54 protein-coding genes (1 of these 54 only partly in view) are annotated in these 56,922 nt (G+C 69.7%); 24 read left to right on the top strand and 30 right to left on the bottom strand.

The features are described from left to right. On the bottom strand, positions 1-13 hold the beginning of the coding sequence (locus J4573_RS48665; protein WP_208263264.1) for a peptidase inhibitor family I36 protein. 1,106 nt of this gene lie to the left of the window's left edge; 13 of the gene's 1,119 nt are visible here — the first part of the coding sequence; the start codon lies at positions 11-13; its stop codon lies off the left edge, out of view. 57 nt (positions 14-70) lie between these two features. Here J4573_RS48665 and J4573_RS48660 point away from each other — a divergent pair, with 57 nt between their 5' ends. Genes J4573_RS48660 through J4573_RS48650 form a run of 3 tightly spaced genes read left to right on the top strand, consistent with a single transcriptional unit; the run spans position 71 to position 2,033 of the window. Continuing rightward, complete coding sequence (locus tag J4573_RS48660; protein WP_208263263.1) at positions 71-616, top strand: hypothetical protein; 546 nt, start codon at positions 71-73, stop codon at positions 614-616. A 40-nt stretch (positions 617-656) separates the two neighbouring features. Next, the gene (locus J4573_RS48655) at positions 657-1,235 is read left to right on the top strand and encodes a TetR/AcrR family transcriptional regulator (protein ID WP_208263262.1); all 579 of its coding nucleotides are present in this window, start codon (positions 657-659) and stop codon (positions 1,233-1,235) included. A 15-nt stretch (positions 1,236-1,250) separates the two neighbouring features. Continuing rightward, a complete protein-coding gene (locus tag J4573_RS48650; protein WP_208263261.1) occupies positions 1,251-2,033 on the top strand; it encodes an oxidoreductase in 783 nt (260 codons plus the stop codon). Here J4573_RS48650 and J4573_RS48645 read toward each other — a convergent pair. Both J4573_RS48645 and J4573_RS48640 read right to left on the bottom strand, forming a co-directional pair. After that, positions 2,020-2,916, bottom strand: coding sequence for an oxygenase MpaB family protein (locus J4573_RS48645; RefSeq protein WP_208263260.1), 897 nt, complete (start codon positions 2,914-2,916; stop codon positions 2,020-2,022). The two genes, J4573_RS48650 and J4573_RS48645, sit on opposite strands and share 14 nt — an antisense overlap. Positions 2,917-2,929: 13 nt before the next feature. Continuing rightward, entirely contained in the window at positions 2,930-3,337 is a 408-nt protein-coding gene (locus J4573_RS48640) for an ATP-binding protein (protein WP_208263259.1), read from the bottom strand. A 210-nt stretch (positions 3,338-3,547) separates the two neighbouring features. Here J4573_RS48640 and J4573_RS48635 point away from each other — a divergent pair, with 210 nt between their 5' ends. Beyond that, entirely contained in the window at positions 3,548-5,116 is a 1,569-nt protein-coding gene (locus tag J4573_RS48635) for an NsdA family TPR-like regulatory protein (protein WP_208263258.1), read from the top strand. Here J4573_RS48635 and J4573_RS48630 read toward each other — a convergent pair. Together J4573_RS48630 and J4573_RS48625 are read right to left on the bottom strand one after the other, a co-directional pair. Further along, a complete protein-coding gene (locus J4573_RS48630; RefSeq protein WP_208263257.1) occupies positions 5,103-7,427 on the bottom strand; it encodes a tetratricopeptide repeat protein in 2,325 nt (774 codons plus the stop codon). The genes J4573_RS48635 and J4573_RS48630 overlap by 14 nt on opposite strands. Next, positions 7,372-9,696: a tetratricopeptide repeat protein gene (locus J4573_RS48625; protein ID WP_208263256.1), complete on the bottom strand. Its 2,325-nt coding sequence runs from the start codon at positions 9,694-9,696 to the stop codon at positions 7,372-7,374. Before J4573_RS48625 ends, J4573_RS48630 begins: the two co-directional genes overlap by 56 nt. A gap of 76 nt (positions 9,697-9,772) precedes the next feature. On the opposite strand from J4573_RS48625, the gene J4573_RS48620 reads away from it, so the two are divergent. Beyond that, entirely contained in the window at positions 9,773-11,833 is a 2,061-nt protein-coding gene (locus tag J4573_RS48620) for a WD40 repeat domain-containing protein (protein WP_208263255.1), read from the top strand. Positions 11,834-11,841: 8 nt separating this feature from the next. Here the strand turns inward: J4573_RS48620 and J4573_RS48615 are convergent, their stop codons facing one another. Beyond that, a complete protein-coding gene (locus J4573_RS48615; protein WP_208263254.1) occupies positions 11,842-12,579 on the bottom strand; it encodes a hypothetical protein in 738 nt (245 codons plus the stop codon). 101 nt (positions 12,580-12,680) lie between these two features. Between J4573_RS48615 and J4573_RS48610 the strand changes: the two genes are divergently transcribed. Next, positions 12,681-13,430, top strand: coding sequence for a dienelactone hydrolase family protein (locus tag J4573_RS48610; RefSeq protein WP_208263253.1), 750 nt, complete (start codon positions 12,681-12,683; stop codon positions 13,428-13,430). Between the two features lie 82 nt (positions 13,431-13,512). Next, a complete protein-coding gene (locus J4573_RS48605; RefSeq protein ID WP_307797509.1) occupies positions 13,513-13,932 on the top strand; it encodes a hypothetical protein in 420 nt (139 codons plus the stop codon). Between the two features lies 1 nt (position 13,933). Here the strand turns inward: J4573_RS48605 and J4573_RS48600 are convergent, their stop codons facing one another. Together J4573_RS48600 and J4573_RS48595 are read right to left on the bottom strand one after the other, a co-directional pair. Further along, complete coding sequence (locus tag J4573_RS48600; RefSeq protein WP_208263252.1) at positions 13,934-14,641, bottom strand: MBL fold metallo-hydrolase; 708 nt, start codon at positions 14,639-14,641, stop codon at positions 13,934-13,936. 91 nt (positions 14,642-14,732) lie between these two features. Beyond that, positions 14,733-15,596 (bottom strand): helix-turn-helix transcriptional regulator, encoded by an 864-nt coding sequence (locus J4573_RS48595; protein ID WP_208263251.1) that lies wholly within the window; start codon positions 15,594-15,596, stop codon positions 14,733-14,735. A gap of 102 nt (positions 15,597-15,698) precedes the next feature. Between J4573_RS48595 and J4573_RS48590 the strand changes: the two genes are divergently transcribed. Next, complete coding sequence (locus tag J4573_RS48590; protein WP_208263250.1) at positions 15,699-16,112, top strand: VOC family protein; 414 nt, start codon at positions 15,699-15,701, stop codon at positions 16,110-16,112. Here J4573_RS48590 and J4573_RS48585 read toward each other — a convergent pair. Both J4573_RS48585 and J4573_RS48580 read right to left on the bottom strand, forming a co-directional pair. After that, positions 16,109-16,798, bottom strand: a complete 690-nt coding sequence (locus J4573_RS48585; RefSeq protein ID WP_208263249.1) for a hypothetical protein — start codon at positions 16,796-16,798, stop codon at positions 16,109-16,111. The two genes, J4573_RS48590 and J4573_RS48585, sit on opposite strands and share 4 nt — an antisense overlap. A 9-nt stretch (positions 16,799-16,807) precedes the next feature. Then, the gene (locus J4573_RS48580; protein ID WP_208263248.1) at positions 16,808-17,659 is read right to left on the bottom strand and encodes an SCO6745 family protein; all 852 of its coding nucleotides are present in this window, start codon (positions 17,657-17,659) and stop codon (positions 16,808-16,810) included. A 53-nt stretch (positions 17,660-17,712) separates the two neighbouring features. Between J4573_RS48580 and J4573_RS48575 the strand changes: the two genes are divergently transcribed. After that, the gene (locus tag J4573_RS48575) at positions 17,713-19,143 is read left to right on the top strand and encodes an aminotransferase-like domain-containing protein (protein WP_208263247.1); all 1,431 of its coding nucleotides are present in this window, start codon (positions 17,713-17,715) and stop codon (positions 19,141-19,143) included. A gap of 119 nt (positions 19,144-19,262) precedes the next feature. Continuing rightward, the gene (locus J4573_RS48570) at positions 19,263-20,969 is read left to right on the top strand and encodes a serine/threonine protein kinase (protein WP_208263246.1); all 1,707 of its coding nucleotides are present in this window, start codon (positions 19,263-19,265) and stop codon (positions 20,967-20,969) included. Between the two features lie 7 nt (positions 20,970-20,976). Here the strand turns inward: J4573_RS48570 and mctP are convergent, their stop codons facing one another. Further along, on the bottom strand, positions 20,977-22,623 hold the full coding sequence (gene mctP, locus J4573_RS48565) for a monocarboxylate uptake permease MctP (protein ID WP_208263245.1): 1,647 nt from the start codon (positions 22,621-22,623) through the stop codon (positions 20,977-20,979). Continuing rightward, positions 22,620-22,856: a DUF3311 domain-containing protein gene (locus J4573_RS48560; RefSeq protein WP_208263244.1), complete on the bottom strand. Its 237-nt coding sequence runs from the start codon at positions 22,854-22,856 to the stop codon at positions 22,620-22,622. The genes mctP and J4573_RS48560 overlap by 4 nt, the downstream gene beginning before the upstream one ends. Positions 22,857-23,010: 154 nt before the next feature. Here J4573_RS48560 and J4573_RS48555 point away from each other — a divergent pair, with 154 nt between their 5' ends. Next, positions 23,011-23,961, top strand: a complete 951-nt coding sequence (locus tag J4573_RS48555; RefSeq protein ID WP_243774816.1) for a TIGR03621 family F420-dependent LLM class oxidoreductase — start codon at positions 23,011-23,013, stop codon at positions 23,959-23,961. 13 nt (positions 23,962-23,974) lie between these two features. Here the strand turns inward: J4573_RS48555 and J4573_RS48550 are convergent, their stop codons facing one another. The 4 genes from J4573_RS48550 to J4573_RS48535 form a co-directional block, all read right to left on the bottom strand. Then, positions 23,975-24,784 (bottom strand): SAM-dependent methyltransferase, encoded by an 810-nt coding sequence (locus tag J4573_RS48550; RefSeq protein ID WP_307797508.1) that lies wholly within the window; start codon positions 24,782-24,784, stop codon positions 23,975-23,977. A 153-nt stretch (positions 24,785-24,937) separates the two neighbouring features. Further along, positions 24,938-26,251, bottom strand: a complete 1,314-nt coding sequence (locus J4573_RS48545; protein ID WP_208263241.1) for a lysine N(6)-hydroxylase/L-ornithine N(5)-oxygenase family protein — start codon at positions 26,249-26,251, stop codon at positions 24,938-24,940. Between the two features lie 205 nt (positions 26,252-26,456). Further along, on the bottom strand, positions 26,457-27,032 hold the full coding sequence (locus J4573_RS48540) for an RlpA-like double-psi beta-barrel domain-containing protein (protein WP_208263240.1): 576 nt from the start codon (positions 27,030-27,032) through the stop codon (positions 26,457-26,459). A 154-nt stretch (positions 27,033-27,186) separates the two neighbouring features. Next, positions 27,187-27,840: an RlpA-like double-psi beta-barrel domain-containing protein gene (locus J4573_RS48535; protein ID WP_243774804.1), complete on the bottom strand. Its 654-nt coding sequence runs from the start codon at positions 27,838-27,840 to the stop codon at positions 27,187-27,189. Between the two features lie 570 nt (positions 27,841-28,410). Here J4573_RS48535 and J4573_RS48530 point away from each other — a divergent pair. Continuing rightward, positions 28,411-29,232 carry a patatin-like phospholipase family protein gene (locus tag J4573_RS48530; protein ID WP_208263238.1) on the top strand — a complete coding sequence of 274 codons (822 nt, stop codon included), beginning with the start codon at positions 28,411-28,413 and terminating at the stop codon, positions 29,230-29,232. Next, on the top strand, positions 29,229-29,888 hold the full coding sequence (locus tag J4573_RS48525; protein ID WP_208263237.1) for a pentapeptide repeat-containing protein: 660 nt from the start codon (positions 29,229-29,231) through the stop codon (positions 29,886-29,888). The genes J4573_RS48530 and J4573_RS48525 overlap by 4 nt, the downstream gene beginning before the upstream one ends. A 75-nt stretch (positions 29,889-29,963) precedes the next feature. Here the strand turns inward: J4573_RS48525 and J4573_RS48520 are convergent, their stop codons facing one another. The 3 genes from J4573_RS48520 to J4573_RS48510 form a co-directional block, all read right to left on the bottom strand. Next, positions 29,964-30,284 (bottom strand): hypothetical protein, encoded by a 321-nt coding sequence (locus tag J4573_RS48520; protein ID WP_208263236.1) that lies wholly within the window; start codon positions 30,282-30,284, stop codon positions 29,964-29,966. Positions 30,285-30,456: 172 nt separating this feature from the next. Next, entirely contained in the window at positions 30,457-31,254 is a 798-nt protein-coding gene (locus tag J4573_RS48515) for a siderophore-interacting protein (RefSeq protein ID WP_208263235.1), read from the bottom strand. 52 nt (positions 31,255-31,306) lie between these two features. Continuing rightward, positions 31,307-32,770 carry an MFS transporter gene (locus J4573_RS48510; RefSeq protein WP_208263234.1) on the bottom strand — a complete coding sequence of 488 codons (1,464 nt, stop codon included), beginning with the start codon at positions 32,768-32,770 and terminating at the stop codon, positions 31,307-31,309. Between the two features lie 134 nt (positions 32,771-32,904). Between J4573_RS48510 and J4573_RS48505 the strand changes: the two genes are divergently transcribed. From J4573_RS48505 to J4573_RS48495, 3 genes are all read left to right on the top strand, one after another. Beyond that, positions 32,905-33,849, top strand: a complete 945-nt coding sequence (locus J4573_RS48505) for a LysR family transcriptional regulator (RefSeq protein WP_208263233.1) — start codon at positions 32,905-32,907, stop codon at positions 33,847-33,849. 46 nt (positions 33,850-33,895) lie between these two features. Continuing rightward, positions 33,896-35,044, top strand: coding sequence for a serine hydrolase domain-containing protein (locus tag J4573_RS48500; RefSeq protein ID WP_208263232.1), 1,149 nt, complete (start codon positions 33,896-33,898; stop codon positions 35,042-35,044). A gap of 103 nt (positions 35,045-35,147) precedes the next feature. Next, a complete protein-coding gene (locus J4573_RS48495; protein ID WP_208263231.1) occupies positions 35,148-36,332 on the top strand; it encodes a low temperature requirement protein A in 1,185 nt (394 codons plus the stop codon). On the opposite strand, the gene J4573_RS48490 is transcribed toward J4573_RS48495, so the two are convergent. Further along, complete coding sequence (locus J4573_RS48490; RefSeq protein ID WP_208263230.1) at positions 36,319-36,726, bottom strand: VOC family protein; 408 nt, start codon at positions 36,724-36,726, stop codon at positions 36,319-36,321. The two genes, J4573_RS48495 and J4573_RS48490, sit on opposite strands and share 14 nt — an antisense overlap. Before the next feature lie 76 nt (positions 36,727-36,802). Between J4573_RS48490 and J4573_RS48485 the strand changes: the two genes are divergently transcribed. Continuing rightward, a complete protein-coding gene (locus tag J4573_RS48485; protein WP_208263229.1) occupies positions 36,803-37,906 on the top strand; it encodes a winged helix DNA-binding domain-containing protein in 1,104 nt (367 codons plus the stop codon). Positions 37,907-37,924: 18 nt separating this feature from the next. On the opposite strand, the gene J4573_RS48480 is transcribed toward J4573_RS48485, so the two are convergent. Continuing rightward, positions 37,925-39,448, bottom strand: coding sequence for a long-chain-fatty-acid--CoA ligase (locus tag J4573_RS48480; RefSeq protein WP_208263228.1), 1,524 nt, complete (start codon positions 39,446-39,448; stop codon positions 37,925-37,927). Between the two features lie 250 nt (positions 39,449-39,698). Between J4573_RS48480 and J4573_RS48475 the strand changes: the two genes are divergently transcribed. From J4573_RS48475 to J4573_RS48460, 4 genes are all read left to right on the top strand, one after another. After that, positions 39,699-39,959, top strand: coding sequence for a hypothetical protein (locus J4573_RS48475; RefSeq protein ID WP_208263227.1), 261 nt, complete (start codon positions 39,699-39,701; stop codon positions 39,957-39,959). 445 nt (positions 39,960-40,404) lie between these two features. Continuing rightward, a complete protein-coding gene (locus J4573_RS48470) occupies positions 40,405-41,397 on the top strand; it encodes an AurF N-oxygenase family protein (protein ID WP_208263226.1) in 993 nt (330 codons plus the stop codon). Positions 41,398-41,434: 37 nt separating this feature from the next. Then, positions 41,435-42,100 carry a class I SAM-dependent methyltransferase family protein gene (locus tag J4573_RS48465; protein ID WP_208263225.1) on the top strand — a complete coding sequence of 222 codons (666 nt, stop codon included), beginning with the start codon at positions 41,435-41,437 and terminating at the stop codon, positions 42,098-42,100. 152 nt (positions 42,101-42,252) lie between these two features. After that, positions 42,253-42,987 (top strand): DUF2786 domain-containing protein, encoded by a 735-nt coding sequence (locus J4573_RS48460; RefSeq protein WP_307797507.1) that lies wholly within the window; start codon positions 42,253-42,255, stop codon positions 42,985-42,987. Positions 42,988-43,112: 125 nt separating this feature from the next. Here the strand turns inward: J4573_RS48460 and J4573_RS48455 are convergent, their stop codons facing one another. The 3 genes from J4573_RS48455 to J4573_RS48445 all read right to left on the bottom strand — a co-directional run bounded on the left by J4573_RS48455 (position 43,113) and on the right by J4573_RS48445 (position 45,926). After that, complete coding sequence (locus J4573_RS48455) at positions 43,113-43,325, bottom strand: helix-turn-helix domain-containing protein (protein ID WP_208263223.1); 213 nt, start codon at positions 43,323-43,325, stop codon at positions 43,113-43,115. A gap of 287 nt (positions 43,326-43,612) precedes the next feature. Beyond that, entirely contained in the window at positions 43,613-44,665 is a 1,053-nt protein-coding gene (locus J4573_RS48450; protein WP_208263222.1) for a DUF1214 domain-containing protein, read from the bottom strand. Positions 44,666-44,669: 4 nt separating this feature from the next. Beyond that, the gene (locus J4573_RS48445; RefSeq protein ID WP_208263221.1) at positions 44,670-45,926 is read right to left on the bottom strand and encodes a sulfotransferase family protein; all 1,257 of its coding nucleotides are present in this window, start codon (positions 45,924-45,926) and stop codon (positions 44,670-44,672) included. A 326-nt stretch (positions 45,927-46,252) separates the two neighbouring features. Here J4573_RS48445 and J4573_RS48440 point away from each other — a divergent pair, with 326 nt between their 5' ends. Both J4573_RS48440 and J4573_RS48435 read left to right on the top strand, forming a co-directional pair. After that, positions 46,253-47,119 (top strand): helix-turn-helix domain-containing protein, encoded by an 867-nt coding sequence (locus J4573_RS48440; protein WP_208263220.1) that lies wholly within the window; start codon positions 46,253-46,255, stop codon positions 47,117-47,119. Beyond that, positions 47,116-47,319: a DUF397 domain-containing protein gene (locus J4573_RS48435; RefSeq protein ID WP_208263219.1), complete on the top strand. Its 204-nt coding sequence runs from the start codon at positions 47,116-47,118 to the stop codon at positions 47,317-47,319. Before J4573_RS48440 ends, J4573_RS48435 begins: the two co-directional genes overlap by 4 nt. A gap of 301 nt (positions 47,320-47,620) precedes the next feature. Here J4573_RS48435 and J4573_RS48430 read toward each other — a convergent pair whose 3' ends face one another. From J4573_RS48430 to J4573_RS48405, 6 genes are all read right to left on the bottom strand, one after another. Continuing rightward, positions 47,621-48,355, bottom strand: coding sequence for a DUF8817 family protein (locus J4573_RS48430; RefSeq protein WP_208263218.1), 735 nt, complete (start codon positions 48,353-48,355; stop codon positions 47,621-47,623). Positions 48,356-48,520: 165 nt separating this feature from the next. Continuing rightward, positions 48,521-51,166, bottom strand: coding sequence for an aminopeptidase N (gene pepN / locus J4573_RS48425; RefSeq protein ID WP_208263217.1), 2,646 nt, complete (start codon positions 51,164-51,166; stop codon positions 48,521-48,523). A gap of 462 nt (positions 51,167-51,628) precedes the next feature. Further along, on the bottom strand, positions 51,629-52,114 hold the full coding sequence (aac(6'), locus tag J4573_RS48420) for an aminoglycoside 6'-N-acetyltransferase (protein ID WP_208263216.1): 486 nt from the start codon (positions 52,112-52,114) through the stop codon (positions 51,629-51,631). Then, entirely contained in the window at positions 52,111-52,968 is an 858-nt protein-coding gene (locus J4573_RS48415) for a DUF4184 family protein (protein ID WP_208263215.1), read from the bottom strand. Before J4573_RS48415 ends, aac(6') begins: the two co-directional genes overlap by 4 nt. Positions 52,969-53,385: 417 nt before the next feature. Then, positions 53,386-53,796 carry a tRNA (N6-threonylcarbamoyladenosine(37)-N6)-methyltransferase TrmO gene (tsaA, locus tag J4573_RS48410; RefSeq protein ID WP_208263214.1) on the bottom strand — a complete coding sequence of 137 codons (411 nt, stop codon included), beginning with the start codon at positions 53,794-53,796 and terminating at the stop codon, positions 53,386-53,388. A 50-nt stretch (positions 53,797-53,846) separates the two neighbouring features. Continuing rightward, positions 53,847-54,794, bottom strand: coding sequence for a ribose-phosphate diphosphokinase (locus J4573_RS48405; RefSeq protein WP_208263213.1), 948 nt, complete (start codon positions 54,792-54,794; stop codon positions 53,847-53,849). Positions 54,795-55,625: 831 nt separating this feature from the next. On the opposite strand from J4573_RS48405, the gene J4573_RS48400 reads away from it, so the two are divergent. After that, positions 55,626-56,582 (top strand): alpha/beta hydrolase, encoded by a 957-nt coding sequence (locus J4573_RS48400; protein ID WP_307797506.1) that lies wholly within the window; start codon positions 55,626-55,628, stop codon positions 56,580-56,582. The last annotated feature ends 340 nt before the right edge of the window (positions 56,583-56,922 follow it).

The following is a 56,922-nucleotide window of genomic DNA, read 5'->3' as shown; positions in this document are numbered from 1 at the left end:
ATGCCCCGGTCACCTTGCGCCACCTACCGGACGCGAGAAGAAATGTGTTGCCGAAAGAGAGGAGAATTCGATGGCGTCAATCAAGGTGGTACGGGTGTTCGCGGCGGCCGTCGCGGGAGCCGCGCTCGTCGGCCTGGCACCGGCGACGCATGCCGGCGCGTGGGGTGAGGCGTGGTTCCCCGGCCAGAACCCGTCGTGCGCTTCGAACGAGCAGATCGGCAGCGGACAGGGCGCTCCAACCTCGATCTACGACGACAAGGGCGACTACTGGGGCTGGGCGGAGTGGCGTTGGGGCACCTCCGGCTCCTGCGCGGGCTATCAGTGGGCCCGGTTGCACATCACCGACGGCATCCCGCTCTTCTCCGACCACCTGACCGTCCAGCTCAGGAAGACGACGAACGGCACGGTGACCCAGGCGTTCCTGGGCGGTGGCGGGGGGATCGCCGCCGGCACCTACGACAGCACGGTGCTGTACGCACCGCACGGCGTCAGCGTGCCCATCGAAGGGACGGTCGAGAACACGCTCGCCAAGGCCTACGTCGGCGACAACCCCCATCCGGTGTCCAGCCGCGTGTTCTTCGGCCACGGCGGCATCCGGCAGCAGTGGGTCGCGTAAATTTGACCTAGAGGTACAGAACGTGTGTAGAGTGCCCGACATGGGCAGACCGAAGCAGTTCGATCCGGAGCTCGCGGTCGAGCAGGCGATGCAGGTCTTCTGGCGCAAGGGGTACGCCTCGACGACGCCGCAGGACCTCATCGACGCGCTGGGCATCGGCAAGGGCAGCCTCTACAACGCGTTCGGCAGCAAGCACGCTCTCTTCGAGCGCGCGCTGAAGCGTTACCGGGAGAGCCAGGCCGACGCCCTGGCCGAGCTTTTGGCTCGGCCAGGGCCGGTGAAGGAGCGGCTGCGGACGACGCTGGCGTTCATCGCGGAGATGAACCTCGGCGATCCGGACCGGCGGGGCTGCCTGGCGGTGAACACCGCCGCCGAGCTCGCCTCGTCCGACCCGCAGGCCAACGACCTGGTGTCCCGGATGTTCGACCGGACCGAGGAAGCGTTCCGGGCGGTCATCGAGGAGGGGCAGCGGACCGGCGAGATCTCTTCGGAGCGGGACGCCCAGGCGATCGGGAGCCTGATGCTCAACACGGTCGTCGGGCTCCAGCTGCTGTCCAAGACCGCGAACGGGCCGGAACGGCTCGCGCGGGTGATCGACGCACTGCTTGAGACTTTCTGAGGAGCTTGGTTACCGATGGAATTGAAGCTTGCCGGCAAGACCGCGATCGTGACCGGCGCGAGCCGGGGTGTCGGCCTGGCGACCGTGCGTGCGCTGGTCGCCGAAGGCGTGAGGGTGGTCGGCGGCTCTCGTACGATCACCGCCGAGCTGAAGGAGACCGGGGCCGTGCCGGTCTCGGTGGACCTGAGCACGGCCGAGGGCGCCGCCGAGCTGGTCGAGCGGGCGCTGAACGAGCTGGGCGGGGTGGACCTGCTGGTCAACAACGTCGGCGGCGGCGACGGCGTGGAGCTCGGCGGGTTCCTGGAGCTGGACGACGCGCACTGGCAGGGGACGTTCGACATCAACCTCTACAGCGCGATCCGCGTCAGCCGGGCCGCGATGCCGAGCCTGATCGAGCGCAAGGGCGCCGTCGTGAACGTCTCCTCGATCGGAGGCTCGCTGCCCGCGGGCCCACCGCTCGCCTACAACGTCGCCAAGGCCGCGCTCAGGTCGTTCAGCAAGGGACTGGCCGAGGAGTTCGGGCCGCAGGGCGTGCGGGTCAACACGGTGTCGCCGGGTCCGGTCCGTACGGCCATCTGGGAGGCGCCGGACGGGTTCGGTGGCAAGCTGGCCGCCGCCACCGGCACCGAGCAGGACGCGTTCCTCGACCAGGTGCCCGCGATGATGGGCATGGTCACGGGCCAGATCACCGAGCCCGAAGAGGTCGCGGCCCTCATCACGTTCCTGCTGTCGGACGTCGCCTACAGCGTCACCGGCTCCGAGCACCTGATCGACGCCGGCGCCGTCAAGACGATGTGATCCGCAGCTTCTGAAGGTTGCGCCGCGGTTTGATCCCGTGCGCCCGCAGCCGGTGGAGGAGGTCGTCCATCAGCTTGCGGGTCTCGGGATTGAACGCGCGGGCCCGGATCTCCTCGGGCACCGCCCGCACCCCGATCCGGTTGAGCTTCAGCCCCAGCGTCACCACCGGCTGAACGCCCGGCACCTCGGGCAGCGCCCCGTACAACTCCCGCGCCCACTTGGGCAGGGTGTAGTACGCCATCGCGCCGATCGGGAACCACATGAACTTGAACGGCGCGAGAAAGCGCAGCTTGCGCGGCATCTTCGGCCACAGCAGGAAGCGCACGGTCGCCCGCGACTCGGGGATGACGCGCAACTCCTTGCGGAACTGCTCGAAGTACTCCGCCATCTCGGCCGCGGACCCCGGCACGTCCTCCTCGTGCAGCCCGACGTACGTCGCGGTGTGCCGCTGCTCGTCGTAGTAGGCGTCGATCTCCTCGGGGGTGAGCTTCAGGCCCCGCCGCGTGATGACCTCCAAATACGAGGAGACCTCCGCGCAGTGCACCCACAGCAGCAGCTCGGGCTCGTCCACCCGGTGCGTGCGGCCGGTGTCGGGGTCCTTGATCCGCAGCCTCTTATGAACTGCCCGCACCCTGGCGCCGAGCGCATCTGCCTGCTCCGGCGTGCCAACGGTCGTCACCGCCACGAAATTGGCGGTGTTGAACAGCCGCTGCAGGGGCTCCTCCAGGAAGTTGGAGTTCTGCCACACGCCGCGCATCGTCGTCGGGTGGAGCGCCTGGAGCATCAGCGCCCGCACACCGGCGACCACCATGAGCGGATCCAGGATCACGCGCCACGACACCGTCTCGGGCCCGTGCACGATCGTCTCTCGCGTGCTCACCATAGTAAGCACATGCTTACACGGGCAGCGCCGCCCAGACAACCCGGCCCCCATTGGAGGTCGGGCACGTTCCACAGCGCACCGCGATCGCCTCCACGCCGAACAGCCCGCGCCCGTCGACCGACCACTCATCGGGCTCCGCCGTCCCGAACAACGGCTCCCCATCTCCGCCCTCGTCATAGACCGCGACGAAGAGCGCCGCGTCCCCTTGCGCGGCCTGAACGGTGAACTTCCCGCCGGGCCGCCCCGAACGTGTGTGCTGGATCGCGTTGGTCGCCAGCTCCCCGGCGATCCAGACCGCGTCGTCACACGCGGCCTCCCGGCTGAAGAGCGTCCCGACGAACGCCCGCGCCTCCCCCACTTCCTCGGGAACGCCCGCAAAGGACCTCCACCACTCGTACGCGGGCTTGTCGTACCGGCACATCACAGGCGCTCTCCATCGGTCGTCGTTTCCGACGCAAGACCGTCCCGTGCCAGGACGCCAAATGCGATCCCCATCTACCCCCGCCGCATTACCCACCACCCCACCCCCCTGACCAGCACCTTTGCCGCTAGAACCGCTGGCGCATCCCCAATTCGCCCGAGTGTTCTCCATGTCCGTTCCGGAGCGTGTTCGCAGACGTACGATCCGTGCATGACCAGTGACTGCCGGGGCAAGGCCGAGGCGCTGCGAGCGCAGGGCTTCACCGTCGACCAGATCGCCACCGTCTTCGCGCTCGACCACCCCGAGCTCAGCCCCCTGCGCGTCTACCGCTTCGCAGCCGGCCTCACCGCCCGCGACGCGACCTGCCTCTGCAACCAGGCCGATCCCGCCGGCACGGCGTCACTCCGCGAAGCACGCCTCTACGACTACGAAGGCTGGCCCACGACCGGCAGGCGCCCACCCGCCTGGACGCTCACACTTCTCGCCCGCGTCTATGGAACGTCCGCACGCAGCCTCATCAGCGACGCCGTCTACGGATCTTTTTCGGCCGATGAGCAGGAGGTCGTCGACTCCGCCGAATTGTCAAGGGTTACGTCTGCGTCCCCGCATGTCAGCATGGAGATGACGCGCGAGGACAGGGCAGACGCATTTACCCTTCCCTGGGAATTGAGCCCAGGAACCGTGTCGTCCGCCCTGTCCCCGCGTGAGACCGTGGATCTCTTCCACGCTCTCGCCGCGCTGGAGGCGGACGTGAAGCGACGTGACCTGCTGTTCCAACTCGCTCTCGCGTTTGGAGGCGGCGCAGCGATCCCCTTGCTCCGCCATCTGGATCCCGCTGAACGCGACCGCCTGGCCCGCGTCGTGACCGAGTCCGCCCACGTGGACACAGCGTCGGTCGCCAGCATCGAGAACCTCATCGCGCAGTGCCGTCGCCTGAACGACACCCATGGCCCAAGCGCAGTACTGCCCACAGTGGAGGGCCAGCGGACAGTGGTCGCAGGGCTCCTTCGCCGCGAGACTCTGCTACCCGCCGCACGCGATCGTCTGGTCCTGGCCTATGCCGAACTCTCGCAACTCGCTGGCTACCTGAACTACGACCTCCTGGACTACCGAACCGCAGCGCAGAAGTTCGGTGAGGGCCTGGACGCGGCGCTGGAAGTCCGCGACCCGAATCTGATCGCGTACCTGCACCTGTGGCTGGCGAGCATGGCCAACGACCAGGAGCGGCCCGGCATCGCCATGGATCATCTTTATGCCGCCCAGGGCTGGTTGGGGCTTGGGACAGGGCGGCTGGGACACGCCATGCACAAGAGCGTCAGCGCAGGCACTCTCGCCCTGACCGGCGATGGTCACGCCAGCGACCGCTCCTTCGATCGAGCCATGGACATCGCCGCTCGCGCGAGGAGCGGCGCGGAGCCCGCCTACTTCTATTGGCTCTCCCCCGCGATGATCAAGAGCGGTGGAACGAACCGGGTCCTGAATCTGAAGCGGCCTGATGCAGCGATCCAAGCGGCTGAAGAGAGCCTCCACGGCCTAGGCCCCTCCTACCGCATCGACCGTGGCTTCACCCTGACTTACCTCGCCGAGGCCCTCGTCCTGAAGCGCGAGATCGCGGCCGCAGTGGAAAAGACCCGTGAGGTGGCGGAGATCGCGGCGGACTGCCGTTCCGAGCGACTGGTGCGGAACGTTCGGCGAACGCGCTCTCGGCTGGAGCCATGGGCGGACACCGTCCACGTCCGCGAGCTGGACGAGCAGCTCCGGACGCTCAACCTTCAATGACGGCGAGCCTGCGCTCCGCCAGCTGTATGCCGCCCTCATCACCGAGTTGGACGAACAACTCGAGCGCCGCCCGGAAGGCGGGGCCGGCCTCCTCCGTCCGCCCCGTGTCGGCGAGCGCGTTTCCGAGAACCGCCAACGTCCAGCCCGCGTTGTAAGAGTCGCCCAGCTCGCGGAAGGCGGTCAGGGCAGCGTCAAAGATGACGATCGCCTCCTCAGACCTATCCACCAGCCGCAACGCACGTCCCAGGTTGGCGCCCGCGGCTGCTTCGGCGTGCCGGTCACCCACCTCGCGAAAGATCGCTGCGGACAGCTCCAGGACGACGATCGCCTCCTCCGCTCGCCCCCCTTGATACAGCGCGGTACCGAGGTTGGTCAGCGCTGCGCCTTCGCCACTGCGGTCGTGGAGTTCACGGCTGATGGCCAGCTCCCGCCGGTGCGCGTCCACGGCCTCCTCGTACCGATCGAGGTCCGCCAGTGCGATCCCGAGACTCGCTGACACCCGGCTCACCTCGCGCAGGTGGCCCCCCTCGCGGAACGCGGCTTCGGCGCGTGTATAGGCGTCGAGCGCCTCTTCGTGGCGTCGCGACCTGACCCAGATCACCCCCACCTTCGTCAGCATCCTGCCTTCGGCACGCCGGTCACCGATCTCCTGAAAGATGGGCACGGCGCGTTCCGCGACCTTGATGGCGTCCTCGAACCGCCCCATATTGAGCATCGTCATCGCGATCCGACTCAGCACGTCACCTTCGGCGGTCCTGTCGCCGGTGCGCCGGGCCTGTTCAAGGGCACGGGCGGCCAGAACGAGACGGCCGTTGAGCAGTCGTCGCTGCCAGAGAAGTGCCGCCAGCTCGACCGGCATTCCGGCCATGGCATCCAGGCCCTGGTCCATGGTCTCGTGAGAGGCGGCGCTCAGGTTGGGCAGTTCGTCGGTCAGCCAGTCCAGTACCTCATCCGTGCTGACGAACTCCGCTGAGTCCGGATCGGCGATCGTCGAGCCGAGATGCGCAGTGGCTGCGCGCGTGCGTTCCACATAAGAATCCAGTAGCCGCGACAGAGCTTCATCGCGCCCGTCATCATCGGCGTGCTCGTCTTCGAGACCGATCGCGTACTGGCGGATGAGGTCATGCATCTGCCAGCGTCCGTAGACGGCGCCCGTTTCGATCAGGTGAGCGCGGGCCAGGTCCTTCAGCACCTGCCGGACCGCGGGTTCTGCAAGCCCCGTCAGCACTGCGGCGGAACGCGTCGAAATATCGGGGCCTGGATTGATGGTCAGCATCCGGAACGTCCGTTGCTGCTCTTCGGTGAGCACACGGTAGGAACGCGCGAAGGCCTTGGCCACGGCCAGACCTCCGTACGCCAGCCCTTCGAGGGGCTTGAGCTCCGCCAGTTCGCCGGCGAGGCGAACGGGCCGGAGCAAGGGATCGTCGGCGAGCAGCGCCCCCACGATGCGGATCGCCAGCGGCAGCCGCCCGCACATCTCGACGAGATCATCCAGGCCGGTGACGCGTGTGTCGCCCGGATGGAGCAGGTCGACCACGCGCCTCAACATGTCCTCCGCGTCCGCCCGGGACAGCACGCCCAGGTCGAGCCGCCGGGCATCGAGCATGCTCAGCTTGTGGCGCGAGGTGACGATCGCCGCGCACTCCCCGTCCGTCGGCAGGAGCATCGACACCTGCTGGTCGGGGCTGACGTTGTCGGCCACCACGAGCACTCGCTGGCCCCGGCGTGCGAACTCGGCCAGGATCGAGCCGTACATCCGAACTCGTCCCTCGCCATCTGGCGGGATGTGCCCTGCGGGCACTCCCAGCGCCCGCAGCATGCCTTCCAAGACCTGCGTGGGATCGCGCATCCGGCCGTCGTCGTAACCGAAGAGGTCGGCGAACAGCACGCCGCCCGGAAACCAACCCCGTTCCAGAGCAGTACGTGCCGCCTGCACCGCGAGCTCGGTCTTGCCCACCCCTCCCATGCCTGCCACCGTGGTCACGACGACCGCAGGCCCGTCGGCGCGCGGCTTGAGGACCTCCATCACCTTGGCGAGGTCCACTTTCCTGCCGGTGAACGCCACGGAGGCTGCTGGCAGCCCCGACAGCGCAAGCGGCACCCGGGCCGGCAGCGTCACCGTGATGTCCCGGCCCATGACCGCAGGCCCGATCACGATCCCGCTCAGCTCGTTATGAGTCTCCCCCGCCATGACACCATCATCGGCAGACCCACCGCCGCCGACCATCGCATTGCCGAGTCCGGCCTCCGGACGCTCAACCTTCGACGCGGGCGAGCCTGCGTTCGGCGGCTGCTTTGCCTGTCGCGTCACCGAACTTAGTGAACAGGGCGATCGCGTCGCGGAAGGCGCCTTCGGCCTTCTCCCTGGGGCCTGTGACTGTGAGCGTGTCGCCGAGGTGGAACAGCGCCCACCCAGCGCTGCGTGAGGATCCGAGCTCGCGGAAGATGGTCACCGCACTGCCTGAGACGGCGGCGGCTTCCTCGTAGCGACCCGCTATCAGGAGCGCGCGTGCGAGGTTGGCTCCTGCGGTTCCTTCGGAGTAACGGTTGCCCAGCTCGCGGAAGATCTCCATCGAACGCTCCAGGACCGTGACGGCCTGCTGCGCGCGTCCGCTCTTGTACAGCGTGATCCCGAGGTTGGTGAGCGCTCCGCCCTCGCCGGAACGGTCGTGAAGCTCGCGGCAGATGTCCAGAGTCCGCTCATGGGCGTGCACGGCTTCCTCGAATCGCTGGACGTCCGTCAGCACCTCCCCCAAGCTCGTCGACGCCGAGCTCGCCCCGCGCAGGTTGCCCACCTCCCGGAAGACCGCTTCGGCGCCGGTGTAGGCGTCGATCGCCTCTCCATGGCGCCGCAACCTGGCCAAGGCAGCGCCCATGCTGGACAACGCCCTGCCCTCGCCATGACGGTCGTCGATCTCCTGGAAGACGGCCAGGGCACTTTCCCCTGCCACGACGGCTTCCTCGTACCGCCCCGCATGGATCAGCGTGAACGCGAGGTGGCACAGCGCACCGGCCTCGTCGCCTGGGGCGTCCAGTTCACGGAAGACGGCCGCCGCGGCCTCATGGGCGCTGACGGCCTCGTCGAACCGGTGCATCCCGGCCAGCGCGCACGCCAGATTGCCCAGCGCGTGGCCCTCGACGTTCCTGTCACCGATGCGGTGAGCGCCCTGGATGGAGACACGAGCCAGGGCGAGCCAATCGTTGAACAGCCGTCGCCCGTCCATGAATTCGGCGAGATGGTTCGGCAGGCGGGCCGCGACGAAGGGCTGGTGGGTCAAGGCCGCGTGAACGGCGGCGATCAGGTTGGGCAGTTCGCTGTCCAGCCAGCCCAGCGCCTCGTCTCGATCGGCGAAGCCCGATGACGCGGGGTCGATCGCCTTCGGGTCCAAGTGAGCGTGGGTCGCCTGGGTGCGTCGCAGATAGTGCTTCAGCAACCGCGACAGCGCCTCGTCACGCCCGTCGGTGTGGGCGAATTCCTCTTCGAGGCCCTCCGCGTACTGTCGCAGGAGGTCGTGGATCCGCCAGCGCCCGTACGTCTCGCCCGTCTCGATCAGGTGGGCGCGCGCCAGGTCCCTGAGTATCTGCCGTACGGCAGGCTCGGCCAGCCCGGTGAGCACCGCGGCGGCCTCTGTCGAGACGTCGGGGCCCGGGTTGATGCTCAGCATCCGGAACGTGCGCTGCTGCTCGCCGGTGAGGGTGCGGTACGAGCGCGCGAATGCCTTGGCCACGGCCTCGCCGCCGTACGCCAGACCTCCCAGCGGATTGACCTCCGCCAGCTCCCGGGCCAGCTGGGCGGGCTGGAGCGAGGGCTCGTCGGCGAGGAGGGCGCCCACGATCCGTACGGCCAAAGGCAGCCGCCCGCACATCTCCACGAGCTCACCGACGTCGGTGACGCGGGTGTCACCGGGGCGGCCGACCTCGACCACGCGCCTCAGCATCTCCTCGGCCTCGGCCCGGGACAGCACGTTCAGGTCGAGCAGCCGTGCGTTGAGCATGGCCAGGGTGTGGCGCGAGGTGACGATCGCCGCGGACTCCCCATCCGTCGGCAGGAGCATCGAGACCTGCTGCTCGGAGTTGACGTTGTCGGCCACCACGAGCACGCGCCGCTCCTGCCTCGCGAACTCCCCCAGGATCGACCGGTACATCGCGACGCGTTCATGACCGCCCGGCGGAATGTGCTCATCGGGTACGCCCAGCGACCGCAGCATGCCACCGAGAACCTGCGTGGGGTCGCGCTTCCGATCGCAGTCGTAACCGAAGAGATCGGCGAACAACACCCCGCCCGGAAACCAATCCCGCGCCAGAGCAGCACGTGCGGCCTGAACGGCGAGCTCGGTCTTGCCCACCCCGCCCATGCCGCCCACCGCGGTCACCACGACCGCCGACTCACCACCGTGCGGCTCAAGGACGTCCAGCACCTTGGCGAGATCCTCGTGCCTGCCGGTGAACGCCGGAGATGCGGCGGGCAGACCGGACAGCGCCAGCGGCACCTGGGCCGGCAACGTCACCGTGATGTCGCGGCCCATGACCGCAGGCCCGATCACGATCCCGCTCAGCTCGTTCTGGGTCTCCCCCGCCATGACCCCATCATCGGGGAGCGCACGCCGTTCGGATATCGACTCGCCCGACATGCCGGGAACCTGCTATCTCTTCGGGATGCCCGACGAAGATGATCTTTACCCGGAGAAGGCGGAGGACCATCGCGAAGCCGTCAGCGCCGTCGCGGTCTCCCCGGACGGCCTGCTGGGAGCGACCTATTCGCGTTCCGGCGAGCTCCGGGTGTGGGATCCGCGCTACGGCTCGCTGACCATGTACGCCGGCGGGCTGCAGAGCGGGCCGGTGGACAGCGCCGCGTTCATCGGCGACGCCGAGCAGCCCGCGTTGCTGTCCGCGGGCAGGTGGGCGTCACTGTGGACGATGACCGATGACGCCGTACAGTGGCGACCGCTCCACGGGGGTCGCGGACGGATTCTCACGCCCACGGACCGGGACGCGGTGCTCCGGCAGTCCGGAGACTTTCGCTGGCTGGGCGTTTTCGGCGACCTCTACGGCCACATCAAGTCCTACTCGGTAGAGGCGCTGGGGCGCACGGGCTCGGGCTTGATCATGGTGAGCAACGACCAGGGCGAGGTCCAGGCCTGGCGGCGGCCGTCCGATGAGGAGACCTATGGCGACGCGGGACTCGTGTGGGCGTTCGGCGGCCCCGACGCGGCGGATCAGCGGCTGACCCGCTGCTGCGACCGGGGGCGGCTCGTGGTCTCCGTGCGGCGCGGCCGGGTGGTCGTTCTCGACGCCGAGACGGGGTCGATCGTGACCGCGTTCGTGACGTCCGCCCGTCCGACGGCGATCGCCGCGCACCCGGACCGGCCGCTGGTGATGCTCGGCGGGCGGGATGGTTCGCTGTCGTGGTGGGACGCCCGCACGGGACGCCGCATGGGTCAGGTTCAGGCGCATGGCGGCCGCGTCCGCGCTCTGGCGCTCGCCACAGGCACCGACCAGGTGATGTCGGTCTCCCAGGACGGAACGGCCGCGCTCTGGCGGCCGCACGGGCAACGACCGGTCGGCCGCTTCACGCCTCCCGCGCAGGCCGGGCCTCAGGAGCTGACCCACGTGGCCGGTACGCCGGACGGGCGGTGCTGGCTGATCGGCGGGCGCGGCGGCCAGGTCCACGTGCTGCAGTGGTCCGACCATGGCGGGCTCGTGGCGCGCCGCGTCGGCCGCCCGCCCTGGGTGATGGACGGTGGTGACACCGAGACCCTGATCGACGAGATCCGCCACCACTGGGACGACGGCCCGGCGAGCGTGGCGGCGGTCCGCCGGCTGGCCTCCGGCGACCTCGACGAGGCCTGGCGCAAGACCGCCGTGGACGCCCTGACCGACATGATCGTGAACGGTGCGGCCACGGAGGCACGGGAAGCCGCGGTGATCGCGCTGGCGGAGATCGACAAGGACGAGACCACCACCGCCCTCTACCGGATGTTCGCGCGCCACGACGGCCACGGCTCCGCCGGGCGGCTGCTGGCCTACTTCACCGGCGAGGACGACCCGACGGCCGAGGATCTCGTCGCGAGCCTGCCCGGGATCGGCAACTTTCTCGGCGTACTGACCTCGGCCGCCCTGGGCGAACGGGGCGGCGCCGCCGTCCCGGCGGTGCACGCGGCGCTCCGCGCGTTTCCCTTCCCCACCCCGGACGACAGCGGCCACTGGATGCGCGACGAGACGACCAAGTACCGGCTGATGCACGCGCTCCAGCAGACCGGGGCCGCCGCGGCGCCGGCGACGCCGACCCTGCTGGACGTGCTGGAGGACGCGGAGATCTACCGGGACACCCGGCATCAGGCGAAGGTGACCCTGCAGACGATCGGTCTCCCGGAGACGGCCGACACGATCGCCGCCGAAGTCCGGCGGCGGGCCGATCTCGCCGGTCCCGCCGTCCAGGACGAGGACGAGGACGAGGCCGAGGATGAGGACGACGAGGCGGAAGGCTTCAGCCGCCTGCTCGACGTGCTGCTGGGCATGCCGCCCGCGGCTCTGTCGGCCTCCTCCGAGGTCGGTCCGGCGATGGAGGCCGTGCGGCGCCGCTTCGGCGACGGCATCAGGAGATACGAGCAGGACGGCGAGATCCGCGAGTACACCCTCTACGAGGTCGAGCTCGCCGGATTCATCGACGAGACGATCGCCGAGCACCGGCACCCCGACGGGCATCCGACGGCTTAGAGCGGGCGTCAGCTGAGGTCGGTGTTCTCGGCTTGCCTTCTGCTCTCGATCGAACGGCCACCGCCGACGCACTCGTCCAGGAACTCCGACAGTTGCTCCAGCGCCTTGAGGAGCTGCTGCGTGCGTTCTTGTCTGTCGCCCTGGGCGGTGTCGAGCTGGAACTGGATGAGGCGGTCGAGCCACGTTCGCCAGGCGGGGTCTTGGAGGCGCTCGCAGAACTCTCGATAGGTGAGGAGACGTTTCTCGTCGCGGAGCCACATCGACTCGCCGATGCTCGGCTGGGTCACGTAGTAGACGCCCTGGTCGCGCAGGAATCCTCGCTGAACGCGTAGCAAAAGCGCGGCCAGTTGGGTGTCGTCGGCCGCGGGGAGGCGCAGGTAGGGGAAGTCGTCGCGGACCTTCTTGAGGTGGGCGAACAGGCAGGCCGTGAGGTAGACGGAGGAGACCAGCGCGCATCCTCGGCCGTTGAACCAGGCCGCGTCCTTCCCGGACACTTCGGCCGGGTCGTCGATGACCAGCATCGCCTCGGCCTGCCCGGCCTCCGAAGTCCGTTCGAACGTGCCGGACAGGCGGAAGTGGTTCTCCACCAAGTGGAGCCGGAGGGGATTCAGGTATTGGGCGTTGAGATCCTGCCGCCGGACGCGTTCTTCCTTACGGCGCTGCTGCCGTTCGCCGAGCAACAGGGACAGCACCGCGACCGTCACCGAGGTGATCGCGGCGACCACCGCCGCCAGCGCGGCGTTCACTGTCGGGGATTCATGCAAGGCCTCCCAAAGGGCGAGGCGCCTGCCGTCATGGAAGCACAGCCGCCGCTCCGGGTCTCGCCTGCCGTGACACCATCGAGACCATGCCCACCAAGACTCTGCGGATCCAGACCACCGACGGCCAGGCCGACGCCTTCGCTGCCTTTCCCGACGATGGCGAACGGCACCCGGGCGTGCTCATCTACATGGACGCTTTCGGCCTGCGGCCCGAGCTGGAACGCAAGGCCCGCGAACTGGCGGAGCACGGGTACTACGTCCTCGTCCCCAACGTCTTCTATCGGCACGGCCCGGCACCGGTGTTCGATCTGCCCGAGCACATCGGAGCGGAGGACCGGTCCGGCCTCATCTCCCAGATCATGCCGTTGATCAAGGCCTACACCCTCGAACAGGTCCTCAGCGACGCGGAGGCCTACCTCGGCTTCCTCGCCGCGCAGGCCGAGGTGCGTCCCGGCCCGGCCGCAGTGATCGGCTACTGCATGGGCGCCGTCCTGGCGATGCGCGCCGCGGCGGCCCACCCCGACCAGGTGGCCGCCTTCGCCGCGTTCCACCCCGCCCGCCTGGTCACCGACGCGCCCGACAGCCCGCACCTGCTCGCGCCCCGGCTCAAGGCGCGGATCCACCTGGGCCTCGCCGAGAACGACATGACGCCCGAGACCATCGACGAGCTCAAGCAGGCCCTCGACGCCGAGGGCGTCGACTACACCTGCGAGATCTACCCGGGCACCGTGCACGGTTTCGCCATGTCCGACACCGACGCGTTCGACCCCGCAGGCCTGGAGCGCCACTGGGACCGTCTGCTCCCCCTCCTTCAGCGCACCCTGCCCCAGACCTGACCCGCCACCCGCCACCCGCCACCCGCCGCACGGCGCCCGGACCTCGGCGAGATAATTCGGTCATGGCGTACGGAGCGGTGCGGTGAACGCGGCGGCAGGGGCGCTCGTCTTCCTGTGGCTCGGGATGGTGCTGGCGATCTCGTTCCTGGAGGCGCCGCTGAAGTTCCGCGCGCCCGACGTGACGCTGCGCATCGGGCTCGGGATCGGCCGCCTGGTCTTCCGTGCGCTGAACGCCATCGAGGCGCTGCTCGCGGTCGTGATCGTCGTGCTGGTCATCGCGGGTGAGCCGGGGACCGCGGCGGTCGTCGGAGTCGTGGTGACGGTCGTGATCCTCGTCGCCCAACTCGTCGGCGTACGGCCGCGGCTCACCAAGCGCTCGGACCGCGTCCTGGCCGGCGAGGACGCGCCCCGTTCCCACGCGCACTACTTCTACATCGGCCTGGAGGCCGCCAAGGTCATCGCGCTGATCACCACGGGGATCCTCCTGCTGAACGCCGCCTGACTCAGGCCTTCCGGACCGCCTCGCTCACCTCGGCCGGCGAGGTGTGCACGGGGGCTCCGTGACCCGGGAGGACCCAGGACGCCGACAGTCCGGCGATCCGGTCGAGGGAGGCGAGCGCCTGGTCCGGGTCGTCGGTGAACGGCGCGGGCTGCGGGCCGCCGCGCCCGGTGAGGACGTGCCGCGTGGTCAGGGCGTCGCCGACGAAGAGCGCGTCGGCGATCGGGACGTGCACCGCGACGCTTCCCGGAGAGTGTCCCGGCATGCCCACGATAACCGGGCTCCCGGGCAGGTCCAGGACCGCGCCCTCGGCGATCTCGGTGACTTCCTTCAGGTAGTGGGTGCGCAGGCCGTTCTTGCGGATGGAGTAACCGAAGAAGCCGAGCGTAGGGCCGAGCCGCATGGGCCCGAACGCGACCTTGGGCTTCTCTCCCGTTCGGGCGCGGTCGGCGTCGGCGGAGTGCACGAACACCGGCACGCCGTGTTCGCTCCGCAGGCGTTCGGCGAAGCCGATGTGGTCGGAGTCTCCGTGGGTCAGGACGAGTCCGCGGATGTCGTCGGCGGTCTTGCCCAGGGACTTCAGTTCGCGCTGCAGGTCCCGCCAGTGGCCGGGCAGTCCGGCGTCGATGAGCGTGATGCCCTCGGGGGTGTCGACGAGGTAGGACGCCACGACGTCGTTGCCGAGGCGGTGCAGGTGGGGTGCGAGTTTCATGGGACTTCTTCCGAGGACCGGAGGGAACGTGACGTTGGCTAATCTAGTTAGCCGAATCGGCTAATGTCAATAGCCTCGGCTGGCGCCGACCCTAGCGGCGCTCGGGGACGCTCGGGGTGCCGGACAGGAGGGCGAGCCGCATCTTCCCGTCGTCCTCGGTCTCGGGGGCCGCGGTGAGGATCACGATCTTCAGCTCGGTGTCGCCGTCGGTGAGGACGTCGCAGTCGACCTCGATCTGCCCGACCGACGGGTGGTCGACGACCTTGTGGTCCTCGCGGTGCGCGCCGACCGCGCCGGACGCCCAGAGCTCGGCGAACCGTTCGTTGCCCGCGGTCAGGGCGCGGATCAGGCCGGTCAGACGGTGGTTGCCCGGGAAGCGCCCGGTGGCGCGGCGCAAGTCGGCCACGACGGCGGCCTCCACGTAGTCTCCGGTGAGCGAGGTGACCGGCCATTGCGACAGGCGCGGGCCGTCGCCGTCGATGGGGAACGTCTCGCGGGCGAAGTTGCGGAGCGGGCGCGGCGTCGAGGACGGGTCGCCGAGCAGCGCGGCCCAGCCGTGGTTCCACCAGATCAGCTGCCAGTCGGCGGCGAAGACCGCGACGGCGGCGTCGCCGAGGCGGCTCAGCACGCGGTGAACGCCGGGCGGGATGTGGTCGGAGATGTCCCCCTCGTCGGGTGGGATCAGCCCGGCCAGCCGATAGAGGTGATCGCGTTCGGCGGTGGTGAGCTGCAGGGCACGGGCGAGCGCGGCGACCACCTGCGGGGAGGGCGTGGTGAACCGCCCCTGCTCCAGGCGTACGACGTAGTCGACCGAGATCCCGGCGAGGTCGGCGACCTCCTCGCGGCGCAGGCCCTTCGCCCGGCGCGGATGCCGGCTCGGCAGGCCGACCGCCGCCGGGGACAGCCGGTCGCGCCACGCCCGCAGCATGGTCCCGAGTTCTCGTTCGCCGGTCACCGTTCCATTGTCCCGCAGGGTGTCCAGAGGAGGGTGGTAGCGCTTTTCCTACCGTCGATCGTTAGCTGGTCGCCCCGTCCGGAGCCAGTGAATATCGGCTGCATGACCAACTCGTTTTCTCACGACCACGTCGGAATCACCGTGACGCCCGACGAGCTCGACGCCACCATCAAGTGGTATTCGAGCACCCTCGACTTCAACGTCGAGAAGCAATTCGAGGCGCACGGCACGACGTTCACGTTCCTCGTCAACGGCGACGCCAAGATCGAACTGCTGGCGGGCGCGTCGAACGGCCGGCCGCCGACCCACGACATCCTGTCGAGCATGGACCCGGCGCGCCTGCATCACTTCTGCCTGGCCGTCGACGACCTCGACGCGGCGATCGCCCGGCTGAACGACCTCGGCGTGCCGCTGATCGGCGGGCCGATGGACGTACCGGAGATCGGCCGGCGCATCGCGTTCATCACCGACAACCTCGGCACCATCATCGAGATCACCGCGCCCGCGCCACGCTAGGGGGCGTGGCCCTCCTGGACCGGGCGGAGCTTGTCGACCACCTCTTTGTCGAACGGGGCCTGGGCGATGACGTCGGCGCGGCTGACGTTGTAGGCGTGGTCCGGGCAGGCCGCCGCGGGGCGCCGGTCGGTGCCCTTGAGGTCGAACGAGGTGAGGAGCCGCCCGGTCCTGGATTCGTAGACCTCGAAGTGGTGCGTGGCGGGTACGACCGGCATGGTGTTCGGGGACTTGCCCGGTCCCAGGACGGTGAACTTGCAGGTGGAGATCCGTCGGGTGCCCGTCGCTGTCGCGGTGTGGCAGAGCACCAACGACGCGACGGCCGAGTCGTACTTGTCGCGGGCATCGGGCTTCCAGCCGTCCGGCAGGATGACCTGCCGCGTGAGGGCGTCGTCGTCGCTGGCGAACTTCGGGATCTCGGCCACGCCTTCGTAGCCCCCGTCGAACCACTTCTCGTTGAACTTGTTGGGACCGTTCGGCCGGAAGGGCACCGCCTTGCCGGTGAAGTCCTTGGAGCTGACGCACGCGCGATTGCGCTGCCAGGGCTGCGGCGCGGCCGGGGCGGCCGGGGTGGCCTGGGCCGTGGTCTTGGGCGGGGCTGCTTGGGGAGCGTCCGAGTCCGATCCCGAGCAGGCCGCCAGGAGGCAGGCGGCCAGGATCGTCGTCGCGGTCACAGCCGTTACGCGCACACGTTCCTCCTAGGGGCGAGGGGCACCCATGGGGTTGGGGACGGGAATGAGGCCGGCGTCGACGAGGTGGCGGCTCAGCGGGCGGGCGATCTCGATCGCCTCCTCGGCGGCCGGGCCCAGGTGGGCGACAGGGCCCGCGGCCAGGCGGTCGGTGACGTCCTCGATCTCTCCGCGAAGCGCCTCGCCCTCTGAGGTGAGGTGGAAGTCGGGGGTGAGGAGGCCGCGCGCGGTGAGGGAACTGCGGGCCTGCTCCCACTCGTCGTCGGTCCAGCCCCGGCTGACCTGAACGAGCTCGCGCGTGACGGCACCGGCGGCGACATGGGTGACCCCTGCCTCCAGGCCGGTCAGCGAGGCGTGCGCGATGGCCATCGTGTGGCCGTCGCCGCGGTGCTCGCGCAGGATCGTCGCGGCGAGCCAGACCCTGCCGGTGGTCGAGGCTGGACGCGGAACGCCCGACCAGGCGGCGGCCAGGGCCCGGCCCTCGAACGCGCAGCCCTCGACGGCCTCTTCGAGCAGGTCGGCGAGGCGTTCCAGGTGCGGGGAGGGCGGAAGTGCGCGTTCGAGGGTCCGCTCGACCGCGTCCAGGCGTGTGCGGACCACCTGGTCAGGTGTGGCGTACGACCAGGCGTCGGGGATCGCGCGTTCCACCCGGGCGGGAGCGAAGACGAAGCAGAGCGCGTTCGCGACCTTGGGCGTCACGGCCCCGGCCGGGGCGAGCCGTCCGGCGAAGTAGGCCATCCAGAAGCCGCGCAGGCCCAGGTCGCGGTCGGCCTCGGCGACCTCGGGCGCGAAGTAGGCGACGGCGTGAACGGGCTCGATCGCCTCCCAGAAACTCCTGGTGAGGGCGGGGCTCGCGGTCATGAACAGCAGTATGGACGTTGCGCCGAGTAGCGGAACAGTGCCAATCTGGATAAATGGACCCCGATGTGAACTGGTGGGTACGGGTCGCGCTCGACGGCTGGGAGCGTCGCGAGGGCCCGCGGTACCGCCAGATCGCGGCGGCCATCGCGGACGCCATGGCGACCCGGCTGATCGACGCGGGCGACCGCCTGCCCGCCGAACGGCTGCTGGCCGACGCGCTCGGGGTGAGCCGGGGCACGACCGTCCGGGCGTACGAGGGCCTCGCCGAGGCCGGGCTCGTCGAACGGCGGCAGGGCGCGGGGACGTTCATCCGGCCTCGGCCCGCCTGGATGCACGCGCCCAAGGAGACCCCGGGGTCGGGACTGCTGCTGCGGCGGCTGTCGAGCGACGCCGACGTGATCAACCTGTCGCTGGGCGTTCCGGCCGGGACCGACCATCTGCCGCCGGTCGAGGGGCCGATTCTGGAATCGCTGGACGGCCTGGGGCGCGGGCTGGACGCGGCGGGCCTGCCCGAGCTGCGGCGGGCGCTGGCCGAATACCTGACCCGGCGGCTCGGCCTGCCGACCACGCCGGACATGCTGATCGTGACCTCGGGCGCCCAGAACGCGCTGTCGCTGATCACCGCCGCCCTGGTCGTTCCCGGACGGCCGGTGGTGGCGGGCTGCCCGGCCAACCCGGGCCTGGTCGGGGCCGTGGCCGCGCAGGGCAGCCGGGTCGTCGGCGTGCCGGTCGACTCCCACGGCGTCGACGTACGGGCGATCGAACGCGCGGCGGCGTCGGGTGCAGTGATCTACGTCGATCCGCCCGCGCACGACCCGACGGGCGCGGTGCTGAGCGCGGGGCGGCGGGCGTCGCTGCTCGAGGTGGCCAAGCGGCGCGAGGCCGTGGTCGTCGAGGACCTGTCACAGTCCGGGCTTGACCTGGGACGAGTGCGGGGGCGGGCCGTTCCGCTGGGCGCCGACGACGACTCGGTGGTCGTGGTCGGGTCGCTGTCGAAGATGTTCTGGGCCGGGCTGCGGGTCGGCTGGATCCGTTCGCCGCACCGGCTCTACGGGCACCTGCTGCGGCTCCGGACGGCCGCCGACCTGGCGCCGAGCGTTCCGTCGCAGCTGATCGCGGCCCGGCTGCTGCGCGCGGCGGACCGCGCGTGGCGGGACGAGCTGCGGGCCACGCTGAAGGAACGCCGGGACCTGCTGCTCGCGCTGATCGCCGAGAAGCTGCCGTCCTGGCACGTCGACCGGCCGCACGCGGGACTCTCGACGTGGGTGACGCTCCCGGTGGACGAGAGCGAGGACTTCGCGCACCTGGCCGCGACCCGGCACGGCGTGATCGCGGCGTCGGGCGTCACCGCGTGCGTGGACGGGCGTCACCTGAACGGACTGCGGCTCTCGTTCGCCGAGTCGCCGCAGACCGTGGAGGCGGCGGTGGACCGGCTCGCCGACGCGTGGGCGGAGTACACGCGCCGGCTCGCCTCGACCGCCTGAACGGCGCCCAGGTCCCCTCGGTGCTCCGCCGCTCCGCTGGTCCAAGGCGCCCGGGAATGCACCGATTCTGTATTAGGGTGATCACTCTCCCCTCGTGATCTTGCCTGGAGCCCACCCCTATGCCCGAGACGCCGCCGCTGCGCCCCGACGACCCGACCGTGGTAGGCCCGTACCGGCTGACCGGACGGCTCGGCATGGGCGGCCAGGGCGTGGTCTACCTCGGCTCCGGCCCCGACGGGATTCCCGTCGCGGTGAAGCTCCTTCGCGAGGAGATCGCCGCCGACCCGCGTGTCCGCGACCGGTTCATGAAGGAGATCGCCGCCGCGCGCCGCGTCGATCCGTTCTGCATCGCGCAGGTCCTGGACGCGTCGGTGGAGGGCACGCGCCCGTACGTGGTCACCGAGTACGTCGAGGGACCCTCGCTCCAGCAGGCCGGACCGCGCCAGGGCAGGGCCGCGGTCCTGCGGCTCGCCGTCGCCACCGCCTCGGCGCTGGCCGCGATCCACCAGGCCGGGATCGTCCATCGCGACTTCAAACCGTCCAACGTCCTCCTGGGCCAGGACGGCCCCCGCGTCATCGACTTCGGCATCGCGCGTGCGAGCGAGGCCCCGCTGACCGTCACCAGCGGCATCATCGGCACGCCCGCCTACATGGCCCCCGAGCAGTTCAACGGCGACGAGGTCGGTCCCCCGGCCGACGTCTTCGCCTGGGGCGTCGTCATGGTGTACGCGGCGACGGGCAGGCCCGCCTTCGGCGCCGACACGCTGCCGGCCATCATGAAGCGCGTCCTGTCGGACGACCCCGACCTCACCACGCTCCACGAGCCGCTGCGCTCGACCGTCGCCGCGTGCCTGGCCAAGGAACCTTCCCAACGACCGACCATGGAAGCCGTCCTGCTCCGCCTCCTGGGGTCGGAGTCCCCGGCGGCGACCGGCCCGCAAGCGGCCCGGACCCCGCAGCCACTCGCCGCACCACTTGCTTCACCGATCCCGGCTCCCCCTGGCCCGCTCAGCCAGCCCGCCCAGCCCGGTCAGCCCGCCCAGCCCGGTCAGCCCGCCCAGCCCGCCCAGCCCGTCCTGCCCGGCGCTCCCGCCATGCCCGGCCCGCCCGGCCCGCCCGTCATGCCGGGTCCGCTGCGTCCGGGACAGCCTCGGCAGCAGGGATCGGGGAAGAAGCCCGCTCTCATCCTGGGGGTCGGCGCGGCGGGCGCACTGATCGCGGCCACCGTCGCCGCGATCGTGTTGTGGACGCAGTTCGGAGGCGACCCCGACACCAAGGACTCGGCCGGTCGCGAGACAGCGGGGCTCTCCGGCAACAACCCGGGACGGCCTGGCGCACTGGGCAACCCTGCTCCGGGCACGGGCAAGACGGCCGGATCCCCGTCGGGAAAGCCTTCGCCCGGCGCGTCGAGCGGGTCCCCGAGCCCGGGCGACGGCCGGAGCCCCCGCCCGGGTAAGTCCTCCAATCCTGGCGGCAACGACCCCAAGCCGACGAAGCCTCCCTCCGGAGGAGGTGGAGGGAGCGCACGGATCGCCTACCTCAGGTCGGAAACGGTATCGATCCACTGGGACACCAAAAGAGCCTGCTTCGAAGACGGCGTGGTCGATATTTCGTACGGCTTCAACGGCTATGGCACGTCCAGCCCGAGGTTCGAATATCAGACCATCCTCGATGGCCGCGTCCGCGGTAGCCATAGCCGTACAGGCAACCCCAACTCCCTTTACTTGGGGACGACGATCAGCGCCAGTTCGGGCACGCATCGGTTCACCCTCGCCCTGCGTTCTCCCAGCAGCGAGCAGCGCAGCGTGACCGCGAAGGTCTGCTGATCCGGCATCAGCTCGATTCTCCGACGGTCGTGATTTTCCCAGGTCGGTCACCGGCGTCACCGGCGTCAGCGGCGTCAGCGGCGTCGGCGGTGTAGTCGTCCGGGCTGGTCTCGTCCTTGCCGTCGGGGACGTTCAGGACCCTGAGCGCGAAGGTCAGCACGACGACCACGGCGATGTTGAACACGAACGCCGTGAGCGCGATGTAGCCGGTGTGCCCGAGGCCCGGGATGTCGGCGAGCGGCGCGCCGAAGTGCTTCTGTGTCGGCGAGGAGGTGTTGTACGCCGTGACCGTGCCGTACGCCATGCCGACGGCCCAGCCGGCCAGCAGCGCCCAGCGGTGGAACCACCGGGTGAACAGGCCGATCGCGATCGCCGGGAACGTCTGCACGATCCAGATGCCGCCGAGCAGCTGCAGGTTGATGGCCAGCGACTTGTCGAAGCCGAGCACGAAGATCAGCGCGCCCACCTTCACCAGCAGCGACACCAGCTTGGAGACCCTGGTCTCCTCCTCCGGCGAGGCGTCCGGGCGCAGGAACGCGGTGTAGACGTTGCGCGTGAACAGGTTCGACGCGGCGATCGACATGATCGCGGCGGGCACGAGCGCGCCGATGCCGATGGCGGCGAACGCGATCCCGGCGAACCAGCTCGGGAACATGTGGTCGAACAGCAGCGGCACGGCCAGCTGCGGGTTCTTTGCGGCCTTGACGTCGGCGACGACGCCCGGGTTGGCCAGCGCCATGTAGCCGAGCAGGGCCAGCAGGCCGAGCAGCAGCGAGTAGGCCGGGAGCAGCGCCGCGTTCCGCTTGATGACACTGCGGCGGCCGGACGCCAGCGCGCCGGTCACCGTGTGCGGGTAGATGAACAGCGCGAGCGAGGAGCCGAGCGCGAGCGTCCCGTACGCCCAGCGCGTCATGTCGCCGGTGATCAGCGACCCGGCCGGCTTGCCGGTGGCCGGGTTGGGCTTGGCCAGCGCCGCGCCCGCCTTGTCGAAGATGCCGTCCCAGCCGCCCAGCTTGGTCGGGATGTAGAAGATCGCGACGAGGATGACCAGATAGATCAGCACGTCCTTGACGAAGGCGATCAGCGCGGGCGCGCGCAGGCCCGAGGTGTAGGTGTAGGCGGCCAGCAGCGCGAACGCGATGAACAGCGGCAGGTCGGCCTTGATCCCGGAGCCGGTGATGCCCATGACCGTGAGCACGGCCTGGATCCCGACGAGCTGCAGCGCGATGTAGGGCATCATCGCCAGGATTCCGGTGAGCGCGATCGCCAGGCCGAGCGATCTGGACCCGAACCGCCCGCGCACGAAGTCGGCGGCGGTCACGTAGCCGTGCCGGTTCGCGACCGACCACAGGCGCGGGCCGATCAGGAACACGATCGGGTAGGCGATCGCGCCGTAGGGCACCGACCAGAAGCCCATCGCGCCGCCCGCGAAGACCGCGGCGGGCACGGCGACGAAGGTGTAGGCGCTGTACAGGTCGCCGCCGAGCAGGAACCAGGTGACGAACGTGCCGAAGCTGCGCCCGCCAAGCCCCCACTCGTCCAGGTGCATGATGGTCTGCCCGCGGCGCCAGCGCGCGGCGGCGAAGCCGATCACCGTCACCACGGCGAAGAAGAAGATGAAGATGCCGAGCTCGACGCCATTCACGTCCTTCACTTGGCACCCCCCGCGTTCTTACGGCGCAGGAGCAGGTGCGCTCCCCCGATGCAGACCGCGGTGAGGACCACCCAGAGCAGCTGCCACCAGTAGAAGAACGGGAACCCGGCGAGCTTGGGGTCCTCCTTCTCATAGCTGGGAACGGCCAGATAGACGACGAAGGGGACGGCCAGCAGGACACCGGCGACGACCCGGTGCAGGACCGACGAGCGGGCGGGGGGTGAGGCGTTCATGGTCGTTCATCTTGGGAGGCCAGAGCGCCGAGCACCAGAGGTCAGCGCAAATCTGACTTTTCTGTAACCCGAAACCCAGCCTCGCCCGAACCTGATGTCGGATTCCTGCCAGCGTCGCAGCGAGCCCCGCGGCGAGAATCGGCAGGTGAGCGACATGAAGCCGTTCCGGTTCGGCGTGGTGGCCGAGTCGGGCGAGGCGGCGGAGACCCAGGGACTGATCGCGCTGGCCGGGCGGGCCGAGGAGCTCGGCTACGCGACCCTGACCCTGCGGGACCACTACGTGACCGAGCCGTTCGGCGACCAGCTCGCGCCGATGATCGCGCTGACCGCGGTGGCGTGCGCGACGCGGACGCTGCGGCTCGGCACGCTGGTGCTGGCCAACGACTACCGGCACCCGGTGATGCTGGCCAAGGAGGCCGCGACGCTCGACCAGGTGTCGGGCGGGCGTTTCGAGCTCGGGCTCGGCGCGGGCTGGCTCCGCGATGAGTACGAGCAGGCCGGGATGGCGTTCGACGCGGCCGGGATGCGCGTGGACCGGCTGGAGGAGGCGCTGGCGATCCTGCGGGGCATGCTCGGCGGGGAGAAGATCACGTTCTCCGGCGAGCACTACCGGCTGCGCGACCTGGAGGTCTTCCCGCGACCGCGGCGGCGGCCACCACTGCTGGTCGGCGCGGGCAGCCGGCGCATGCTCGGGATCGCCGGGCGGTACGCCGACGTCGCCGGGATCCTGCCTCGCGCGCTGCCGAACGGGACCATCTCCGACGAGATCTCCGAGCGGATGCCCGACACGATCGCCCGCAAGGCCCGCTGGGTGCGCGAGGCGGCCGCCGCCGAGGGGCGTGACGTGGAGCTCAGCATGATCGTCTCGCCGGCGTTCGGCGACGATCCGCGCCGTACCGCCGCCAAGGTCGCGGTGCTGCGCGGCTGGGGCACGGCCTCCGCCGAGCTGGTGCTGGACATGCCGTCGCAGTTCGTCGGCCCGCCCGAGCACATCGCCGAGCAGATGCTGGAGCGCCGCGAGCGCTACGGCTTCTCCTACTACGTGGTGGCCGACTCTGACATGGACGCGTTCGCGCCGGTGGTGGAGCTGCTGGCCGGACGCTGAGCCGTGCCGGTCGCTAGGGCTTGCGGGCGAGACCGCCGTACATGTGAACGTGGGCGTCGTCGACCGCGGCCGCCAGGTCGTCGGCGTGCCAGTGGTTGACCAGGACCACCCCGGGATCCAGGAGCTCCAGGCCGTCGAAGAACGCCTCGACCTGCTCCTTGCTGCGGGCGATGGTCGGGATGCCGCGGGCGTTGTAGGCCGCGACGCCGCCCGTGACCTCCTCGGGCGCGCTCTCGGCCGTGACGGTCGACAGGGCGAGGACGCTGCCGGGGGCGAGCGGCTCCATCAGCCGGTCGATCACGCCCTTGGCGACCTCGTCGTCGACGATGAACTGCAGCATCGCGATGACGCTGAGGGCCACCGGGCGGTCCAGGTCCAGGGTCTCGCGCAGCTCCCGCGAGTCCAGGATCTGCTTCGGGGCGCGGAAGTCGGCGTCCAGGTAGGTGGTCCTGCCCTCGGGCGTGCTGGTCAGCAGCGCCCGCGCGTGGATCAGCACGGTCGGGTCGTTGTCGACGTAGACGACCCGGGCGTCGGGCGCCGCCGCCTGCGCGACCTCGTGCAGGTTCGGCGAGGTCGGCAGGCCCGTCCCGATGTCCAGGAACTGCCGGAAACCCCGCTCGACCGCCAGATGACGGGTCACCCGGCGCATGAAGTGCCGGTTGGCCCGCATCGACTTGGGCAGGTTGACCCAGTCCTTGATGATCTCCTCGGCGGCGGCGCGATCGGCCGGATAGTTGTCCTTGCCACCCAGGAGATAGTCGTAGATCCGGGCCGAGTGCGGCGCATCGGTCCTCAGGTCGACGTCCTGTACCCCGTCCGCCACGTCACGGCCTCCGCTCCCGTACCCACCCGTACGTCCTGCGATCTTCTCTTTGCTAGGCATGTTAGGTACGGGTGCGGATCCAGTTACGGTAATTGCCGACATCGGTCACGATCGACACGCGGCGAACCAGGATCGATACGCCGCGAACCCGGATCAATGGAGGGAAACGGCCTCGGTCGCGCGCGGGTCGGTCTCGCGGTCCAGGATCGACTCCAGGATCTCCCCCGCCCGTACGGCGGCGTTGGACAGCAGCGACGAGGTGATGCCGTGCGTATGCTCGGTGCCGCCCTGAAGGTAGAGCCCGGCGGTCACGTTCGGCGCGGTCGCGATCCGGTAGTCGCGCTCGACCCGGGGCCGGCCCTGGTCGTCGCGCAGCACGTGGTCACCGACCGGGCCGAGCAGGCCGAGCGCGTCGAACGGCTCGTAGCCGGTGGCGCAGACGACGACGTCGGAGTCCAGGACGGTGCGTTCACCGGTCGGCAGGAACTCGTAGGTGGTGCGCGCGCCGCCGGGGACCTCGCGGACGTCCAGCACCCGGCAGGCGTTCAGCAGCCGCAGCCGCTCGTGGCCCAGCACCTTCTCCTGGTAGACGCGGCGGTAGAGCTCCTCGATCAGGTCCATGTCGACCACCGAGTAGTTGGTGCCGCGGTGGTAGGCGAAGAGCTGGTCCTTGACGTCCTCGGAGGCGCCGTGGAACAGGTCGACCGCCTCCGGGTCGAAGATCCGGTTGGCGAACGGGCTGTCGTCGGCGGGGCTGTAGCCGTACCGCGAGAACACCGAGCAGATCTCGGCGCCGGGATAGGTGCGGTGCAGGTAGTCGGCGACCTCGGCCGCGCTCTGCCCGGCCCCGATCACCGTCCAGCGCTGGGGTTCGGGCCCGGCGTACTCGGCGAGGTTGGTGAGCAGCGCCTGGTTGTGCCAGACCCGTTCGGACTGCTGGACGCCGGGCGGCATGACCGGCTGGAGGCCGCCGCTGATCACCAGGTTGCGGGCGCGCAGGACGTCCCCGCCGGCCACGGTGACCTCGACCTCGGCCGCCTCTCCGGACCCGTCGGTGCGGGCCTGGACGGCGATCGCCTCGTTGTCGTATCGCACCAGGTGGGAGACACGGTCGGCCGCCCACATGAAGTAGTCGTGGAACTCGGTGCGCGTCGGGAAGAACGTCTTGTGGTTGATGAAGTCGACCAGGCGGTCCTTGTCCTTCAGGTAGGACAGGAAGCCGAAGTCGCTGACCGGGTTGCGCATCGTGGCCAGGTCCTTGAGGAAGGACACCTGCATGGTCGCGCCCTCGATGAGCATCCCCCGGTGCCAGCCGAAGCGGGGCTGCCGCTCGACGAACACCGCGGTGAGGCGGTCGGCGGGGGCGGCCTGGGCGTTGTGCTCCTCCAGCGCGATGGCCAAGGCGAGGTTGGCGGGGCCGAAGCCGACGCCGACGAAGTCGTATGGCCGGTCTTGCTGCTGGGACACGGATGCTCCTTCGGCTACGAGTGACCACGAGACCCGTCCAAGTTAGGTAAACCTAAGCTTGGTTAGGCAAGCCTTAGCTAAGCATCACTCGATCAGCCGGTCAACGGCGGGTCGGCGTCCGCGGCGATCACGGACGAGGGAACGCCCCGACGGTCCGGAGACCATCGGGGCGTTCCCTGTCGGCGAGGTACCGCGGCCGGCCCTGTCAGCCCAGCGGCTGCGGCTCGCCCTTCACGCCGGGACCGCTGCCCCAGGAGATCACCTCGTAACGGACTCCCTTGAGATGACCTTCATCGGACCCGGCGTCGTACTTGCTCGCCGGCTGGCCGCCGTCGAGCAGGTGACGGAAGGTGTAGGTGTCCAGATCAAGCATCACGCCGCGGTGCGAGGGCTCGCCCGGGCCGCGGTCACCGACGAAGCCGGTGACGCTGCGGTCCTTGTAGGTCACCTTGACCTTGGTGCCGAGGGGCCAGCTCGGACTGGCGAACATGCCCTTCTGCATGGGCTTGCCGCTCGCGGGGGCGCCGGTGTCGCCGTTCACGCCCGAACCGTCGTCCCAGAAGTAGGACGAGGTGGTCGTGCCGGTCAGCACCGCCTTGGACTTCGCCTTGGCCGTGGACTTCGCCTTTTCCTTGGGCTGCGAGACGGCCGCGGCGTTCTGTGCGCTCTTACCGGCGTCAGCGGGCCCAGCACCGGCCATGGCCACCCCGATCGCCAGGCCGCCCGCGAGGGCGGCGCCGGTGATCGCGGTAAGGGCGGTGTTGAGTGCTCGCTTCTGCATGGGAATCCTTTGTTCGGCGTTGGAAAAGCGCCGTTTCACGCACAAGCCAGGGAGCGCGGGCGTGAGGGGGACAACGGCTTCGGAGGCATGGGCGCCTCGGAAAGAGGCGTGTCGCCTCAGGAAGGGAGGGGAGGGGGAATGGTGGGGAAAGGCCTTACATGGCCTGGGGCTCGCCGCGCGTACCGGCGCCGGTGCCCCACTTCAGGACCTCCCACTTGACGCCCTGCAGGTGACCCTCGCCGGTGCCGGCGTCGTAGTCGCTGTCGGGCTTCCCGCCGTCGAGCAGGTAGCGGAAGGTGTAGGTGTCCAGGTCGAGCATCACGCCGCTGGAGGACGGGGCGCCCGGACCGCGGTCGCCGACGAAGCCGGTGATGCTGCGGCCCTTGTAGGTGACCTTGACCTTGGTGCCGAGGGGCCAGGACGGGCTGGCGAACAGGCCCTTCTGCATCGGCTCCCCGCTCGCCGGAGCGCCGGTGTCGCCGTTGATGCCCGAACCGTCGTCCCAGAAGTAGGAGGCGGTGGTCTTGCCGGTGAGGATCGGCTGGGCGGCCTTCTTGGCGGCCTCGGCCTTCTTCTTGGCCTCTTCAGCCTTCTTGGCGGCCGCGGCCTTTTCCTTCTGCGCCTGAGCCTTCGCCTGCGCCTGCGCCTGCGCGGCCTGCTGCGCCTTGGCGTCGGTGGCCTGCTTCTGCGCGGCCATCATCGAAAGCTCGGTGGGGGTCTTCTTCTGCTTGGGAGCGTCGTCGTCATTCGCCAGCGCCACGCCGGCCACCAGGATTCCGGCGAGGCAACTGCCGGTAACCGTCGTCATGACGACATTCATCGCTCGCTTGTGCATGAGAGTCCTTTGTTCGGCTTGCAGGGGCATGCCGTTTCACGCCGGAACGAACTCCGGACGGACAGGAGAAACGGCCCCGAGGACAGAGCCCGGGAAGAAGCCGTCGCGAAAGAAACCCGGATCAGAAGGGCCCAAGGCATGGGGACCCGGTCCGCGTACCCTTAGGGCGACCGGTATGGCATCCGGTCATGGCGACGCGAACTCTGATGGGTTGAATGGTGCCGACCGGGGGCTCTCACAAGGCCCGCACGGGCGACCGTTGCATGGACGGCCGCAGGTCGGCTGAGGGGATCCCGCCTGGCGGGCGGGACGCGACGGCTGTTCGATTTGGCCAGGTCAATGGTTCTTTGACCTTGTCGTGGGATTGAGTATAGGCGCCATTACCATGGTTCGACCAAATCGCCCGTTTCTTTACCTTTTGTAAGGTAGATCCTTTTCCTGCGAGGCGAACGGAACGCCGATGGCGTCGGGGCTGAGGGCCTCTCGGCCTTCTTCCGCGAGCAAGGAAGATCGTTCTAGAGTGGGCCCCGAAAGGGGTGATCAATGGGCAAGGCGCTCGTGCTGGGCGGTGGCGGGCTCACCGGAATCGGCTGGGAGTGGGGCATCCTGTCGGGCCTCGCCGCGCACGGTGTGGACCTCACCGACGCGGACCTGGTGATCGGCACGTCGGCCGGGTCGGTCGTCGGCGCTCAGGTCGCCACCGGCGTGGATCTGGAGGAACGTTTCGCCTCACAGTTGGCGGCGCCCATCGGCGATCCGCGCGATCCACCGGCCCGTATGGGCAGGGCGGATCTGGCCCGTTCGGCCTGGGCGGTGCTCAGCACGCGCGAGCCGGACCGGCTCGGCGCGCGGCTCGGCCGGCTGGCGCTGGCCTCCCGTACGCCGCACCGCTCGACCATCCGGGCCCATCTGCCGGTCAGGGAGTGGCCGGTCACGCCCTTGCTGATCACGGCCGTGGACGCGGCCAGCGGCGAGCTCACCGTCTTCGACCGTGATCACGGCGTCTCGCTCCTGGACGCGGTGGGCGCGAGCTGCGCGGTCCCCGGCGTCTATCCGCCGGTGGCCGTCGACGGCCGCAGCTACATCGACGGCGGCGTGCGCTCGGCGACCAACGCCGACCTCGCACGGGGGCACGAACGCGTCGTGATCATCGCCCCGATCGCGGCCGGGTTCGGCGCGATCCGGCCGGTGGCGAGCCAGGCCGAGGCGCTGCGCGAGACCGGCTCACGGGTCCTGGTGATCTCCCCGCCGACCCGGTTCGGGCGTTCACTGGACCCGACGCGACGGGCCCCGGCAGCCCGCGCCGGGCGGGCCCAGGCCGCGGCCCTGGCGGAGTCGGCGGCGGTAGTGTGGTCCGCTCCATGACCAAGAAACAGAAGCTGGAAGACCTCCCGCACGCCGAATGGCTGACCCCGCACGACGGCCGCTGGGTCCCCGACGGCGATCACGACACCGTCCGCTTCGAGGCCGCCGAGGTCAGCGATCCCGACGCCACCGGCTCACGTTTCCTGGACTGCGCGTTCACCGGAACGGCCTTCGAGGGCGGCCGGCTGCGCGCGGCGCGGTTCATCGACGTGTGGGCGAACGAGGTCCGCTTCGTGGGCACGGACCTGGCCGAGACCGGCTGGCAGGACGCCGCGCTGATCGGCTCGATCCTCGCCGGGACCCGCGCCTTCGGCGCCAGGCTGACCCGCGTGACCTTCACGTCCTGCAAGCTGGACACGGTCAACCTGCGGGACGCGGTGCTGAACGACGTCACGTTCCAGGACTGCCTGCTGCGCGGCGTCGACTTCGGCGGCGCCAAGCTGACCCGCACGAGCTTCCCCGGCTCGCGGCTCACCCAGACCGTACTGGCGGGCGCCACGCTCGACCGGGTCGACCTGCGCGGCGCCGAACTGGGCATCACCATCGATCCCCAGACGATCCGCGGCGCGATCATCAGCCCGGCGCAGCTCCTGGACCTGGCCCCGCACCTCGCCGAGGCGCTGGGGATCAAGGTCGAAGAGCCGCCGCTCCCCTGACGACGTCGGGAACGACGTCCGGGAACGCAGCGCTATCGCCCGGAGCACGCGGCTCCGGGCGATGTCCCGCTCGCGTCAGCGCGTCGGGAAGCTCGTCGGCAGGAGTGGCCCCGTCGCGCCCGCGCCGACCGGGGCCGGTGGGGGTGGGAGGACGTGGGATCCGTCCGCCCTGCGGGGCTCCTGTGGCTGGGTGCGGCGCTCGCGGAGCAGCGCCATCAAGGCGCGCGCCGTTTCCGCGTCCATCCGCATCAGCACGCTGGGCTGCCCTGCCGGGTCGACGAACGGAGAGACCGTAGGCCCTCCGGCGCCGGGTGGCAGAGCCAGCCGCAGCTCTTCGCGGAGGTCGTGGGCAAGCCGCAGCGCCTGTCGGTCGCTGTCGCTCAAGTGTGCGGTCATCGCGATCTCCGGGGAGTTCACGTGCGGGGGTCCGGAGGCAATCCTGCTAGGAAATGGCGTGCAGGTGCAAGAGCCGATGCACGTGCAGATTGAGAAAGATCGCGCGTAACCAACCGGGCCCACGCTCGTTCAAGCGCTCGTCAGGGCGTTCGCGGGCCTCCCGTGGATCCGGTCAGTCCATGCCCCGGCGGCCGGGCGTCCAGAACGGCTTGACGACGACCGAACGTCGCGGCCACCCGCGATCGCGGACCAGATGCGCCCGTACGGCCTGGACCGTACGCGCCTCACCTGCGACGTAAGCGATCCCGGGCTCGTCCGGGAGGTCCAGCGAGCGGACGGATTCGACCAGCGTCGCGGAGTCCGCGGCGGGCGCCTCGCCCCGGAAACTCCACGAGACCTCGCCCGGCAGCGCCAGTCGATCTTGCTCGGTGGCCACCTCCAGAACGGCGTAGGAGCGTTCTGGAGGGCGAGAGTGTTCTTGATCACGTTGCGCAGCGGACCGGGCACCGGGCGTTGATCTTTCACCGTCTTCTTCGCCGTGGAGGGCGCGCAGCATGGCCCCGAACGGCACCGAGGCGGTCTCCTCGCCGACGAACAGGTGGTACGGAGCGGGCCTGCGCAGCGTGAGCCCGCCCTCGGGCCGGCCGAAGACGATCTCGTCGCCGGCACCGAGCCCGCGGGCCCAGCGGGCACCGGGCCCGTCGCCGTGGTCCAGCACGCGCAGTTCGAGCGTCCCGGCCGGGTCGTAGTCCCAGATGGAGTAGGTGCGCAGCACGTCGCCCGGGTGAAGCCAGGCCTGCGGCGTGCGCAGGTCGTTCACGTGGACGCGGACGTGCTGCCCGGGCTCCCAGGAGAGCCCGGGCACCTCCCCCACGCGGATCTGCCACATCCGGCCATCGAGCTCCACCGACTCCGCCCGCCCCCGGACGGAGATCAGGTCGAGCAGCCGGTCGCGCACTCCTGGGGCCATGCCACACCTCCATTTGCGATATATCTCGTTCGACGGCAGACACGATATATCGTCAGTTATCGCTTCGGAAGCCCGTCACGACAATGACCGCTCCGAGCAGGACGACCGCCGCGACGACGCGGTAGCCCATGGACATGGCGTCGGTGAAGGCGTCCAGCACGGCGGCGCGGTCGCGGGTCATGGCGAGGGCCTGCCCGACCGACTGCACGTGGCCAGGCAGGGCGTCGGCGAAGCGGCTGGTCAGAATCGTTCCGAAGACCGCGACGCCGAGGGCGCTGCCGATCTCGCGGGACGCGCTGTTGAGCCCGGAGCCCAGGCCCGACTGGGCGTGCGGCAGGGCGGACATGACCCCGACGGACAGGCACGGCAGGCACAGGCCCATGCCGGCCGACATCACGACCAGGATCGCGGCGTACAGGTAATAGGGAGTGCTCGCGTCGACCAGCGACAGCAGCCCGAGGCCTACGGCGAGGACGGCCATGCCGACCGCGACCACCGTGCGGGTGCCGAAGTGCCCGGCCAGCCCGATGCTCCGCTTGGAGACCACGACCATGCCGACCACCAGGGGCGCGATCGCGACGCCGGTCAGCAGCGGCGAGTAGCCCTTGGCGTACTGCAGGTACTGGGCGTTGACGAAGAACAGCGCGAAGAGGCCGAAGAAGGCCAGCCCGACGCCGAGCACGCCGCCGCGCAACCTCGACAGCGCGAAGATCCTCGGGTCGAGCAGCGGGTGCGCGGCGCGGAGCGCGTAGCCGACGAACGCGGCCAGCAGAAGCACGGCGACGGCGAACCCGCCGAGGACGCGGGCCGACGACCAGCCGTACGACGAGCCCTCGATGATCCCGAAGAGCAGCGCGAAGAGCGCCAGGGTGAGCAGGGCCGCGCCGATCAGGTCGAGTGCGGCGTCGTGCCGTTCGCCGCGCGGGGCGACCCGGGCGACCAGCACCGCGAGCACGACCGCGATGGCGGCTCCGGCACCGAACAGCCACTGCCAGGCCAGCCACTGCAGGACCGCTCCCCCGCCAACGTTGCCGACGGCGCCCGCGATGCCGGTGGCGGCGGTCCAGGTGGCGATCGCCTGCGGCTTGCGTTCGGGCTCGGTCACCTGGAGCAGCAGCGACAGTGTCGCCGGCATGATCAGCGCGGCTCCGACGCCCGTGATGAGGCGCCCTGCCACCAGGACCGGGACCGTCGGGGCGACGACCGACAGCAGGCAACCGGCGGCGAACACCGCGAGGCCGCTCAGCAGCACGCCCTTACGGCCGAACCGGTCGCCGAGCGCGCCGGCCGGGATGAGCAGGCAGCCGAAGACCAGGACGTAGGCGTCCACGATCCACAGCAGCTGGGTGGAGGAGGGGGTGAGGTCGCTGGCGGCGAGCTTGGGCAGGGCGAGGTTGATCGAGGCGACCATGGCCACGACCAGGACGACGCACGCCGACATGAGCGGCGTCATGCCGCGCCTTCGCCGGTGATCGGGACCGATGGAGGGCGCGCTGCGGACAGCGTTCAACGTCATGGGAGTCCTTAAGAAGGAGTGAAAGGAGTGGAAGGAGTGAGAAGAGAGCTGCGCGCGCCGGCTCCGTTGCATCCAACGTAAGGTGAGGGTGACTTGCTTTCAAATGCATCTTTTGCAGGTGAGGAGTGCGTCTGGTGCAATCCAGACTGGACCTGAACCTCCTGGTGGCGCTGGACGCCCTGCTGGAGGAGGGCAGCGTGACGGGCGCGGCCGACCGCCTGCACCTGTCGGGGCCCGCGATGAGCCGCACGCTCGGCCGGATCCGCAAGGCGCTCGGCGACCCGGTGCTCGTCCGGTCGGGACGCGCGATGGTGCCGACGCCGCGCGCGCTGGCGATCCGCGGCGAGGTGCACGAGCTCGTTCAGCGGGCCGGGGCGCTGTTCTCGGCCGACGACGATCTGGACCCGCGGGCGCTCACCGGCTCGTTCAGCATCCAGGCGGAGGAGGCCACCGTCGCGGTGATCGGCGGTCCGCTGCTGGAACGCTTCGCGCGCGAGGCTCCCGGCATGACACTGCGGTTCCTCGGTGAGGGGCCGCGCGACACCGGGGCGCTGCGGCGCGACACCGTCGACCTGGAGATCGGCGTGATCAACGACCAGGGGCCCGAGACGCGGGTCGAGCCGATCATGGACGACCGTACCGACATCATCGTCCGGCCGGGCCATCCGCTGACCCGGGGCGAGCTGAGCCTCGACGACTGGATCTCCGCGCCGCAGTTCACGTTCACGCGGCGGGGGCGGCTGCGCGGGCCGATCGACGAGATGCTGGAGGGAATGGGCAGGTCGCGCCGTCTCGTCGGGACGGTGCCGACGATCACGACGTCGTTGTTCGTCGTGCTGACCACCGACCTGCTGGGGTTCGCGGCGCGGCGCTTCCACCGGCCGCTGATCGACCGGCTCGGCCTGGTGTCCTTTCCCGTCCCGCTGGACCTGCCGCCGATCAAGTTCGCGCTCGGCTGGCACGCCCGGTACGAGGCCGACGCCGCGCACGCCTGGCTGCGGCGTTGCGTCCGCGAGGCGATCGCCGACGTGATCGGCGACGGCTCGGGCGAGTCCGTGGACGGGCACGCGGAGGAGTAACGTCTGCCAGCAGAATGACGTTCGGAATCTTGGATCGGGGTGGCTGGTGGCTGGGCAAGGTGTCGACGGCACGATCGACCCGGCGTTCGCGGCGGTACGGGAGGCGTTCGCCGACAACTTCGCCGAGCGGGGCGAGCGCGGCGCGGCCGTCACCGTCGTGGTGGGCGGGCGTACGGTCGTCGACCTGTGGGGTGGTGAGGCGGCCGCGGGCCGCGCCTGGGCGCCGGACACCCTGGTCAACTTCTTCTCGGTCGGCAAGGGCCTGACGGGACTGCTGGCGGCCGGGCTCGCCGGGAAGGGCCGCCTGGAGATGGACGCGCCGGTCGCCCGCTACTGGCCCGAGTTCGGCGCGGCGGGCAAGGCGGACGTGACCGTACGGCAGGTGTTCTCGCATCAGGCGGGGCTCCCGGCCCTGCGGCGGCGGATGCCCGCGGGCGCGATGCTGGACTGGAACGCGATGACGGCGGCGCTGGCGGCCGAGGAGCCGTGGTGGCAGCCCGGCGACGGCCACGGCTACCACGTCAACACGTTCGGCTTCCTGGCGGGCGAGATCATCCGGCGCGCCACGGGTTCGAGCGTGGGGACCCTGCTGCGCGAGGAGATCGCGGGGCCGCTGGGCGTGGACGTCCACATCGGGCTGCCCGCCGCCGAGCATCACCGGGTCGCCGAGTTCGAGTGGACGGAGGCGCCGCCGGAGACCGACCGGTGGGGTGAGCTCACCGAAGATCAACTCATGGAGTACAACGCGTACTTCAACCCGGGCGGCTTCTCGGGCATGGGCGTCATCAACTCGGCGGCCTGGCGTGAGGCGGAGATCCCGTCCACGAACGGGCACGGGACCGCGCGGGGCGTGGCGCGGATCTACGCGGCGCTGGTGGCGGGCGGCGTCTCGGACGACGGGGTGCGGATCGTCTCGGAGAACGCGCTGGCCGACGCGATCGTCGAGCAGTCGGTGGGCGAGGACCGGGTCCTGCACCGGCCGTCGCGCTTCGGCAGCGGCTTCCAGCTGACCCAGCCCGAACGGCCCCTCGGCCCCAATCCGCGCTCGTACGGGCACTTCGGCGCGGGCGGCTCGCTCGGCTTCTGCGACCCCGACACCGGCATGGCGTTCGGCTACGTGATGAACGAGATGGGGCCGCGCTGGCAGAACCCGCGCAACAAGGCGCTCGTCGACGCCGTCTACTCCTGCCTGTAGAACCGCCGTCCACGCCTGCCTGTAGCGACGCCGTCCACGCCTGGATGTGGAACCGCCCAGGTCACGTGATCGCGAATGGTGATCGTCGTCATACGATGCGTCCATGACTGAGCGGCCCGTCATCACGGCCCTGCCCTGGCGGCGCGACATGCGGCCCCGGGACCCGGAGGAGACCCACCGGGTCTCCACGCCCCTGGAGCTGTTCTTCGACCTGTGCTTCGTCGTCGCGGTCGGAGCGAACGCCTCGAACCTGGAGGAAGCGCTCGCTGAAGGACATTTCGGGAGCGGGACGGTGAGCTTCCTGCTGGTGTTCTTCTCGATCTGGTGGGCCTGGATGACCTTCTCCTGGTTCGCCTCCGCGTACGACCCCGACGACGCTCCCTACCGGCTGGCGACGATGGTCGTGATGGCCGGCGTGCTGATCCTGGCGGCGGGCGTGCCGCAGGCCTTCGACGACCGCGACTTCCGGGTGGTCTTCCTGGGGTACGCGGTGATGCGGGTCGCGCTGGAGTCACAGCGGATCCGGGCCTCCCGCTATGACGAGGAACGGCGCGCCTCCCTGATGCGGTTCGTCATCGGCGAGACCGGCTGCATGATGATCTGGGCGGTGGCCGTCTTCGCCGCACCGGAGGGGTGGCGGCTCGCGGTCTGGCTGCTCGCCGCCGCGGCGGAGCTCGCCGTGCCGGTGTGGGCGGAGAAGGCCGCGCACATCCCCTGGCACCCGCACCACATCGCCGAACGGTACGGGCTGTTCACGATCATCGTGCTGGGCGAATCCGTACTGTCGGCGGCCAACACCATCCGCGACAGCGTCGGCGGCGAGGGCGCGCTCGACCTCGCCCTGGTCGCGGCGGGCGGGCTGGTGACGGTCTTCGCGATGTGGTGGGTCTACTTCTCGCTGTCCTCGGCCGGGCTGCTGACGCGGTTCCGGGTGGCGATGGTGTGGGGGTACGGCCACTACGTGATCCTCGCCTCGGGGGCGGCGGTCGGCGCCGGGATCGCCGTCAACGCCGCCAAGGCCACCCACCACGCGCACATCTCCACGACGGCCGCCGGGCTCGCGGTGGCGATCCCGGTGTTCTGCTACTTCGTGGTCGTGTGGTGGCTGGTGGTCCGCCCGCACGGCGCGGACGCCCCGCACGCGTGGGGCATGCCGCTCCTGGCGGTGCTCGCGCTCGCGGCCTGTTTCACACCGCAGCCGGTGCTGGTGATCGGCCTGCTCATGGCGGCGCAGATCATGTGGAGCATCCTCGCCCACGGCGGGAAGGCCGAAGTCAGTCGCGCTTGATGGTGACCTCGCCGTCCGGGGAGACGCTGAAGCCCGGGTTGTAGGCGATCTCCCAGCGGAAGCCTGCCGGGTCGGCGAAGTAGCCGTGGAACCCGCCGTACGGGGCGGGCCGGGGCACCTTGAGCACGGTCGCGCCGGCGCGCTCGGCCCGCGCGACGACCTCGACGACCTCCTCTTCGCCGTCCACGTTCTGGGCGAGGGTCATCGGGCTCGGCCCAGGGCTCGTGTCGGCGTCGGCGAACAGGCCGAGCAGCAGGCCCGGCCCTATCTGGATGAAGACGATCTCGTCCTCGACCTCGTACGACGGTTCCCAGCCGAGCCCCTCCACGTAGAAGCGCCGGGCCGCCGCGAGATCGGGAACGCCCAGGGTGATGAGATTGATCCGCGGTCGCATCGTCGGCTCCTGCCATTAATGTCTCGCCTACAGGGTCATACCCTGATCGGCTCGTGTCCTCGCAGAAGGCGTACTGATGACTGAGACCCTCACGCTCCGGGCGCTGAACCGCGCCACGCTGGCGCGGCAACTACTGCTCGAGCGCGCGGACGTTCCGGTGCCCGAGGCGGTCGAGCGGCTGTGCGGCCTGCAGGCGCAGGAGCCCAAGCCGCCGTTCCTGGGGTTGTGGACGCGGCTGGAGGGGTTCGAGGTCGCGGATCTGCTCGGCGCCGTACGCGATCGGGCCCTGGTGCGGGCCACGATGATGCGCGGCACGCTGCACCTGATGTCGGCGCCGGACTACCTCGCGTTGCGCGCGCCGCTGCAGCCCATCCTGAACGGCGGCCTGCGGGTGCTGGGCAATCGCGCGGAGGGGCTGGACCTCGACAAGGTGCTCCCGGCCGCGCGGGCTCTGCTGAACGAGAAGCCGCGCACGTTCAACGAGATCCGGGCACTGCTGCAGGAGGAGTTCCCGGAGGTCAACGACCGCGCGCTGGGTTTCGCCGTACGGATGTGCCTGCCGCTGGTGATGGTCCCGACCGAGGATCGCTGGGGCTTCCCGAGGACGTCGGAGTTCACGCTGGCCGAGTCGTGGCTGGGCGACGCGCCGGCGCCCGCCCCCGCGGACTCACCGGACGCGCTGGTGCTGCGCTATCTGGCTGCGTTCGGGCCTGCCAGTGCCGCCGACGCGCAGGAGTGGTCGGGGTTCGCCAAGCTCGGTGAGGTGCTGGAGCGGCTGCGTCCTCAGCTGCGGGTGTTCAGCGACGAGAAGGGACGCGAGCTGTTCGACCTGCCCGACGCGCCCCAGCCGGACGAGGACACCCCGGCGCCCGCCCGCTTCCTGCCGGAGTTCGACAACCTGGTGCTCGCGCACGCCGACCGTACGCGGATCATCGCCGCCGAGCACCGGCCCTCGCTCACCACCAAGAACCTGCGCGTGCGTTCCACGTTCCTGTGGGACGGGTTCGCCGCCGGGCTGTGGGAGATGGAACGCAAGCGCAAGGTCGCGACGCTGCGCCTGCTCCCGTTCGGCAAGCTGACCAAGCGCGCGCTGAACGAACTGACCGCCGAGGGCGAGCGGCTGCTGCGCTTCGCCGAGCCCGACGCCGCCGAGCACGTGGTGACCACCGCCGAAGCCTGACGGACGAGGCGGCGGGACTCAGGCGATCGAGCGGTCGAGTCCGTCCCAGTAGGGGGCGCGCAGGTCCTTCTTGAGGATCTTGCCGCTGGGGTTGCGCGGCAGGGCGTCCACGAAGTCGACCGAGCGGGGCCGCTTGAAGCCCGCGAGGCGTCCCTTGGCGAACTCCAGGATGTCCTCTTCGGTCGGCTCGGTGCCGGGACGGCGGACCACGACGGCCTTCACGGTCTCGCCCCACCGCTCGTCCGGCACGCCGATCACCGCGACGTCGGCGATCCCCGGATGGGAGGCCAGGACCTCCTCGACCTCGATCGGGTACACGTTCTCCGCACCCGTGACGATCATGTCCTTGATCCGGTCGGTGAGGAACAGGTAGCCCTCGGCGTCCACGTAGCCCGCGTCGCCGGTGCGCAGCCAGCCGTCGCCGGCCTGGAGCTTCTCGGTGTCGGCGGGCCGGTTCCAGTAGCCGGGGGTGTTCTGGGAGGACCGGATCAGGATCTCGCCGACCTCGCCCGGCGCGCGCTCCTCGCCGGTCGCCGGGTCGACCGCCTTGATCTCCACCCAGTCGTACGGGCGGCCCGCCGAGCGCATCAGGTGAGCGCGCGGCCCCTCGGGGTCGTGGTCCTCGGGCTCGAGCTGGACGATGGCGCCGGTCGTCTCGGTCATCCCGTACAGCTGGAACAGCGGCGCGCGGAACGTGTCCAGCGACCGCCGCAGCACCTCGCTCGTGATCGGCGACGCGCCGTAGGTGATGGCGCGCAGGGCCGAGTAGTCGCGGTCGGCGGCGCCGGGCACCTGGCACATGAACTGCAGCACGGCCGGGACGATGAACGCGTTGGTGATCCGTTCCCGCTCGAAGGTGTCCACCAGCGCGGCGGGGTCGATGTCGCGGATCAGCACGATGTGGCAGCCCGCGTACAGCCCGGCGAGCGCCCAGCCGCTGCCGCCGATGTGGAACAGCGGCATCGGCACCGCGGTGACCGACGACTCGTCCAGCCGCCACCGGGCCGCCATCCGCTCCCCCACCGCGAAGTTGACGTTGGTGAGCTGGACGCCCTTGGGGAGACCGGTCGTGCCGGAGGTGTAGAGCTGCACGACGACGTCGTCCGGCTCGCCGCTGAAGCCCGGGTCGTCGGCGGGCCACGCCGCCACCCACTTCTCGTAGTCGGGCCCGGTGAGGATCACGCGACCCGGCAGCTCGGCGGCGATCTCGGCGAACTCGGTGTCGACGACCGTGATCGCGGCCTGCGCGTCGCCCACGACGCCGCCGATCTCGGCGGACGTCAGCCGCCAGTTGACCGGGGTCACGACCGCCCCGATCTTGGCCGCGCCGAACATCAGCTCGAAGAACTCGGGGGCGTTCTTGCCCAGGTAGCCGACGCGCGAGCCGCGTCCGAGGCCGGTCGCCAGCAGCGCCTGCGCTATCCGGCTCGACCGATCGTCCAGGTCGGAGTAGGTCAGTGTCCTGCCGTCGCCGGTGATGGCGGGCGAGCCGCCCCGTGCGCGAGCATGGTCTCGGACGATCGAAACGACCCGGTAGTCCATTCCGGCCCCCTCCGGCGGCTTACGGTGGTTGGGGTGACCCTACACAGACAGCCCCACCTGCGGAAGCAGCGGAGTTTCGGACATCAAATGACCCATTGCGCGTGCCCAACTCCGAATAGTGATCAATCTGATACCTGTGCTGATTGAAAGGTCACCCAAATCGGCGCAAGCTGTCCCGAGACACATCCGCCCCTCGACACGACGACCGGAACCGATCCCCTCCACCCCGCCCGCCGACAGGACGCGACCCATGTTCGAGATCTGGGAGACGAGCGAGCCCGCCAGGCTCATCAGCGACGCCGGGAGCCTGAAGGTCGCGCTCGAGAAGGTGGACACGATGTGCCGGCTCCGCCACGACCAGGCGGTCGCGCACGTGGGCGGCGACACCCGCGAGGGCTACAACTTCGAGATCCGGGACCAGGAGGGCAAGGCGCTGGCGCGCCTCACCTACGTCCCCGACACCACCCGCGCCTACCAGAGCGTCGTCGTCGACGAACTCCGCGGCGACTGACCCCGCGGGCCACCGAAAGCCTGAGCACCTGCCGCGGGCACCTGACCGCCGGGCCGACTGACCCCGCAGGCTACCGACGGCCAGGGCGCCTGCCGCGGGCACCTGACCGCCGCGGCCCCCTCTCGGCACTGGCCACGCCTCCCCCGGTTGCACGGGAGTTGCTGCGGCAACGCAAGGGAAACGGGCTCTGACCTGGGGATTGTCCAACCTTGGCCAAGTCGCGCGCGAGCGCGACCTGGGATCCTTTCACGTACTCGCAGGTAGGTAGACATCTAACGAACAACGCGTCGAAACCGGCACTTGTTGACCTCTCCACCCCCCGGTTCTAGGTTGACACCGGACGCACCGAGTAGTCAGGGAGCCCCGCAAAGGCACTCGTGTCACGTCATGCCGGCGCCAGACGTGTCCCCCCGTTTCCAGCGCATCGATCGTGAAGGGAACCCCCATGCCCGGAGCAAGGGTCATCCACCTCGACGAAGCACGCGGCCAAGACGACGAGGACGTGGCCTACCAGAAGACGCTGCGCCGCCTTTCCAAAGCCTCGGTGGACAAGCATTGGGAGCCGTACGCCGACATCCCGTGGGACGAACCGGGTTACGAGGTGACCCCCGAGGATCGGCGCTGGGTCCTGCCCGAGCTCGACCCGCTCGGCCGTCACCCCTGGTACAAGGCGCAGTCCGAGGACGTCCAGGCGCTCATCGGGCTGTGGCGGCAGGCGCAGGTCGCCAAGGTCGGGATGCAGTTCGAGAACGTGCTGAAGCGCGGGCTGCTCACGTACGCGTTCCGGCTGCCGAACGACTCGGCGGAGTTCCGCTACGTCTACCACGAGACGATCGAAGAGGGACATCACGGCATGATGTTCCAGGAGTTCGTCAACCGCACCGGCACGCCCGTCGACGGGATGCCTCGCGTGGTGCGCCTGCTCGGCGAGGTGGTCCCCCCGCTCAGCGTCATCGCGCCGTCGCTGTTCTTCTTCTTCGTGCTGGCGGGCGAGGAGCCCATCGACTACGTCCAGCGGCGCATGCTCCGCGACGGCTCGGCCCGGCACCCGCTCCTCAACAAGATCATCTCAATCCACGTGGCGGAGGAGGCGCGGCACATCTCGTTCGCCCGCCAGTTCCTTCGCCACCGCGTCCCGCGCATGGGCGCGCCGCAGCGCTTCGCGCTCAGCCTCGTCGTCCCGCCGACGATGAAGCTCGGCGTGCTGCTGATCCTCACCCCGCCCGCCGCGATGAGCCGCCGGTTCGAGATCCCCCAGGACGTGCAGAAGCAGACCTACTGGGGCGCCAAGGCGTCGCAGGACCTGATCTCCAAGGCCGTCTCGAACGTACGGGACCTCTGCGGCGACATCGGCCTCATCAATCCGGTCAGCAAGCAGATCTGGAGACTCCTGAACATCTGGGAGGAGCCAAAGAAGGAAATTGCTGCGAAATCCTGACTGACGTAGTTGCGGCGCGACGGTTACGGTGGCCTGCATGGCGCGGGACTGGAGGAATTGGCACCGCAAGTACGACGAGCCCGGATCCTCACTGGCGCTGCGGCTGGAGACCGTTCAGCAGCGCATCCGTGAGGCGCTCGACCGCTGCCCGGCGGGGCCCGTCCAGATCGTCAGCCTGTGCGCGGGCGAGGGACGCGACCTGCTGCCCGTCCTTCGCGACCACCCGCGGCGCGAGGACGTGAGCGCCCGCCTGGTGGAACTCGACTCCCAGATCGCGGCCGTCGCCGCCGTCCAGGCCCAGAACGGCGTCGGCGGCCGCGTCCAGGTGGTGGTCGGCGACGCGGCCGTCACCGACGTCTACGAGGGCGCCGTCCCGGCCGACGTCGTCATGGTGTGCGGCATCTTCGGCAACCTGAACGACGACGCGATCGAGCGTACGATCGCGTGCCTGCCGCAGTTGTGCGCGCCCGGCGCCACCGTGCTGTGGACCCGCTTCGAGCAGAGCCCCGCGACCACGTCCGCCGTGTGCGGCTGGTTCGCCGACCACGCCTTCGAGGAGGTCGCCGTCTCCACGGCCGACGGCACCCGGCTGGTCGTCGGCGCGCACCGCTTCGCCGGAACGCCGCAGCCCCTCCAGAAGGGCGTGCGGATGTTCACCTTCAGCGATGACCACACCAGCGACCACTGGCCCGACCGCACCTGATCCCTCTTCTGATGGGCGCCCGTCCGGCCACGTCGGCAGTGCCCGTCCGGCCACGTCGGCAGTGCCCGTCCGGCCACGTCGGCTGTGTCGGGCGCCCGGCGTCCCTGGGGCGTGGCAGGATGCGGGGTTGGTCGCGATTGGGGAGGGCTCAGGTGAGCGATGCCGGACGGGGTCCGGATCCGCGGATGCTCGACAAGGTCAGGGCGCTGTTGGCCAAGGCCGAGTCGACCGAGTATCCCGAGGAGGCCGAGGCGCTCAGCGCCCGGGCCCAGGAGCTCATGGCCCGCTACAGCATCGACCACGCGCTGCTCGCGGCGGCCGGAGCCGACGCGCGCGACGAGCCCCTCGGGCGGCGGCTGTCGGTCGACAACCCCTATGGCGCACCCAAGGCCGTACTGCTGACCGTGGTGGCCGAGGCGAACCGCTGCCGGGCTGTGTGGCACCGGGAGCTCAACTGCTCGACCGTGCTGGGCTTCGCGCCGGACGTGGCGGCGGTGGAGCTGATGTTCACCTCGCTGCTGCTGCAGGCGACCACCGCGATGCTGCGGGCGGGCTCGCGTACCGACTCGCTCGGCAGGTCGCGGACGCGCTCGTTCCGCAACGCCTTCCTGCACGCCTACGCGGCGCGCATCGGGGAGCGGCTCCGCGAGGCGGTCGTGGAGGCGACGAGCCGGGCCGCCGCGGAAGAGGCCGGGAAGGATCTGCTTCCCGTCCTTGCCGCGCGTGACCAGGCCGTGGAACGGGCGGTCGACGCCATGTTCCCCAATCTCACCAGGGGCCGGGCCCGATCGGTCTCCAACCACGAGGGCTGGATGGCCGGGCGAGCGGCGGCCGATCTGGCCAGCCTGAGCGGACGCTCCGAGGTCACCGGAGAGTCGCGCCGCTAGTTACCCCAGGGATCTCCGCCGTGTTCCCAGGGTCTTCCCGTCAGTGCTGCGTGGTGCTGCGTGGTGCTTCTGTACTTCATGGTGCCGGAGGTCCCCCCCGGGGGGCAGGGGGACGGCCGGTCGAGTCAGGCCTTCTTGCGCCTGGTGTTCCCGCCGCGGCCGCGAAGCGGCACGCCGGCCTCCTTGAGGACGTTGTAGATGAAGCCGTAGGACCGGCCGGTCTCGGCCGCCAGATCACGGATGCTCTCACCCGCCGCGTAGCGCGGCGCGAGCTCCGCCGCCAGCTTGGTGCGCTCGGCGCCCGTCACGCGGGTGCCTCTCGCCAGGGTCCGGCTCACGATGTACCTCCCGAGTCGCTGTCTCCGAGTCGCGGGCCGTTCCCGCAGCTCACAGCGGTGTTGATCTCTCCAACGTACACATTCCCACCAAAACCCCCAACCAAGCCGCACGATCGGGAGCAAGGACGGCCGATGGTGGTCTTTTCCGTGGTCATCGGCGTGTCGGTGCTGGACGAACGGTTCCAGAACAACCCCGGAAAGACCCTGGGAACTCCCTGTGGGCACCCTGTGAACATCTTCGGGCATATCGGGACGTTAAGGGAGAAAAGTAATGGTCCTGGATGGACTCAGAGCGACATGTCTGAGAGCCGGACCACCCGGGTCCCGAGCCGTTCGGGCGTATGTTCGGGCAGGAACCACCGGAACCACAGCCGGCCGCGCGGATGGCCCGCCGTCGAGATCCAGTTGGGATGGCCGGGATCGGCCGCCGCGATGACGATCCGCCAGGATCCATCGGGCTCGTAGACGATCTGATGGCCGTTGATGGTCACGCGTTCCTGGTCGTAGTCGTAGGTGTGCAGGAACGGGTTCCAGAGGCAGAGGTTCCAGAAGGCGCAGTCCGGCGAGCGGCCCTCGATGACCAGCGCCTCGTCGTCGCCCAGCGCGAAGACGCCCATCGCGTACGCGGCGTCGCCCGCCGCCCAGCCGAAGGTCTCGGTCGGAACGGGATACGGCTCGTCCACGCGGTTGTCGTCTTCGAGGGGCAGCACCATCCTGGACTGCTCGCGCAGCCAGGTCAGGGCCGCGCGAAAGCGGCGTGCCAGGTCGGCGTCGGTGTCGCGGCGCGGCTCGGCGGGAGGGTCGAGGCACTCGATGTGCCACTCCGTACGGCGGTCGTGCTGGGGGTCGGCCACGTAGTCGCGCGTGATGACGCAGACGGCGTCCGGCTCCAGGCGCGTCTTCTCCTGCGGCCCGAGCATGACCTCGAACGAGCCGTCCTCGGCGACGTCCAGCTCGCGGTCGTTGACCGAGGCGACGATGCGTTCGGAGTAGCGCCCGTCGTCGGGCCCGCCGTAGACGGTCAGCGAGAAGTAGACGGCGTCGCCGCGCCGCCCGCTGACCCGGTAGCGCCGCGCCGGGTCCAGCGGCGCGTAGCAGTAGAACGCGTCCGCGTTGTCCCCGCCCCACTTGTGGTACGGCCCGACGATGTCGGTGAAGCGCGGCCGTCCCGTGTCCGACCACACCTGAGTGTCCAGCCCGGTCCGCAACATCGAGAAGATCCACTTGTGCGCCTCGAGGACCGAGGTCTCGTCCAGCGCCGGATCGCCCGCCAGCCGTCGCCGCAGCTCCTTCAGCTCGTCCAGGATCTCCTCGACCACCGCACCGGTCCCGGTCTCCATGAGCTCAGTCCTCCGGCTCGACGTTGAAGCGTTCGATGTAGGGGGCGAGGACCTGGGCGCGTTCGGCCGGGTCGAGCCCGAAGTCGGCCAGGCCGTAGCGGACCCCGCCGTGCTTGCCCCGCGGGTGGTCGGCGAGGAAGGCCGCCTGCGCCTTGCGGGCCTCAGGCGTGTACGGCTGCCCGGCCCTGGCGTAGATGCGTTCCACCATGGCCAGGTCGTCGGCCATGAACTCGTTGAAGTGCACGTCCATGGCGTCGGGCAGCAGGTCCCGTTCGGCGGCGGCCGAGCCGAGCATGAGCTCCAGCCGCTGCGCCCAGTACCGTCCGATCCGTACGGGATCGGGCCGGTCGCAGGACATGCGCGCCGCGTACGCGAGCATCGTGCACATCGACCGCGTGACCGCCACCGGGTCCCGGTGCGTGACCACGACGAAAGCGTCGGGGAACACGCGGCGCAGGACGGCGAACTGCTCCAGGTGCCCCGGCGACTTGAGCACCCACCGCTCCCCCGCCGGCCGCAGCCACTGGATGGCCTGGAGCATCGTGCGCAGGTACTCGTAGGCGGGCGTCTGGTCGGTGCCGCGCAGCCAGTCGCGGTACGCCGGGACGATGGCCTGCGTCTCAAAGAACAGCGACGCGCAGGCGGAGTTGAGGAGCTGGATCTCCTCGTGCGCGTGCTCGGGCCACATGTCGTGCATCCGCTTGAAGTGCGGCATCAGGACGTCGACGGCCCCGAGCGCGGCCGCGGTCCGTTCGATGCGCGGCGCGGGGTCACGCGGGTCCTCGCCGGGCGGCGGTATCGGCTCCAGGCTCTCCCAGTACGGCAGGAAGCGCAGCGCAGGGTCGGCCGACATCAGGTTGTGCAGGTGCGTCGTGCCCGTGCGCGGCAGCCCGGCGATGATGATCGGCCGCCGCAGCTCCACATCCCGGATCTCCGGGTGACGCTTGAGCAGGTCCTCCAGCCGGAGGCGCGCGACCAGCGCCTGCTGGATCTGAACGGCCAGGTTGACCGTTCCGACGTCGCTGACCTCGGCCTCCTCGCGCAGCGCCTGGCACAGCACGCCGAGCGGTTCGCGGAACCGGTCGTCGCCGAAGTCCTCCAGCCCGGTCTGCTGAACGGCGCCCGCCATCAGCCACTCGGGCACGAGCGGCATCGCGGGCGCGAGCGCGGCCATCTCGGCCCGCAGCGCGGCGGCGGGCTCGGAGTGGCGCGGATCGGCGAGGTCGTCGAGGCGGATCGAGGGCGGCCGGTGAAACGCCATCGCGGCTCCTAGAATTTCGCTACGGTTTGTACCGTATTAAGGTCCAGGATTTCGGTCAAGCGCTCGCTTGGTAGACGTTTCGGGCACATCCGGGCACGCCGGAAGCGTGTATTCGCGACTGACGAAAAGTTCGAGATCGACGCGCGCTGCGCGCCCATCGGCACAGTACGGCGAGCTCTGCGGCCGAACACCCCTGTCCCAATCCGGCCAGCACCTTGATTGGCACCCCGGGCTCGGCAACGTTCTAGTTGTGTACGTTCTGTAATCGTGAGCGCACCCTCTGAACGTGCAGGAAGTGCACTGTTCACCCTCAGGAGTTGAACCAGGTGACCAGCCCCTTCGTCCGGCGCCGCAGACTCGCCGCCGAGCTCCGCGCGCTCCGCGAGCACCGCGGCATGACCGCCGGACGTCTCTCTCAGCTCATCCACCAGTCGCGCATGAAGGTCAGCCGCCTGGAGAACGCCCATATCCGCCCCGACCTCGCCGAGATCATCAAGATCCTCGACGTCCTGGACGTCACCGGCGACAAATGGAACCAGATCGTCCGCATCGCCTGCGACGCCGCCGAGAAGGGCTGGTGGGACGCCTACGGCGACGCCATGGGCCCGCGCCAGCGCCTCTACGCCGACATCGAGTCAGGCGCCAAGACGATCCGCGAATACCACCCCAGCGGGATGCCCGGCATCCTGCAGACCCCGGAGTTCACCTGGGCGATGATCGAACTGGCCAAGGCCGAGAGCCAGGTCCCCTTCGTCCCCGAACGCCTCGTCGCCGCCCGCCTCGAACGCCGCCGCGCCGTCCTCCGCACCGACGGTCCCGTGTACGAGGCGGTCATCGACGAACTCGCCCTCCGGCGGTACGCAGTCCCGCCCGAGGTCATGCGCGCCCAGCTGCGCCATCTCATAGCGACGACGGAACAGGAGCCGCGCGTCTCGATCCGGGTACTCCCCCTGCAGCCCGGCCCGTCCGGCTCCCTGCCGCCCCAGTCGCCGTTCTATCTCTTCACGTTCCCCGATCCCACCGACCCGCCCATGGCCGTAGTGGAAACCGTCGCCGCCGACCTCGTCCACACCGAGTCCGCAGAGGTATCACGGTATGTGAGGAGGTACGAGCACGTCCTCAAAGCAGCGCTGACCGAGGACGAGTCCCGCACCCTCCTGGCCGACGCAGCCGACCCCACGGGATCACCATGACCACCGAACCCTCCCCCGGCCTCCAGCCCCCGGCGAACACCTGGCGCAAGTCCCGGCACAGCGAACCGGACGCCTCCTGCGTGGAGGTGACCCGAGCCGGCAATGGCACCATCGCCGTCCGCGACTCCAAGTCCCGTACCGCCGTCCTCCAGTTCGCCCCCGAGGAGTGGCGAGCCTTCATCACCCCCTACCGCACCTAGCCACGGCACCTGGCCACGGCACTCAGCCACCGCACCTAGGCGGCCTACCTAGGCACCGCACCTAGGCACCGCACTCAGTCGCCCACCGAAGGCCCGGCCAGCCACGCCCATCGCGTTCAGGCCGGGCCAACCCCTAAGCGGTTAATCACCCACCCGCATCCCTCCTGCGTCCCCACACACAGGCCCAGGCTCCAGCGGGTGGGAGAACGGGCCTTAGGGGGCGTGGCAGCGGCGCGTCACTCATAGACCAGTGAGCGCCGGCCTTCGGTGCAGGCGCTCCGGGTGGCATGCGATGTGCGTGTCAGCGGGGTGAAAGCCACTCCTGGAGGTCAGCGAGATGTCCTAGCTCCGACTCGATCCGCGTCCTGTCATCAGGGCTGAGCTTGAGGTCGCGCAGATCGGTGAGCCAGGGGCCCGTCGGCTCACCAAGGACCGCGGCCAGATCAACGAGATGGCACAGCGCGATGGCCCGTTCGGCCACCGAGGCGTCCGCGCCGTGCCGGCGGATCGCGGACTTGAGCGCACGGAACGCCTGCAGGTCGTCGTTCTTGAACTCGCGCAGGATCCGAGCATTGTCGAGCGCCTTGGCCAGGCCCGTCAGCTTCTTCGAGCCCCCGTACTCCAGCTCGGCGGGCTCATCGCGCTGGATGAAGATGATCGAGTTTCCGGACGGATCCATCAACGTGAACCGGGACGCCCCGGGCCGATAGCGAGTGATCCGCGGAAGGCCCTTGCCCAGCACCTTCCCGTACGTCTTGCGCATCGCCGCGACGAACGCCGCGTGATAGGGCGCCACGGCGTCGACCATCACCAGGCACCCGCCGGACTCCTCCCGTGTCGGATCAAGGTCCTTGGGCGCAGGACCGAAATGCAGCTCAAATCCGCTCCAGCGCAATGCCAGATACACATACGGCTTGGTCTGCCTGTAGGTCGCCTCGAACCCCAGCGCCTCATAGAACGCCAAGGTCTCCTCCGCTGACGCGCACGGCATCAACGGCACCGTCATCTCGTTCGGCCGGACTGTCGGCTCACCCAAGCCGGTCACCTCCCAGGTCCAGCGGCGATGCTCGCATCACCGGGCTCGCCTCGCATATGGATCGTTCCAAGTCACTCGGCCTCGTGCCGCATCCTGAGACCCGTCACGAAGGCACGTCTCGGTGCGTTGGGTGGGTGGTGCTGCGCTTGGGGTGCGTGGCCAGGATCAGCTGGCTTGGAGGTCCCTTATGCGAACGGCGCGCTGGAGGTCGTCGCGTTGGTCGGCCAGGGCGCGGCGGAGAGAGGTGGACAGGTCGTTGCGAGCCAGACATGCGGTAGCGGCGCTCAGAGTCTCGGCTGTGGCGGCGTGGGCGGGGAAGAGCCGCTCGCCCAGGGTCCTGGCGACGATGGCGCCCCGTTCTCCGGCGGTCGCGACTTCCTCGAAGTAGCGGGTGATGTAGGGCGTCGTGACGTCGTCGCGTGCGGGTTGCCAGAAGCCCTCAGCGGTCGCCGTCAGCAGATGATTGGACAGGGCGTTCGGCGTGAAGAGGAGATTCCAGGCGCGCTGCTTGGCCGCGTCGTCCGGCAAGGCCGCTCGACAGCGGGCCGCCCCCTTCGCCCCGGTTGCGCTCGGGTCGCGGGTCAGCTCCGCCTTGACCTCGTCGTCCCCCGCGTTCCCATGAACGCAGAGCTGGAGCAGGACCTGCCAGCGCAACTCGGGATCAAGATCCGGGCCTCCGTCGGGGATACGGCCTTGCGCCAGCCAGTTTCCGAGTTGGGCGAGCTCGTCGCCGGTCTGGGCGCTGGAGATCAGTGCTCGTACAGCGGCCAGGCGGAGATCGGGCGCGTCGGCAGACCGTTCCATGATGGCGGCGGCGGCGCGGGTGAGGATGGCCAGCGTCGCGGGGCGTTCGGCCGGGTGAACGTAACGGTCGGCGATGTGGTTGTGAGCGAACGCCAGAACGGCCTCGACGATGGTGACGACGTTCTCGGCAGGAAGCTGGGTCTGTACGAGCTGAAGGTAGTCGTCCACCGGCAGGTCCCCGTCCCGGACCATGTCGCGGGCCGTGTTCCAGAGAAGGGCGCGGGTCAGCGGATCCTCGATCGTTGACAGTCCGGTCGTCACGGCCTGCCAGGAGTCTTCGTCCAGCCGCACCTTGACGTACGTGAGATCAGCATCGTTCAGCACCAGCAGGTCGGGGCCGGATCCCGGGCCCGCAGCGGGTCGGGGGCCGGCAGCGGGTCGGGGGCCGGCAGCGGGTCGGTGGCCGGCTTTCGGGGCGCGGCCGGCGCCCGCGTCCGGATCTGAGCGGGAGGCCAGGCCAGGATCTTCGCTGGTCTGCGAATCGGGGCTAAGGGCAGCGAGCGGGACCCTTACGGCATCGGAGGGAACCTCGACCTCCAACTGCCGTCGCCTGACCAGCCGACCGTCCTCGCTGTCGTACGCGCCGACGAGCAGACGATGCGGGCGGGCCTTGTGAGTGTCGTCGGGCGTGATCGTGAGGACGCCGTCCGCGTCGCGTGCGGCGCGAAGCGTGTCGACGCCCGAAGTACGCAGCCAGCGTTCAGCCCATCCTTGGACGTCGCGTCCCGCCGCGCCTGCGATGGCGTCCAGGAGATCGCCAAGGTCTGCGTTGCCGAAGCGATGGGCCGCGAAGTAGGCGTTCACACCGTTCAGGAACGTCTCCTGCCCCACCCACGCGACGAGCTGGCGCAGCGCGGACGCGCCCTTCGCGTACGAGATGCCGTCGAAGTTCATGAAGGCCGAGGCGAGGTCATCGAGATTGTCGGCGGACACAGGGTGGGTCGAGGGCCGCTGGTCGGCGTCGTAGCCCCAGGCCTTGCGCTTGACCGCGAAGGCCGTCCACGGGCTGGTGAAGCGGCTGGCCGCCGCTGCCACCTCGTACCCCATGTACTCGGCGAACGACTCGCTGAGCCACACGTCATCCCACCAGCGCATGGTCACCAGGTTGCCGAACCACATGTGCGCCATCTCGTGGGCGATCACGATCGCACGGAACTCGCGTTCGGTATCGGTGACGGCCGAGCGGAAGATGTAGTTCTCGTTGAAGAGCACGCAGCCCGGCTTCTCCACCGCGCCCCAGTTCATCTCGGGCACGAAGACCTGGTCGTACTTGCCGAACGCGTAACGGTCGTCGAAGAGCTCGTGGTAGCGATCGAAGGCCCGCCGCGTGATGTCGAGGACCTCGTCGGCGTCGTTCTCCATGTGCGTGGCGAGCGAGCGCCGGCAGTGGAGTCCGAGCGGGATGCCGTCGTGCTCGGTGTGAATCGACCGGAACGGCCCGCCCGCAATGGTCATCAGGTAGGTGCTGATCGGCTCCGAGGGCTCGAACTCCCAGCGTCCGCCGGCCAGGCGGTGGCCCTCGCCATGGCTCAGCACCGTCCAGTCGTCGGGTGCGGTGACCGAGATCGTGAAGGGCGCCTTGAGGTCAGGTTGGTCGAAGCACGCGAAAACACGCGGCGCCAGGTCAGGACCACAGATCGCGTAAACGTAGACCCCGCCGTCCTCCGGATCGACGAACCGGTGCATGCCCTCGGCCGTACGCGAGTAGGCGATGTCGGCGTCGACCAGCAGCTCATTCTCGGCCTCCAGGCCGGCGAGCTCGATCCGGTCATGGCCAGCGACCGCGTCCAGCGCCCGTCCGTTCAGCACCAGCTTTCGAACCGACAGTGCGTGAAGGTCGATGAACGTGCTCGCCCCGGGCTCGGCAGCCCTGAACCGAATGGTCGTACGGGAGCCAAAGACCTCTTCACCCCGCGTGAAGTCGAGGTCCACCGAATAGGACAGAACATCGAGCAACCGAGCGCGTTCGGCCGCCTCGCCACGAGTGAGAGCCACGTCTGAGGTCATGCCCCTTTCTAACGATCACACCCAACCCACCGTTCCGCCGAAGCGCCACCCCCACCCCGGCCCCGAGCCCATCCGGACCGACCGACCCCAGTCGGACCGACCGACCCCAGTCGGACCGACCGACCCCAGTCGGACCGACCGACCCCAGTCGGACCGACCGACCCCAGTCGGACCGACCGACCCCAGTCGGACCGACCGACCCCAGTCGGACCGTCCGGGCCAGTCGGACCGTCCGGGCCAGTCGGACCGTCCGGGCCAGTCGGAGCGTCCGGGCCAGTCGAGCTGGTCGAGTCGGCCAGGCCTGTCAGGCGGGTCGAGCCTGGCCGACAGACCGCGCTGGGCGGGGCGGGGAGGACAGATCGAGCCGGGCCTGGCGGGCCGGTCAAGCCCGGTCGGGCCGGGCCTAGCGAGCTGGTAGAGCACGGCCGGGCCTGGTCGGATTGTTGTCGTCGGCCCGCGCGGTCAGGAGTGTGAGCGGATGAATTCTGACGCGATCAGGTCCATGAGCAGGCCGTCGCGCCATTCGTCGCTGATCGGGTCACGCTCGTACTGGCGCATGACACCGACCGGCTTGAAGCCGACCTTGGTGTACGAGCGGATGGCGGCGGCGTTGACGGCCGCCGGGTCGATCGTCAGCCGGTGATGGCCGCGCTCGTCGATCAGCCACGAGGCGAGCGTGCGTACGGCGTCCGTGCCGAGTCCGCGCCCGTGATGGCGCGAGCCGAGGAAGATATCGATGCTCGCATGCCGGTAGTCGGGATCGTCCTCCTCCTCGTACTGGATCGCCCCGGCCACCTCACCGTCGACGACGATGGCCAGCATGTCGTCGAAGTCCTCCGGCGTCCCCCACCACTTGGCGACTTCCGGCTCTCGAACGATTCGGTGGAGTGTCTCCTCGTCCTGCTTCTCGACAGGCCGCAACACCACAGACTCGCCGCTCAATTTCATGCGTTCAGTCTCGTACGCCGAACGCGATCAACGCATCCGGACACGGTCAGCGCCAACGCCATTCCGGCGATCGCGCCCTCGACCGCGTTCACCAGCGTCACATGGAAGGTGCGGGGCCCTTCTTGGTTGATCAACACGACCGAGCCAAGGGCCGCCCCTAGACACGTGGCGCCGACGAGAGCGAAGAGGCTGCCGACCGCCACCCCCACTTGCTCTCCGCTACGGTCGCCGTCCTCACCTCCCTCCACCGAGACAGATCGATCCCCGTCATGCCGTTGCATCTCCTGAACGGGCGTATCCGCTTCACCGCAGTCCCCAGCCACGGCCTCCTCCGGCAGCACCGGCGCCGTCCGGAACCATCGCACCGCCCACCAAGCGATCACGGCCACGCCTCCGACCCCGCTCGCGTACTGGAGCCATCGAAACAGCTCCAGCCCACCCCAGGAGGTCGTGACCAGCCACGGAAGCTGTCCCGCGAAGCTGTGATGCAGGTGCGTGAATCCGTCCCAGAACAGATGCGTGATGGCGCCGATCAGGATCGACACCGGAACCCATCCCGCCATCCGCAGGCGAAACCCGGCCGCCGGTCCCTTCAGCCGCGCGTACGCCCACGCCGGAGCCAAGGCGAGCAGCCCAGGCTTCCAGAGCGCGTGGAATCCAACGAAGAGAACGATCCCGAGCGCGAGATCAACAGTCACCAGTCCAAGCGGCTCATGCGTGATCCCCCGCAGATCCGCCATGCCGAGGAAGTACGGAGCATCCGGCGCCATCGAGCCGATGACCAGCGCGGAGGGCACGAGGCGCCCTCGGCAGAACGGAATGACGGCGGCGGGGTGGCTCAGTGTGAACGGCATCCCGACATCCCTACGCCACCGCCGTCGCCCGCCTCAAGCGATCAAGGAAACCTGACCGCCCCCGGCCTGATCACAACCCATTCCCCCGCCCAGCCGCCCAGCCGCCCAGCCGCCCAGCCGCCCAGCCGCCCAGCCGCCCAGCCGCCCAGCCGCCCAGCCGCCCAGCCGCCCAGCCGCCCAGCCGCCCAGCCGCCCAGCCGCCCAGCCGCCCAGGGCCGAACTCCCCAGGCACTCGAACGTGTTCCCGCAATAGCGAGCCAGAGCCAGCGCTATAACGGCCGAAAAGCTGGACGAGCCGAGCCGAACTGAGCCACGACAAAAGCCCTCAGGAATCAGGTCATCCCAAGCTTCAGCCCTGCCTTGTCCCGAGCTCCCGAGTTTCCGAGGTTCCGAGGTTCCGAGGTTCCGAGCGAGGGCCTACCGGTCGGAGATCGGTTCCAGGACCGGCTTGATGTCAACGATCGGCGTTCCGTCGAGGGCCTCCAGATCACGCACGCGCATTCTCAGCCCATCGACAGCCACAATCTGAATCCGATGCAGCCCCACCGGATTGGGCCGATGCGGCGACCTCGTACTGAACACACCGGACTCCGGCCGCGTCACATCACCACGCGGATGAACGGTCAGCACATCCCGGTCGGCGCGATCAAGCCACGTGAACAGCAGCACCTCGGTGCCAGGCCCAAGATCCCGCAGCCCCTCCCGTACCGCCGGCTCGAACACCAGCCACGCATCAGGAGCACCCTCATCCCCCTGCCGCGGCGCCTCGGAGGGATCGGTCAGCGGCGACTCCACCGCACCAATCGACCTGAGTACGTACTCCCCCACAGCACTCTCCTCCCCGTCCCGTCAGCCCAACCGACCAACGCCCGCTCAAGCTACTCCCGCGGTTCGAACAGGGCGCTGACGGACTCACCATTGTGGATCCGCCGCATCGCCTCGGCCATCGCCGGAGCGATCGAAAGAACCTTGAGCTTGGGCACCTGCTTCACCTCAGGGATCGGGACCGTGTTGGTGCAGACGATCTCGTCCACATCCTCATGATCCCCGATGCGTTCCAGCGCCCCATGCGAGAAAAGCCCATGCGTGCACGCCACCCGAATGGACCGCGGCTCGAGCTCACGCAACCGCGCCAGCAGCTCGATCACCGTGCTCCCCTTGGCGATCTCGTCGTCCAGCACGATGACGTCCCGCCCCGTCACATCGCCGATCACCGCGTTGATCGAGACCCGATCATCCGTAAATCGCTGCTTGGCCCCCGCCGCGACCTGCGCACCAAGCAGCCGGGCGAACGCAACAGCCTCCTTGGCGTTCCCCAAATCAGGGGACACGACCGTGGTGTTCGACAGGTCGTACCGCCGGAAATGGGCCGCCAGCTCCCGCAGCGCATGCAGGTGATCGACCGGAACGCTGAAGAACCCGTGAACCTGCGGCGAGTGCAACGCCATCGCAAGCACCCGGCTCGCGCCCGCCGTCACCAACAGGTCAGCGACAAGTCGGCCACCGATAGAGATCCGCGGCGCGTCCTTCTTGTCCGAACGCGCGTACGCGAAATGCGGCATCACCGCCGTGATCCGCGCCGCCGAAGCCCCACGAGCCGCGTCCATCATGAACAGCAGCTCGACCAGGTTCTCCTGAACGGGCTCCACGAGCGGCTGGATGACGAAGACGTCCCGCTCCCGGCAGTTGGCCTGAAGCTGCACTTCCAAACAATCATTGGAGAACCGCTCGATGCTGACCGGATGCAGCGGCACCTCCAGATGACTGCAGATCTCCGCCGCCAGTTCCGGATGGGCGTTACCGCTGAAGACGGCGATCTCACGCACTGGAAAGTCCTCGCCTGGGAAGCAATAGGCCTACCGACGCGAATGCTACCGAGCCACCCGGCACACCCCCACCCCGCCCATCCCGCGATAGCCACCACGCAGCCCACCACGCGCAGGCCATCGCCTGGCAAGCATCCCCAAGGCCCCTCCACCCACGACATCAAACAGCCGTCGCCTAACAGCCAACACGCGCCAGCCACCATGCGAAGACTCACCACGTGAGGCCGTTCACCAACGCAGGCCCACACCACATCATCCAGACCGCACCGCCCAGACCGACACACCCCGGACCCGCACACCCCGGACCCGCACAACCCAGACCCGCACGACCGGGACTCGCACAACCCAGACCCGCACGACCGGGACTCGCACAACCCGGACCCGCATGCCCCAACCCCACACGCCCCAGACCCGAGCGCCCCAAACCCACATGCCCCGGCCCCGCACGCCCCGGACCGAGCCCCAGGCCATCACCAGCTCAAGCCGTCACAACGCAAGGCCTCAGATCCCCTCCTCGACATCCATCACGTGGACGTGTCACAGAGTTTGGTCCAGAAGACAGCACGTCGGAATCTGGGCGCCGCACCGGTTGGCCTTGGTCCCCAGACGTTCCATCCCGGCGCGGACCTCGCCCTGCAGCCAATGCTGCGGCAGACCCATCAGCGCCTTGGTGGCCAGGCGGATATCGCGGATACGCCAACTTGAAGCCGTCCCCCGCTCAGGGGCGACCGCCACCCGCCCATCGCAGCCGAGCCATTGCCCATGCACAGATCCTCCCCGTACGGTCCTACTTACAGAACGGCATTCGGCTCAGGCTGGGAGGAACCCGCGGTGATCGACACGTTGGAGGCGGCCCAGGTCACGAGCAGGCGCGCGCGTCGTACAGCGCAGTTCCTGCACCGCCGGCTGCGCCCACGCATGAGCGGCGGCGAGCTCACCCCGCAGGTGATGCGGCGCCTCGCCAACCTGGAGCGGATGGCCGCGCTGGCGCCGACTCCCCGCGGCGTACGGCTCCGCAAGGTGCAGTTCGACGGATTCCGCGGCGAATGGGTGACCGCCCCCGGCGCACGTACCGACGGCCGAGCCATCCTCTACTTCCACGGCGGCGGCTTCGTCTGCTGCGGCCTGGCCACCCACCGCCGGATGATCTCCCAGATCTCGGCGGCCGCCGCCATGCCCGTGCTGTCGATCGCCTACCGCCAGCTCCCCGACGTCTCAGTCGCAGGCTCGGTCGCCGACGGCGTGACCGCGTACCGCCAGCTCCTGGCCCACGACCACCGCCCCGAGGACATCGTGATCGCCGGCGACTCGGCGGGCGGCTTCATGGCGTTCGCCACCGCCCTCCGCGCCGCCGAACTGGGCCTGCCCAAGCCCGCCGCCGTAGTCGGCCTGTCCCCATGGCTAGACCTCGACTGCACCGCCAAGCTCGCCCACCCCAACGCCGCGCTCGACCCCTACATCGCCGCAGACCAAATGGTCCTGCTCGCGGAACTGCTGGTCGAGGGCATACTCCCGCCCGATCCCGCCCTATCTCCCCTCACCGGCGACCTCTCCCTCCTCCCACCCTCGCTGATCCAGGTCGGCTCGATCGAGGTCCTGCGCTGCGACGCCGAACTGATGGCCGAACGAATGGAAGAGGCCGGAGTCCCCTGCCGACTCCAGATCTGGGAAGGCCAGATCCACGTCTTCCAAGCCTTCTCCGCCTTCGTCCCCGAAGCCCGCCCGGCCATCGCCGAGATAGCCTCCTTCGTCCACGAGATGACCACCAAGGCCACCCAGTCACACTGACGTCAGCCCCCGCACAGAGGCATCCCGCCCCAAAACCCAAAAGCGCGTGCCCTCGGCCGCACGCGCGTGCCCGGCGACTCCCGCATAGGCATCCCGCTCAGCAAGCCCAAGAAGCCTGTACGCCGGGTCCGACCGGTGACCCCGGTCGACTCCCGCACAGGCGCCCTGCTCCGCGAGCGCCCCAGGCGCCTGTTAGCCGCGCCCACACGCGCGTCCCTCGCTGACGCCTCAAACCAACCCCGGCTGACGCGCACGCCACCATCCCAGGCTCGTCTCCCTCCGGTCGAACCTGGCAATCGCCCAGTCCAGATCCAACGCCACCCCGCACACCCGCACACCC

The sequence above is a fragment of the Actinomadura barringtoniae genome, from assembly GCF_017573505.1.
Lineage (GTDB): Bacteria > Actinomycetota > Actinomycetes > Streptosporangiales > Streptosporangiaceae > Spirillospora > Spirillospora barringtoniae.
The sequence above is the reverse complement of the archived record's forward strand: the minus strand, read 5'-3'. Positions and strand labels throughout refer to the sequence as shown.

Bases quoted from the DNA above. Each gene is read 5' to 3' on its own strand.
- J4573_RS48660 (WP_208263263.1), top strand. From the start codon at position 71: ATGGCGTCAATCAAGGTGGTACGGGTGTTCGCGGCGGCCGTCGCGGGA.
- J4573_RS48655 (WP_208263262.1), top strand. From the start codon at position 657: ATGGGCAGACCGAAGCAGTTCGATCCGGAGCTCGCGGTCGAGCAGGCG.
- J4573_RS48650 (WP_208263261.1), top strand. From the start codon at position 1,251: ATGGAATTGAAGCTTGCCGGCAAGACCGCGATCGTGACCGGCGCGAGC.
- J4573_RS48645 (WP_208263260.1), bottom strand. From the start codon at position 2,916: ATGGTGAGCACGCGAGAGACGATCGTGCACGGGCCCGAGACGGTGTCG.
- J4573_RS48640 (WP_208263259.1), bottom strand. From the start codon at position 3,337: ATGTGCCGGTACGACAAGCCCGCGTACGAGTGGTGGAGGTCCTTTGCG.
- J4573_RS48635 (WP_208263258.1), top strand. From the start codon at position 3,548: ATGACCAGTGACTGCCGGGGCAAGGCCGAGGCGCTGCGAGCGCAGGGC.
- J4573_RS48625 (WP_208263256.1), bottom strand. From the start codon at position 9,696: ATGGCGGGGGAGACCCAGAACGAGCTGAGCGGGATCGTGATCGGGCCT.
- J4573_RS48620 (WP_208263255.1), top strand. From the start codon at position 9,773: ATGCCCGACGAAGATGATCTTTACCCGGAGAAGGCGGAGGACCATCGC.
- J4573_RS48610 (WP_208263253.1), top strand. From the start codon at position 12,681: ATGCCCACCAAGACTCTGCGGATCCAGACCACCGACGGCCAGGCCGAC.
- J4573_RS48600 (WP_208263252.1), bottom strand. From the start codon at position 14,641: ATGAAACTCGCACCCCACCTGCACCGCCTCGGCAACGACGTCGTGGCG.
- J4573_RS48590 (WP_208263250.1), top strand. From the start codon at position 15,699: ATGACCAACTCGTTTTCTCACGACCACGTCGGAATCACCGTGACGCCC.
- J4573_RS48580 (WP_208263248.1), bottom strand. From the start codon at position 17,659: ATGACCGCGAGCCCCGCCCTCACCAGGAGTTTCTGGGAGGCGATCGAG.
- J4573_RS48575 (WP_208263247.1), top strand. From the start codon at position 17,713: ATGGACCCCGATGTGAACTGGTGGGTACGGGTCGCGCTCGACGGCTGG.
- J4573_RS48570 (WP_208263246.1), top strand. From the start codon at position 19,263: ATGCCCGAGACGCCGCCGCTGCGCCCCGACGACCCGACCGTGGTAGGC.
- J4573_RS48560 (WP_208263244.1), bottom strand. From the start codon at position 22,856: ATGAACGCCTCACCCCCCGCCCGCTCGTCGGTCCTGCACCGGGTCGTC.
- J4573_RS48555 (WP_243774816.1), top strand. From the start codon at position 23,011: ATGAAGCCGTTCCGGTTCGGCGTGGTGGCCGAGTCGGGCGAGGCGGCG.
- J4573_RS48540 (WP_208263240.1), bottom strand. From the start codon at position 27,032: ATGCAGAAGCGAGCACTCAACACCGCCCTTACCGCGATCACCGGCGCC.
- J4573_RS48535 (WP_243774804.1), bottom strand. From the start codon at position 27,840: ATGACGACGGTTACCGGCAGTTGCCTCGCCGGAATCCTGGTGGCCGGC.
- J4573_RS48530 (WP_208263238.1), top strand. From the start codon at position 28,411: ATGGGCAAGGCGCTCGTGCTGGGCGGTGGCGGGCTCACCGGAATCGGC.
- J4573_RS48525 (WP_208263237.1), top strand. From the start codon at position 29,229: ATGACCAAGAAACAGAAGCTGGAAGACCTCCCGCACGCCGAATGGCTG.
- J4573_RS48520 (WP_208263236.1), bottom strand. From the start codon at position 30,284: ATGACCGCACACTTGAGCGACAGCGACCGACAGGCGCTGCGGCTTGCC.
- J4573_RS48515 (WP_208263235.1), bottom strand. From the start codon at position 31,254: ATGGCCCCAGGAGTGCGCGACCGGCTGCTCGACCTGATCTCCGTCCGG.
- J4573_RS48510 (WP_208263234.1), bottom strand. From the start codon at position 32,770: ATGACGTTGAACGCTGTCCGCAGCGCGCCCTCCATCGGTCCCGATCAC.
- J4573_RS48495 (WP_208263231.1), top strand. From the start codon at position 35,148: ATGACTGAGCGGCCCGTCATCACGGCCCTGCCCTGGCGGCGCGACATG.
- J4573_RS48490 (WP_208263230.1), bottom strand. From the start codon at position 36,726: ATGCGACCGCGGATCAATCTCATCACCCTGGGCGTTCCCGATCTCGCG.
- J4573_RS48485 (WP_208263229.1), top strand. From the start codon at position 36,803: ATGACTGAGACCCTCACGCTCCGGGCGCTGAACCGCGCCACGCTGGCG.
- J4573_RS48480 (WP_208263228.1), bottom strand. From the start codon at position 39,448: ATGGACTACCGGGTCGTTTCGATCGTCCGAGACCATGCTCGCGCACGG.
- J4573_RS48475 (WP_208263227.1), top strand. From the start codon at position 39,699: ATGTTCGAGATCTGGGAGACGAGCGAGCCCGCCAGGCTCATCAGCGAC.
- J4573_RS48470 (WP_208263226.1), top strand. From the start codon at position 40,405: ATGCCCGGAGCAAGGGTCATCCACCTCGACGAAGCACGCGGCCAAGAC.
- J4573_RS48465 (WP_208263225.1), top strand. From the start codon at position 41,435: ATGGCGCGGGACTGGAGGAATTGGCACCGCAAGTACGACGAGCCCGGA.
- J4573_RS48450 (WP_208263222.1), bottom strand. From the start codon at position 44,665: ATGGAGACCGGGACCGGTGCGGTGGTCGAGGAGATCCTGGACGAGCTG.
- J4573_RS48445 (WP_208263221.1), bottom strand. From the start codon at position 45,926: ATGGCGTTTCACCGGCCGCCCTCGATCCGCCTCGACGACCTCGCCGAT.
- J4573_RS48435 (WP_208263219.1), top strand. From the start codon at position 47,116: ATGACCACCGAACCCTCCCCCGGCCTCCAGCCCCCGGCGAACACCTGG.
- pepN (WP_208263217.1), bottom strand. From the start codon at position 51,166: ATGACCTCAGACGTGGCTCTCACTCGTGGCGAGGCGGCCGAACGCGCT.
- J4573_RS48415 (WP_208263215.1), bottom strand. From the start codon at position 52,968: ATGCCGTTCACACTGAGCCACCCCGCCGCCGTCATTCCGTTCTGCCGA.